This window comes from Amycolatopsis sp. NPDC028719, from assembly GCF_055565395.1.
In genome coordinates this window covers 54,342-108,269 of sequence record NZ_JBVHUL010000010.1, presented here as the reverse complement: position 1 = coordinate 108,269, position 53,928 = coordinate 54,342, and the positions used below count along the sequence as shown (strand labels likewise).

Annotated in this window: 55 protein-coding genes, 2 tRNA genes and 3 pseudogenes (2 of these 60 running past the window's edge); 25 read left to right on the top strand and 35 right to left on the bottom strand. The window is 69.2% G+C overall.

Annotation, left to right across the window (positions count from 1 at the left end; genetic code table 11):
- Nucleotides 1-587, bottom strand: the 5' portion of a protein-coding gene (locus tag ACZ4TR_RS36960; protein WP_465292722.1) for a DUF4383 domain-containing protein. 49 nt of this gene lie to the left of the window's left edge; the window shows 587 of its 636 coding nt (coding positions 1-587); the start codon lies at nucleotides 585-587; the stop codon falls past the left edge of the window.
- 190 nt (nucleotides 588-777) lie between these two features.
- On the opposite strand from ACZ4TR_RS36960, the gene ACZ4TR_RS36955 reads away from it, so the two are divergent.
- Nucleotides 778-1,659 (top strand): serine hydrolase, encoded by an 882-nt coding sequence (locus ACZ4TR_RS36955; RefSeq protein WP_465292721.1) that lies wholly within the window; start codon nucleotides 778-780, stop codon nucleotides 1,657-1,659.
- Between the two features lie 328 nt (nucleotides 1,660-1,987).
- On the opposite strand, the gene ACZ4TR_RS36950 is transcribed toward ACZ4TR_RS36955, so the two are convergent.
- A complete protein-coding gene (locus ACZ4TR_RS36950) occupies nucleotides 1,988-3,193 on the bottom strand; it encodes an alpha/beta hydrolase (protein WP_465292719.1) in 1,206 nt (401 codons plus the stop codon).
- A gap of 159 nt (nucleotides 3,194-3,352) precedes the next feature.
- Complete coding sequence (locus ACZ4TR_RS36945) at nucleotides 3,353-4,315, bottom strand: alpha/beta hydrolase (protein WP_465292717.1); 963 nt, start codon at nucleotides 4,313-4,315, stop codon at nucleotides 3,353-3,355.
- A 150-nt stretch (nucleotides 4,316-4,465) separates the two neighbouring features.
- Between ACZ4TR_RS36945 and ACZ4TR_RS36940 the strand changes: the two genes are divergently transcribed.
- Nucleotides 4,466-4,915: a MarR family winged helix-turn-helix transcriptional regulator gene (locus tag ACZ4TR_RS36940; protein ID WP_465292715.1), complete on the top strand. Its 450-nt coding sequence runs from the start codon at nucleotides 4,466-4,468 to the stop codon at nucleotides 4,913-4,915.
- Between the two features lie 8 nt (nucleotides 4,916-4,923).
- Here ACZ4TR_RS36940 and ACZ4TR_RS36935 read toward each other — a convergent pair whose 3' ends face one another.
- On the bottom strand, nucleotides 4,924-5,862 hold the full coding sequence (locus tag ACZ4TR_RS36935; protein ID WP_465292713.1) for a patatin-like phospholipase family protein: 939 nt from the start codon (nucleotides 5,860-5,862) through the stop codon (nucleotides 4,924-4,926).
- Nucleotides 5,863-5,965: 103 nt separating this feature from the next.
- Here ACZ4TR_RS36935 and ACZ4TR_RS36930 point away from each other — a divergent pair, with 103 nt between their 5' ends.
- From ACZ4TR_RS36930 to ACZ4TR_RS36920, 3 genes are read left to right on the top strand one after another with little or no spacing between them, the layout of a single operon-like run.
- Nucleotides 5,966-6,508: a PadR family transcriptional regulator gene (locus ACZ4TR_RS36930; protein ID WP_465292712.1), complete on the top strand. Its 543-nt coding sequence runs from the start codon at nucleotides 5,966-5,968 to the stop codon at nucleotides 6,506-6,508.
- Nucleotides 6,508-8,520 (top strand): FAD-dependent oxidoreductase, encoded by a 2,013-nt coding sequence (locus ACZ4TR_RS36925; protein ID WP_465292710.1) that lies wholly within the window; start codon nucleotides 6,508-6,510, stop codon nucleotides 8,518-8,520. Before ACZ4TR_RS36930 ends, ACZ4TR_RS36925 begins: the two co-directional genes overlap by 1 nt.
- A gap of 50 nt (nucleotides 8,521-8,570) precedes the next feature.
- Nucleotides 8,571-9,524: a prephenate dehydrogenase gene (locus ACZ4TR_RS36920; protein WP_465293101.1), complete on the top strand. Its 954-nt coding sequence runs from the start codon at nucleotides 8,571-8,573 to the stop codon at nucleotides 9,522-9,524.
- Here ACZ4TR_RS36920 and ACZ4TR_RS36915 read toward each other — a convergent pair whose 3' ends face one another.
- Nucleotides 9,525-9,734, bottom strand: a complete 210-nt coding sequence (locus tag ACZ4TR_RS36915; protein WP_364520694.1) for an antitoxin — start codon at nucleotides 9,732-9,734, stop codon at nucleotides 9,525-9,527.
- Between the two features lie 23 nt (nucleotides 9,735-9,757).
- Complete coding sequence (locus ACZ4TR_RS36910; RefSeq protein ID WP_465292708.1) at nucleotides 9,758-11,725, bottom strand: FUSC family protein; 1,968 nt, start codon at nucleotides 11,723-11,725, stop codon at nucleotides 9,758-9,760.
- A gap of 68 nt (nucleotides 11,726-11,793) precedes the next feature.
- Between ACZ4TR_RS36910 and ACZ4TR_RS36905 the strand changes: the two genes are divergently transcribed.
- Nucleotides 11,794-12,243, top strand: coding sequence for an SRPBCC family protein (locus ACZ4TR_RS36905; RefSeq protein ID WP_465292707.1), 450 nt, complete (start codon nucleotides 11,794-11,796; stop codon nucleotides 12,241-12,243).
- A gap of 102 nt (nucleotides 12,244-12,345) precedes the next feature.
- Nucleotides 12,346-13,110, top strand: a complete 765-nt coding sequence (locus ACZ4TR_RS36900; protein ID WP_465292705.1) for a polysaccharide deacetylase family protein — start codon at nucleotides 12,346-12,348, stop codon at nucleotides 13,108-13,110.
- Here ACZ4TR_RS36900 and ACZ4TR_RS36895 read toward each other — a convergent pair.
- The 4 genes from ACZ4TR_RS36895 to ACZ4TR_RS36880 form a co-directional block, all read right to left on the bottom strand.
- Nucleotides 13,107-13,580 carry a carboxypeptidase regulatory-like domain-containing protein gene (locus ACZ4TR_RS36895; RefSeq protein ID WP_284744546.1) on the bottom strand — a complete coding sequence of 158 codons (474 nt, stop codon included), beginning with the start codon at nucleotides 13,578-13,580 and terminating at the stop codon, nucleotides 13,107-13,109. The two genes, ACZ4TR_RS36900 and ACZ4TR_RS36895, sit on opposite strands and share 4 nt — an antisense overlap.
- Entirely contained in the window at nucleotides 13,577-14,182 is a 606-nt protein-coding gene (locus tag ACZ4TR_RS36890; RefSeq protein ID WP_284744545.1) for an RNA polymerase sigma factor, read from the bottom strand. The genes ACZ4TR_RS36895 and ACZ4TR_RS36890 overlap by 4 nt, the downstream gene beginning before the upstream one ends.
- A gap of 422 nt (nucleotides 14,183-14,604) precedes the next feature.
- Nucleotides 14,605-15,276, bottom strand: a complete 672-nt coding sequence (locus tag ACZ4TR_RS36885; protein ID WP_465292703.1) for an SGNH/GDSL hydrolase family protein — start codon at nucleotides 15,274-15,276, stop codon at nucleotides 14,605-14,607.
- Between the two features lie 53 nt (nucleotides 15,277-15,329).
- Complete coding sequence (locus ACZ4TR_RS36880; protein WP_465292701.1) at nucleotides 15,330-15,818, bottom strand: GbsR/MarR family transcriptional regulator; 489 nt, start codon at nucleotides 15,816-15,818, stop codon at nucleotides 15,330-15,332.
- Nucleotides 15,819-15,911: 93 nt separating this feature from the next.
- Here ACZ4TR_RS36880 and ACZ4TR_RS36875 point away from each other — a divergent pair, with 93 nt between their 5' ends.
- Complete coding sequence (locus ACZ4TR_RS36875; RefSeq protein ID WP_465292699.1) at nucleotides 15,912-16,808, top strand: ABC transporter ATP-binding protein; 897 nt, start codon at nucleotides 15,912-15,914, stop codon at nucleotides 16,806-16,808.
- Nucleotides 16,805-18,442, top strand: a complete 1,638-nt coding sequence (locus tag ACZ4TR_RS36870; protein WP_465292697.1) for an ABC transporter permease — start codon at nucleotides 16,805-16,807, stop codon at nucleotides 18,440-18,442. The genes ACZ4TR_RS36875 and ACZ4TR_RS36870 overlap by 4 nt, the downstream gene beginning before the upstream one ends.
- On the opposite strand, the gene ACZ4TR_RS36865 is transcribed toward ACZ4TR_RS36870, so the two are convergent.
- Together ACZ4TR_RS36865 and ACZ4TR_RS36860 are read right to left on the bottom strand one after the other, a co-directional pair.
- The gene (locus tag ACZ4TR_RS36865; RefSeq protein ID WP_465292695.1) at nucleotides 18,439-18,912 is read right to left on the bottom strand and encodes a hypothetical protein; all 474 of its coding nucleotides are present in this window, start codon (nucleotides 18,910-18,912) and stop codon (nucleotides 18,439-18,441) included. The genes ACZ4TR_RS36870 and ACZ4TR_RS36865 overlap by 4 nt on opposite strands.
- A 39-nt stretch (nucleotides 18,913-18,951) precedes the next feature.
- Entirely contained in the window at nucleotides 18,952-19,275 is a 324-nt protein-coding gene (locus ACZ4TR_RS36860) for a hypothetical protein (RefSeq protein WP_465292693.1), read from the bottom strand.
- Between the two features lie 127 nt (nucleotides 19,276-19,402).
- Here ACZ4TR_RS36860 and ACZ4TR_RS36855 point away from each other — a divergent pair, with 127 nt between their 5' ends.
- Nucleotides 19,403-20,620 carry an MFS transporter gene (locus ACZ4TR_RS36855; RefSeq protein WP_465292692.1) on the top strand — a complete coding sequence of 406 codons (1,218 nt, stop codon included), beginning with the start codon at nucleotides 19,403-19,405 and terminating at the stop codon, nucleotides 20,618-20,620.
- Here ACZ4TR_RS36855 and ACZ4TR_RS36850 read toward each other — a convergent pair.
- Complete coding sequence (locus ACZ4TR_RS36850; RefSeq protein ID WP_465292690.1) at nucleotides 20,606-21,154, bottom strand: TetR/AcrR family transcriptional regulator; 549 nt, start codon at nucleotides 21,152-21,154, stop codon at nucleotides 20,606-20,608. The two genes, ACZ4TR_RS36855 and ACZ4TR_RS36850, sit on opposite strands and share 15 nt — an antisense overlap.
- Nucleotides 21,155-21,250: 96 nt before the next feature.
- On the opposite strand from ACZ4TR_RS36850, the gene ACZ4TR_RS36845 reads away from it, so the two are divergent.
- Complete coding sequence (locus tag ACZ4TR_RS36845; protein ID WP_465292688.1) at nucleotides 21,251-21,673, top strand: nuclear transport factor 2 family protein; 423 nt, start codon at nucleotides 21,251-21,253, stop codon at nucleotides 21,671-21,673.
- Here the strand turns inward: ACZ4TR_RS36845 and ACZ4TR_RS36840 are convergent.
- The 3 genes from ACZ4TR_RS36840 to ACZ4TR_RS36830 all read right to left on the bottom strand — a co-directional run bounded on the left by ACZ4TR_RS36840 (nucleotide 21,645) and on the right by ACZ4TR_RS36830 (nucleotide 23,361).
- Nucleotides 21,645-22,433, bottom strand: coding sequence for a metal-dependent hydrolase (locus ACZ4TR_RS36840; protein WP_465293100.1), 789 nt, complete (start codon nucleotides 22,431-22,433; stop codon nucleotides 21,645-21,647). The two genes, ACZ4TR_RS36845 and ACZ4TR_RS36840, sit on opposite strands and share 29 nt — an antisense overlap.
- A 59-nt stretch (nucleotides 22,434-22,492) precedes the next feature.
- Nucleotides 22,493-22,846: an STAS domain-containing protein gene (locus ACZ4TR_RS36835; RefSeq protein ID WP_086862300.1), complete on the bottom strand. Its 354-nt coding sequence runs from the start codon at nucleotides 22,844-22,846 to the stop codon at nucleotides 22,493-22,495.
- A 206-nt stretch (nucleotides 22,847-23,052) separates the two neighbouring features.
- Entirely contained in the window at nucleotides 23,053-23,361 is a 309-nt protein-coding gene (locus ACZ4TR_RS36830; RefSeq protein WP_465292687.1) for a WhiB family transcriptional regulator, read from the bottom strand.
- A 162-nt stretch (nucleotides 23,362-23,523) separates the two neighbouring features.
- On the opposite strand from ACZ4TR_RS36830, the gene ACZ4TR_RS36825 reads away from it, so the two are divergent.
- The 3 genes from ACZ4TR_RS36825 (at nucleotide 23,524) to ACZ4TR_RS36815 (ending at nucleotide 25,195) form a co-directional block, all read left to right on the top strand.
- Complete coding sequence (locus tag ACZ4TR_RS36825) at nucleotides 23,524-23,940, top strand: anti-sigma factor (RefSeq protein WP_364520680.1); 417 nt, start codon at nucleotides 23,524-23,526, stop codon at nucleotides 23,938-23,940.
- Nucleotides 23,937-24,716: a SigB/SigF/SigG family RNA polymerase sigma factor gene (locus tag ACZ4TR_RS36820; protein ID WP_465292685.1), complete on the top strand. Its 780-nt coding sequence runs from the start codon at nucleotides 23,937-23,939 to the stop codon at nucleotides 24,714-24,716. The genes ACZ4TR_RS36825 and ACZ4TR_RS36820 overlap by 4 nt, the downstream gene beginning before the upstream one ends.
- A gap of 62 nt (nucleotides 24,717-24,778) precedes the next feature.
- On the top strand, nucleotides 24,779-25,195 hold the full coding sequence (locus ACZ4TR_RS36815; protein ID WP_465292683.1) for an ATP-binding protein: 417 nt from the start codon (nucleotides 24,779-24,781) through the stop codon (nucleotides 25,193-25,195).
- On the opposite strand, the gene ACZ4TR_RS36810 is transcribed toward ACZ4TR_RS36815, so the two are convergent.
- Nucleotides 25,196-25,681, bottom strand: a complete 486-nt coding sequence (locus ACZ4TR_RS36810) for a MarR family winged helix-turn-helix transcriptional regulator (protein WP_465293099.1) — start codon at nucleotides 25,679-25,681, stop codon at nucleotides 25,196-25,198.
- Nucleotides 25,682-25,728: 47 nt separating this feature from the next.
- Between ACZ4TR_RS36810 and ACZ4TR_RS36805 the strand changes: the two genes are divergently transcribed.
- Nucleotides 25,729-26,706, top strand: coding sequence for an aldo/keto reductase (locus ACZ4TR_RS36805; protein WP_465292681.1), 978 nt, complete (start codon nucleotides 25,729-25,731; stop codon nucleotides 26,704-26,706).
- Nucleotides 26,707-26,724: 18 nt separating this feature from the next.
- Nucleotides 26,725-27,363 (top strand): nitroreductase family protein, encoded by a 639-nt coding sequence (locus ACZ4TR_RS36800; RefSeq protein WP_364520675.1) that lies wholly within the window; start codon nucleotides 26,725-26,727, stop codon nucleotides 27,361-27,363.
- 90 nt (nucleotides 27,364-27,453) lie between these two features.
- Here ACZ4TR_RS36800 and ACZ4TR_RS36795 read toward each other — a convergent pair whose 3' ends face one another.
- The 3 genes from ACZ4TR_RS36795 to ACZ4TR_RS36785 all read right to left on the bottom strand — a co-directional run bounded on the left by ACZ4TR_RS36795 (nucleotide 27,454) and on the right by ACZ4TR_RS36785 (nucleotide 29,729).
- Nucleotides 27,454-28,197: a 3D domain-containing protein gene (locus ACZ4TR_RS36795; protein WP_465292679.1), complete on the bottom strand. Its 744-nt coding sequence runs from the start codon at nucleotides 28,195-28,197 to the stop codon at nucleotides 27,454-27,456.
- Between the two features lie 202 nt (nucleotides 28,198-28,399).
- The gene (locus tag ACZ4TR_RS36790) at nucleotides 28,400-29,038 is read right to left on the bottom strand and encodes an alpha/beta fold hydrolase (protein WP_465292677.1); all 639 of its coding nucleotides are present in this window, start codon (nucleotides 29,036-29,038) and stop codon (nucleotides 28,400-28,402) included.
- A 10-nt stretch (nucleotides 29,039-29,048) separates the two neighbouring features.
- The gene (locus ACZ4TR_RS36785; RefSeq protein WP_465292675.1) at nucleotides 29,049-29,729 is read right to left on the bottom strand and encodes an HNH endonuclease family protein; all 681 of its coding nucleotides are present in this window, start codon (nucleotides 29,727-29,729) and stop codon (nucleotides 29,049-29,051) included.
- 178 nt (nucleotides 29,730-29,907) lie between these two features.
- Here ACZ4TR_RS36785 and ACZ4TR_RS36780 point away from each other — a divergent pair, with 178 nt between their 5' ends.
- The 7 genes and pseudogenes from ACZ4TR_RS36780 to hypB all read left to right on the top strand — a co-directional run bounded on the left by ACZ4TR_RS36780 (nucleotide 29,908) and on the right by hypB (nucleotide 35,335).
- Nucleotides 29,908-30,951 (top strand): tetratricopeptide repeat protein, encoded by a 1,044-nt coding sequence (locus ACZ4TR_RS36780; RefSeq protein WP_465292673.1) that lies wholly within the window; start codon nucleotides 29,908-29,910, stop codon nucleotides 30,949-30,951.
- Between the two features lie 123 nt (nucleotides 30,952-31,074).
- Nucleotides 31,075-31,694: pseudogene (locus ACZ4TR_RS36775) on the top strand (D-sedoheptulose-7-phosphate isomerase).
- On the top strand, nucleotides 31,691-31,927 hold the full coding sequence (locus ACZ4TR_RS36770; RefSeq protein ID WP_465292671.1) for a HypC/HybG/HupF family hydrogenase formation chaperone: 237 nt from the start codon (nucleotides 31,691-31,693) through the stop codon (nucleotides 31,925-31,927). Before ACZ4TR_RS36775 ends, ACZ4TR_RS36770 begins: the two are co-directional and overlap by 4 nt.
- A 19-nt stretch (nucleotides 31,928-31,946) precedes the next feature.
- Nucleotides 31,947-33,239: a hydrogenase formation protein HypD gene (gene hypD, locus ACZ4TR_RS36765; RefSeq protein WP_465292669.1), complete on the top strand. Its 1,293-nt coding sequence runs from the start codon at nucleotides 31,947-31,949 to the stop codon at nucleotides 33,237-33,239.
- Nucleotides 33,236-34,312, top strand: a complete 1,077-nt coding sequence (hypE, locus tag ACZ4TR_RS36760; RefSeq protein WP_465292668.1) for a hydrogenase expression/formation protein HypE — start codon at nucleotides 33,236-33,238, stop codon at nucleotides 34,310-34,312. Before hypD ends, hypE begins: the two co-directional genes overlap by 4 nt.
- Nucleotides 34,313-34,648, top strand: coding sequence for a hydrogenase maturation nickel metallochaperone HypA/HybF (locus ACZ4TR_RS36755; RefSeq protein ID WP_465292666.1), 336 nt, complete (start codon nucleotides 34,313-34,315; stop codon nucleotides 34,646-34,648).
- A pseudogene (hypB, locus tag ACZ4TR_RS36750) lies at nucleotides 34,641-35,335 on the top strand (hydrogenase nickel incorporation protein HypB). The gene ACZ4TR_RS36755 and the pseudogene hypB overlap by 8 nt, the downstream one beginning before the upstream one ends.
- Here the strand turns inward: hypB and hypF are convergent.
- The 4 genes and pseudogenes from hypF to ACZ4TR_RS36730 form a co-directional block, all read right to left on the bottom strand.
- Nucleotides 35,292-37,456, bottom strand: a pseudogene (hypF, locus tag ACZ4TR_RS36745) (carbamoyltransferase HypF). The pseudogenes hypB and hypF overlap by 44 nt on opposite strands.
- Nucleotides 37,457-37,617: 161 nt before the next feature.
- Nucleotides 37,618-38,094, bottom strand: a complete 477-nt coding sequence (locus ACZ4TR_RS36740) for a HEPN domain-containing protein (RefSeq protein WP_465292665.1) — start codon at nucleotides 38,092-38,094, stop codon at nucleotides 37,618-37,620.
- 17 nt (nucleotides 38,095-38,111) lie between these two features.
- Nucleotides 38,112-39,293 (bottom strand): DUF262 domain-containing protein, encoded by a 1,182-nt coding sequence (locus ACZ4TR_RS36735; protein ID WP_465292663.1) that lies wholly within the window; start codon nucleotides 39,291-39,293, stop codon nucleotides 38,112-38,114.
- A 385-nt stretch (nucleotides 39,294-39,678) separates the two neighbouring features.
- The gene (locus ACZ4TR_RS36730; protein WP_465293098.1) at nucleotides 39,679-40,179 is read right to left on the bottom strand and encodes a very short patch repair endonuclease; all 501 of its coding nucleotides are present in this window, start codon (nucleotides 40,177-40,179) and stop codon (nucleotides 39,679-39,681) included.
- A gap of 103 nt (nucleotides 40,180-40,282) precedes the next feature.
- Between ACZ4TR_RS36730 and ACZ4TR_RS36725 the strand changes: the two genes are divergently transcribed.
- Nucleotides 40,283-41,539, top strand: a complete 1,257-nt coding sequence (locus tag ACZ4TR_RS36725) for a DNA cytosine methyltransferase (RefSeq protein ID WP_465292662.1) — start codon at nucleotides 40,283-40,285, stop codon at nucleotides 41,537-41,539.
- A 54-nt stretch (nucleotides 41,540-41,593) separates the two neighbouring features.
- Here ACZ4TR_RS36725 and ACZ4TR_RS36720 read toward each other — a convergent pair whose 3' ends face one another.
- From ACZ4TR_RS36720 to ACZ4TR_RS36710, 3 genes are all read right to left on the bottom strand, one after another.
- Nucleotides 41,594-42,589, bottom strand: coding sequence for a NaeI family type II restriction endonuclease (locus tag ACZ4TR_RS36720; protein ID WP_465292661.1), 996 nt, complete (start codon nucleotides 42,587-42,589; stop codon nucleotides 41,594-41,596).
- A 31-nt stretch (nucleotides 42,590-42,620) separates the two neighbouring features.
- Complete coding sequence (locus ACZ4TR_RS36715) at nucleotides 42,621-42,944, bottom strand: hypothetical protein (protein WP_465292659.1); 324 nt, start codon at nucleotides 42,942-42,944, stop codon at nucleotides 42,621-42,623.
- A gap of 348 nt (nucleotides 42,945-43,292) precedes the next feature.
- A complete protein-coding gene (locus ACZ4TR_RS36710; protein WP_465292657.1) occupies nucleotides 43,293-44,225 on the bottom strand; it encodes a LysR family transcriptional regulator in 933 nt (310 codons plus the stop codon).
- Between the two features lie 87 nt (nucleotides 44,226-44,312).
- Here ACZ4TR_RS36710 and ACZ4TR_RS36705 point away from each other — a divergent pair, with 87 nt between their 5' ends.
- Entirely contained in the window at nucleotides 44,313-45,641 is a 1,329-nt protein-coding gene (locus tag ACZ4TR_RS36705) for an aspartate aminotransferase family protein (protein ID WP_465292655.1), read from the top strand.
- 62 nt (nucleotides 45,642-45,703) lie between these two features.
- Here the strand turns inward: ACZ4TR_RS36705 and ACZ4TR_RS36700 are convergent, their stop codons facing one another.
- From ACZ4TR_RS36700 to ACZ4TR_RS36665, 8 genes are all read right to left on the bottom strand, one after another.
- The gene (locus ACZ4TR_RS36700) at nucleotides 45,704-46,996 is read right to left on the bottom strand and encodes a cellulose binding domain-containing protein (RefSeq protein WP_465293096.1); all 1,293 of its coding nucleotides are present in this window, start codon (nucleotides 46,994-46,996) and stop codon (nucleotides 45,704-45,706) included.
- 56 nt (nucleotides 46,997-47,052) lie between these two features.
- Nucleotides 47,053-48,675, bottom strand: coding sequence for a glycosyl hydrolase family 18 protein (locus ACZ4TR_RS36695; RefSeq protein WP_465292653.1), 1,623 nt, complete (start codon nucleotides 48,673-48,675; stop codon nucleotides 47,053-47,055).
- 236 nt (nucleotides 48,676-48,911) lie between these two features.
- A complete protein-coding gene (locus tag ACZ4TR_RS36690) occupies nucleotides 48,912-49,412 on the bottom strand; it encodes a hypothetical protein (protein WP_465292651.1) in 501 nt (166 codons plus the stop codon).
- Between the two features lie 20 nt (nucleotides 49,413-49,432).
- Complete coding sequence (locus tag ACZ4TR_RS36685) at nucleotides 49,433-50,827, bottom strand: hypothetical protein (RefSeq protein WP_465292649.1); 1,395 nt, start codon at nucleotides 50,825-50,827, stop codon at nucleotides 49,433-49,435.
- Nucleotides 50,828-50,969: 142 nt separating this feature from the next.
- A tRNA-Arg gene (locus ACZ4TR_RS36680) sits at nucleotides 50,970-51,043 on the bottom strand.
- Nucleotides 51,044-51,089: 46 nt separating this feature from the next.
- Nucleotides 51,090-51,179: transfer RNA gene (locus ACZ4TR_RS36675), tRNA-Ser, on the bottom strand.
- Between the two features lie 65 nt (nucleotides 51,180-51,244).
- Nucleotides 51,245-52,960 carry a phosphatidylglycerol lysyltransferase domain-containing protein gene (locus ACZ4TR_RS36670; protein ID WP_465292648.1) on the bottom strand — a complete coding sequence of 572 codons (1,716 nt, stop codon included), beginning with the start codon at nucleotides 52,958-52,960 and terminating at the stop codon, nucleotides 51,245-51,247.
- 37 nt (nucleotides 52,961-52,997) lie between these two features.
- Nucleotides 52,998-53,928 carry the final stretch of an acetoacetate--CoA ligase gene (locus ACZ4TR_RS36665; RefSeq protein WP_465292646.1) on the bottom strand. It continues 1,049 nt past the right edge of the window, so the window shows 931 of its 1,980 coding nt (coding positions 1,050-1,980); its start codon lies beyond the right edge, outside the window; it ends in the stop codon at nucleotides 52,998-53,000.

The following is a 53,928-nucleotide window of genomic DNA, read 5'->3' as shown; positions in this document are numbered from 1 at the left end:
CGCTCGTCGTGGTGGCGACGCAGGAACGAACGGCGGCGCGGCTCCTCGGTGGGCAGCGTTTCCGTGCGGTCGGTGTCCGCGACGCGGTCGGTGCGCTGCTCGACGACCGTCGGCTCGTCGGCCGCCTCGTCCTCGGGGACGTGGATGGTGCGGCGGGCGGGCAGGACGGCGATCAGCAGGCCGAGCGCGGCGACGCCGAGGTGCAGCCAGGTGTCGGCGCGGCCCATGTCCAGCGGGTTGCCGGCGTTGGCGAACGGGTTGGTCGAAATGAGGCCGTCGATCATCAGGCCCCAGACGAACAGGGCGCCGTAGAAGATGAAGAGCAGCCAGCCGAACGTCCGGGCGCGGCCGGAGCCGAACGCCAGCAGCAGGCCGACGACGCCGGTCACGACGCGGACCAGGCTCATGAGCGGGTTGCCGGAGAACCGCCACAACCCCGCGTCGTGGTGGCCGGCGAAGTTCCCGACGCCGGTCCTGGTGAACCCGATGATGCCGACGACGAGGAACGCGATCCCGGCCAACCCGGCCAGCACCTGCGCCGGCTGCAGGCCGCGAACCCGGATGCGTGCGCCTTTCGCGTGAGTCATGACTCCAGTCCTTCCCAGAGTGTGGTGACGATCGTCACCGCACACAGGTACCCCGCGAACACAGTGCGCGAAACGACGGCGCTTGCCCGCAGGCCCTCGGTGCGTTCCCGGATCCGGGCCGGGCCGAGAGCTATCCCACAAAGTCACCCGATCCGGGGAACGCCGGGCCGCGTTTCCGGCAATCCGGATCATGCGCAAGCTGAGCGGCATCTTCCTGGTGGGACTGTGTGCGGGGGCGATCGGCGCGGTGACTGTCACGATCAGTCACGGCGCTGTGGCGCCGCCGAAGGCGATCGCCGTCACAGAAGTGGTGACAACGATGTCGGAATCGTCCGCCGCGCCGAGTCCGACGCCCACCCCGACCTCGACGCCCAAGCACTCGCCCCAGCCCGAGTCCAAGGTGGACGCCAAGGTGGCCGCCGCCGAACTGGACCGGCTGGTGCCCGGGGGCAACGTCAGCGTCGTCGTGTTCGACCGGCAGGCCGGTTCGACGACCGTCTCGGCGCACGCGGATCGCGCGTACACGTCGGCGTCGCTCGTGAAGCTGCTGATCGCCTTGAGCGTGCTCGAGCAGGGTGGTCCCGTGGCGCAGGTGCAGCGGATGCTGTCCCGCAGCGACGACGACCTCGCGAGCCGGTTCTGGTCGGCTTACGGCGGGTCGGCGATCGTGACGGGCTGGGCCAAGAAGCTCGGCCTCACCGGCACGCGCGCGCCCGCGGATCCGGGACGCTGGGGCGACACGCGGATCACGGCGAAGGACGTGGTGCGGATCTACCAGTACGTGGTGGCGCACGCGCCCGGCGCGATCCTCGCCGCGCTGCGGGCCGCGACCGAGCGGGGCTCGGACGGGTTCCGCCAGTACTTCGGCATCCCGGACGCCGCCGGCGACCGGCCGTGGGCGGTGAAGCAGGGCTGGTCCTGCTGCGGGCCGACGCGGATGCTGCACACCTCGGGCCTGGTCGGCGAGGACGGCCGGTACATCGTGGCGGTGCTGAGCGAGCACCCCGCTTCGGTCGACTACGCGACCGCCTCGAAGCGGGTGACGGCGGTGGTCTCGGCGCTGCTCGGCTGAGCACCCGGGCAGCGGGGGCTGACGGGCGCGGCTCGACGGCGGCGGATCAGCCTGGGAACCGCGCGGCGGGCCGGCTTGAGGGCTTCACGGCCGGCGGTGCATCGATCCAAAAAACCGCTCGGCGGCAATACGCGGCAGCCGACTGAGATGACTCGCGGCCGACAGTGGATCAGTCCGGAAAACGGCGCGGCGGTGGCTTCGCCGTGGCCAGTGAATCGGTCCGGAAACCGCGCGGCGGCAGCCGGCTCGAGGGCTTCGTGGCGCGCAGTCGATCGGTCCGGAAACCGCGCGCCTGGCCACGGAAACGAAGTGCGGCTGACTGCCGTGCCTACTGGTCCATGTCCGCCACCGCGCCGTGTGCGCCCGAGCGGGGCAACGGCCAGGGCAGCACTCCGCCGGTGGTCTCGACCTGTCGCCCGGCCGGGGCCGGGGCCAACGTGCGGGCTCCGATCCACGACAGGACGTCCGGGATCTGCGACTTGAACGTGTTCATGTTGTGCCCCGCGTCCGGGATGCGCCACGACGAGAACTGCAGCGGAGGCCGCGCCGCCGCTCGGATCTGGTCGATCGCGAAACTCTCGTAGCTCTCCTTCTCGCCCGCGATCGCCAGGATCTCCACCGGCGACGGGTGCAGCCGCACGTTCACGCGGACGTTGTTCGCGTCGTTGATGTCCTGGCGGCCGTGGAACAAGTCCTCGGTCTCCGCGTCGACCTGGGCCTTGTCGTAGCCGCTCACGCTGGCCGCCTGGCCGTACCACTGGGGGTGGCGCGTCACCAGGTTCATCGCGCAGTAGCCGCCGGACGACCAGCCCGCCATCGTCCACGCCCGGCGGTTCGGCGAGACGCCGAGCTTCTGCAGGGCCCAGTCGCGCAGGTCGGCCGTCAGGTACGTGTCGTTGGCCGTTCCGTTGACCTCGTCGACGCATTCCGTGTCGTGGCCGACCTTCGGGACGCCCGTCGGGTCCGGGACGATCACCACCGTCGGGGGCAGCGCCTTGCGAGCGATCGCCGTGTCGAGCTGCTGCGGCATTCCGTAGACCGCGAAGACCTCGGGGCCGGAAGGGTAGTTCGGAATCCATTCGATCGCCGGGAACCGCAGTTCCTTGTACGCCGCGTCGAAGTACTGCGGGGGCAGGTAGACCGTCACGTCGCGGGTCAGCTTGGTGCGCCGGCCCGTCACCTTCATGTGGACGACGGTTCCCTTGCCCTCATGCGCGTGCGCGACCCCCGTGTCGCGCAGCTTCTCGAGGTCCTCGCCGTTCTGCGCCGCCTCCGCGTCGGTGCCCTGGCCGGAGTAGACGCCGGTGCCGAGCAGCGACCCGACCGTCGGGAAGAACCCGCCGATCATGTTGCCCGCCATGCCGGTCGTGACCACCAGGAGCACGACCGCGAGCAGCACCGTGGCACTGCGCCACAACCGCTTGCGCTTCCAGCGGTCCCAGAACCACGGGACCGCGATGATCGCGAGCAGCGTCAGCACGACCACCACGATCATGTTGACCGGCGAATCCAGCCGGATGCTGCTCACGTTCATCGTTCGGTCCTTCCGGGCGGGCAGAAATGCGCGCCCGGATCGGTCGGGAGTCGCGTATATATCACGTTTGAGCAGGCATGCACGTTGCGACCCTGTGACTTGCGCCATAGGGCCGCAACGAACCGCGAACTCAGCGTTTTCTCAGTTATTCCTCGGAAGTCACTGCTCCAAAGCCCGCTTCAGCACGGTGATGGCCTGGGTGATCGCGGCTTCGGCGGCGTGGGTCTCGCGAAGCGCGTTGACCATCACGAAGTCGTGGATGATCCCCTGGTACCGCACAGCCGTGACGGGCACGCCGGCCTGACGCAGCTTCGCCGCGTACGCCTCGCCTTCGTCGCGGAGCACGTCCGCCTCGCCGGTGATGACCAGCGCCGGCGGCAGCCCGGCCAGCTCGTCGAGCGACGCGCGCAGCGGGGACGCGGTGATCTCCGCGCGCTGCGCGGGGTCCGTCGTGTACTGGTCCCAGAACCACTTCATGCCCTCGCGGCCGAGGAAGTAGCCCTCGGCGAACTTCGCGTACGACTCGGTGTCGAAGTTCGCGTCGGTCACCGGGTAGAAGAGCACTTGCTGGCGGAAGGTGACGTCGCCGCGCTGCTTCGCGAGCAGGGTCAGGGCCGCCGTCATGTTCCCGCCGACGGAGTCGCCGGCGATCGCGATGCGCGAAGTGTCCAGACCCTTCGAAGCGCCGTGCTCGGCGACCCACTTCGCCACGGCGTAGCTCTGCTCGATGGCGACCGGATAGCGCGCCTCCGGCGAGCGGTCGTACTCGGGGAACACGACGGCCGCGCCGGTCCCGGCGGCCAGTTCGCGCACCAGGCGCTGGTGGGTGTGGAAGTCGCCGAACACCCAGCCGGCGCCGTGGATGTAGACGATCACCGGCAGCGGCCCGTCGACGCCCGCCGGGCGCACGATCCGCGTCTCGACCTCACCGGTCGGGCCGCCGGGGACCTTCAGCACCTCGATGTCGGCGTCGGCCATGGCGACTTCGCCGTCCTGGACGCCGTCGACGGCCTTGCGCCCCTCTTCCGGCGGCAGCTGGAACAGGTACGGCGGCTGGTCCGTGGCCTCGGCGAACGCCTGCGCGGCGGGTTCCAGGGCGAGGTTGTGCGGGTTGGCGGTCATGTCGTCCTCCTCGGTTCGAGCTGGTGTCACCAAAGTAGGCCTCAACTGAGTTGTGCACAACTAATTTGAGGCCAATGAGATGCAGGGCACTTAAGTTGCCGCGCAGCACGAAGCCGGGAATCATGGAGAGTTACGAGAGAGGAGGACGCCATGGCATCGCTGCGACTGGACGACCAGCTCTGCTTCGGGCTGTACTCGGCGTCGCGCGCGGTGACGTCGCTGTACCGGGTGGTCCTGGACGACCTCGACCTGACCTATCCCCAGTACCTGGTCATGCTGGCGCTCTGGGAACAGGACCATCGCCTGGTGAAGGAGCTCGGTGCCGAGCTGAACCTCGATTCGGGCACGCTTTCGCCGCTGCTCAAGCGGCTGCAGACCGCCGGCCTGGTGGTCCGGAACCGGCAGTCCGACGACGAGCGGTCGGTCCGCGTGAGCCTGAGCGAGACCGGACAGGCGCTGCGCGAGAAGGCGCAAGGCATCCCGGACGTGATCGGCGCGGCGATGAGCCTGGACGAAGCCGGGGTGGCCCGCATGCGTGCCGAGCTGGACCGCCTGACGGCGTCGGTGAACGCCTACCGGGACGCACTGGCACCGGCATGATCAGGCGGCTACGAAGCTTCGCGTAGCCCTTCCAGCACGTCGAGGACCGCGCTCCTGCCGAGGTCCACGGCCTTGCGCAGCACCTCGGGGTCGCGCTCCAGCACCGCCACGTCCGGCGAGCCGGCCGGTGGGCGGATGCTCAGGATCCGCCGGTCGGACGCCAGGATCTCCTCGTCTTCGACGTCGCGGCGGAAGGTGTCGCGCCAGGCGGGAATCGTGCCTGGGGCCTGGCGGCGCAGGAAGCGCGGCACCACGACGTCGTACGCCCGCGGTGGCGGCAGCGGCAGTTCGTCCGCGCGGCGGGTGCGCAGCACGAGGACGTCGGTCGCGTCCTGGGCCAGCGCCGTGCGGAAAGGGATCGGCTCGGCGACGCCCGCGTCGACGAACCGGCGGCCCGCCATCGGGATCGGCGGGCCGGCCAGCACCGGCATGCAGGACGAGGCCGCGAGCGCGAGCTTGATCGCGTCGACGTCGTCGAGGAAGGGGTGGAGGTCGGTCGACTCCCCCGTGTCGGCGTCGGTGGCCAGCGGGTGGAACGTCACCGGGTTGGCCAGGATCGCCGGGAAGTCCATCGGTTCCAGCACCGAGTAGACCTGGTGGACGAGGTATTCGAGGTCGATCACCGCGCGGCCGCGCAGGGTGTGCATCGGGTTGATGATCCGGCGCATGACGACCGGGTTCCACCAGGTCCGCACGCCCGTCGACGAGCACCCGCTGAGCAGCCAGGCGGCGTTCAGCGCACCGGCCGACGAGCCGTAGACGGCGTCGAACACGGGGACCGCGCCCAGCTCGTCCAGCGCCAGGGCCATGCCGCTCGAGTAGGTGCCGCGGCTGCTGCCGCCTTCGACGGCCAGCGCGAGACGGCGGCCGTCGGTGCGTTCTCCCGGGACGCTGCCCGTCGCCATCCGTTCGGAGATCAGTTCGAGTACCGGGTGCACTCTCTCCATCCTGGTCTTTTCCGGGGTGAAGTCGACCCGATTTATCCCCCTCAGGGGGTGAAGTGATGCGCGCCTCGTTGCACTGCAACTCGTTGCATAGGAGGCTCCCAGAATGGCACTGGAGCACGCGATCCTCGTCTCGCTGTCCGAGCGCGCCGGCTCGGGCTACGAGCTCACGCGCCGGTTCGAGAAGTCGATCGGACTGTTCTGGAGCGCCACCCACCAGCAGATCTACCGCGTGCTGAAGCGGATGGAAGAGGCCCGCTGGGTCGCCGTCGACGTCGTCGCGCAGTCGGGCCGGCCGGACAAGAAGGTCTACACGGTCAGCGAGGACGGCCGCGCCGAGCTCGTCCGCTGGCTCGCCGAGCCCGATCCCGGCGCCGGCCCGGTCGAGCTGGCCGTCAAGATCCGCGGCGCGACCTTCGGTGACCCGGCGAAGGTCGCCGAAGAGATCGTCCGGCACCGGGCAGCGCACGCCGAACGCCTGGACGTCTACCGCCAGATCGAGAAGCGCGACTTCCCCGCACCTGCCGCCCTCGAAGGCCGGCACCTGCACCAGTACCTGGTCCTGCGCGGCGGCATCCGCGTCGAAGAGGGCCAGGTCGAGTGGTTCGACGAAGTCCTCGCCGCCCTCCACCACCCCAAGGACGCCTGATGGCCCCGTACCCGAACTTGCTGTCGCCGCTCGACCTCGGCTTCACGACGCTGCGCAACCGCGTGCTCATGGGGTCGATGCACACCGGCCTCGAAGACAAGGCCGCCCACTTCCCCGAGCTGGCCGAGTACTACGCGGAACGCGCCCGCGGCGGCGTCGGGCTGATCGTCACGGGCGGGTTCGCGCCGAACCGCACCGGCTGGCTGCTGCCGCTGGCCTCCAAGCTGACGACGTCCGCCGAGGCGCGGCAGCACCGGCAGCTCACCGCGCCCGTCCACGACGCCGGCGGCAAGATCGCGCTGCAGGTCCTGCACGCGGGCCGGTACGCCTACCACCCGCTGAGCGTGTCGGCGTCGAGCATCAAGGCGCCGATCAACCCGTTCCGGCCGCGCGCCCTCACCAACCACGGCGTGCGCAAGCAGATCGACGCCTTCGCCGACTGCGCCGCTCTCGCGCGCGAAGCGGGCTACGACGGCGTCGAGATCATGGGCTCCGAGGGCTACCTGATCAACCAGTTCCTGGCCGAGCGCACCAACAAGCGCACGGACGCCTGGGGCGGCACGCCGGAGAAGCGGCGCCGGTTCGCTGTCGAGATCGTCGAGCGCACGAGGGAAAAAGTCGGCGACGACTTCATCATCATCTACCGGCTTTCGATGCTGGACCTCGTCCCGGGCGGCCAGCGCTGGGAGGACGTCGTCGCGCTCGCGAAGGACGTCGAAGCCGCCGGCGCGACGATCATCAACACCGGCATCGGCTGGCACGAGGCCCGCGTGCCGACGATCGTGACGTCGGTGCCGCGCGCCGCGTTCACCTGGGTCACCGGGAAGCTCAAGCCGCACGTCGGGATCCCGGTCGTCACGTCGAACCGGATCAACCTGCCGCAGGTCGCCGAGGAAGCCTTGAGCAGCGGCGACGCCGATCTCGTGTCGATGGCGCGGCCGTTCCTCGCCGATCCCGAGTGGATCCGCAAGGCCGAGACCGGCCGCGAGGACGAGATCAACACGTGCATCGCCTGCAACCAGGCCTGCCTCGACCACGCCTTCAAGCGCAAGCTCGTGTCGTGCATGGTCAACCCGCGCGCCGGCCACGAGACGACGCTGACGCTGGCACCCACCCGCCGCTCGAAGCGCGTCGCCGTCGTCGGCGCCGGGCCCGCCGGGCTGTCGGCCGCGACCGCGCTCGCCGAACGCGGGCACAGCGTCGAACTGTTCGAGGCCGACGACGAGATCGGCGGCCAGTTCGGCATCGCGCGGAAGATCCCCGGCAAGGAGGAGTTCGCCGAGACGATCCGCTACTACCGACGGCGCGTCGAGGTGACCGGCGTGAAGCTGCACCTCGGGACGCGCGTCTCCGCGAAGGACCTGACCGGCTTCGACGAGGTCGTGCTGGCCACCGGCGTCGCGCCGCGCGTGCCGTCGCTGCCCGGGATCGACCACCCCAAGGTGCTCTCCTACGTCGACGTCGTGCGGCACGGTAAGCCGGTCGGCGCGCGGGTCGCGGTGATCGGGGCCGGCGGCATCGGCGTCGACGTCAGCGAGTTCCTCACCCACACCGGTTCGCCGGCCCTCGACCGCGACGCGTGGATGGCCGAGTGGGGCGTCACCGACCCCGAGCAGGCGCCGGGCGGGCTCGCGGAGCCGCGGCCCGAGCCGTCGCCGCGGCAGGTGTACCTGCTGCAGCGCAAGAAGTCCGGGATCGGTTCCGGGCTCGGCAAGACGTCGGGCTGGGTGCACCGGGCCGCGCTCCGGGCCAAGCGCGTCGAGCAGCTCACCGGCGTGACGTACGAACGGATCGACGACGCCGGCCTGCACCTCACCGTCGACGGCGCGCCGCGGCTCCTGGAAGTCGACACGGTCGTCGTCTGCGCCGGTCAGGAACCCGTGCGGGACCTCGCGGACGAACTGCGCGCCGCCGGCCTCCCGGTGCACCTCATCGGGGGTGCCGACGTCGCCGCGGAACTCGACGCGAAACGGGCGATCGACCAGGGAACGAGGCTCGCCGCCGCGCTGTAGCCCTAGAAGCGTCCGGCACTGGCAGGATGGGCCCCGTGCGAGACGTATGCGTGATCGGGCTCGGGCTGATTGGCGGGTCGCTCTTGCGCGCGGCCGCCGCGAGTGGCCGCACGGCGTTCGGCGCCGCGGTCTCCGAAGTGGACGCCGACGCGGCCAGCAGAGCGGGTTACGACGTCACCACCGACGTCGAAGCCGCGTTGCACCGGGCCGCCGCCGAGGACGCGATGGTCGTGCTCGCCGTGCCGCTGCCGGCCGTCGAGGACCTGCTGCGCCTGGTCTCCCAGCACGCGTCGCACTGCCTGCTCACCGACGTGACCAGCGTGAAAGCGCCGGTCCTGGACGCCGTCCGCCGGCGCGTGCCGTACACGCGGTACGTCGGCGGGCACCCGATGGCCGGGACGTCGAACTCGGGCTGGCTGGCCGGGGACGCCGCGCTGTTCCAGGGCGCGGCCTGGGTCGTCGCCGTCGAAGACGACACCGATCTCGACGCGTGGGCGGAGATCGCCGGGTTCGTGCTGGACGTCGGGGCGCACGTCGTCCCGCTGCCCGCCGAGTCGCACGACGAAGCCGTCGCCCGGATCTCGCACCTGCCGCACCTGTTCGCGGCGATCCTCGCCACGATCGGCGCCGAGGGCGGGCCGCTGGCCCTGTCGCTGGCCGCCGGGTCCTACCGCGACGGGACGCGCGTCGCGGGGTCGAACCCGCAGCTCGTGCGCGCCATGACCGAAGGCAACCGGGACGCGCTGCTGCCGATCGTCGACGAAGCTCTCGGCCGGCTCGGCGCCGCGCGCGGTTCGCTCGCGTCGACCGGCGGGCTGGCGGCCACGATCAACGCGGGGTACGAAGGCGCGCAGGCGCTGACCGCCAGCCTGGACGTCGAACGCGCGGGTGTCCGGATCAGCCTGTCGGCCCCGGACGCGCGCCAAGGACTCGTCGCGCTCGGTGAACGCGGCGGCCGGATCACCGGCCTCGCGGACGGGATCGCGACCGGCGAGGTCCAGTAACTACTGGGCCGGGGGCGTGTCCGGCTTGTCGTCGAACTTGTCGAGGAAGCTCTTCGCCTTCTCGATGCCACTGTCGATCTGCTCGTCGTGACCGGTGAACTTCGACTTCGCGAAGTCACCCGCCTTGTCGAGGCCGTCCTCGATCTTGTCGCCGTGCTCCCGCAGGGCCTCTTCGGCCTTGCCCTTCAACGCGTCGAAGTCGATTCCCATGGGGCAATTGAACAGCACGGACGTCAGGTGCGCCGGTGGTAGGGCAGGAACCGCCGGACGAGCCGCAGCGGTGCTCGTTCCACCAGGTCGGGGCCGCGGACGGCGTCGAACGCCGACTCCAGCTGGTCGACCACCCCGGCCAGCTGCGCGCTGTCCGGCAGCGGCACCGACCGCGGTTCGCGCTGCTCGCGGATCGCCGACGCCAGTTCGTCCAGCGCGGTGGTCAGCAGCTCGACGTCACCCGGGTCCGGCGGCACCACGCCCCGGCCGATCGTCACGCCGACCTCGGTGACGGCGTCCGCGACGCGTTCCTGCGCGGCGATGACCGGCCACCACGCCACCGCCTGCCTGCCGTTCGCCGACGGCTCGACGACGACCTGCTGGAACGCCGTCCGCAGGTCGGCGAGCGCCCGGTACGCGCCGCGGCGGGCCCGCGACCGCGCGAGCCGCGCGTCCCCGGAAGACGCTTCCACCAGCGCGCACGAGACGTACTTCGCGACGGCGTCCAGCCCGTCGGCCAGCCGGCCGCCGACCTGCGGGCGCCGGCTGCCCGGCCACAGCAGGTAGCCGAAGACGAGGACGATCACGCACCCCAGCACGGTGTCGACCAGGCGCGCCACCACGACGTTCCAGCTGCCGGTGTTCGCCAGGTCCATCTGCAGGATGATCAACGGCGTCACGAACGCGCTGAGGATGCCGTAGTTGCGCACCTTCCCGACCGCGACGCCGCCGGCGAAGATCGCGATCAGGGCGACCAGCAGCCAGCCGTGCCCGCCGACGCCGAGCACGATGGCCCCCACCCCGACGCCGACGACCGTGCCGATCCCGCGCAGCACCGCGCGGCCGAAGACCGAGCCGAAGTCGGGCTTGAGCACGATCCCGACGGTCAGGGTGATCCAGTAGGACCGCTCGAACGGCACGAGCAGCCCGACGACCTCGGCGATCGCGACGCACAGCGTCAGCCGCAGCGCGGCGATCCACGTCAGCGGGCCGGACGCCAGCGAGCCCGCCCACGTCCGCAGGCGCCGGTGCCAGGGCGCCGTCTCCCGGCGCTTCCGGTCGTCGCCCTTCCCGATCCGGATCAGGCCCGCGTACAGCGCGGCGAGCAGCGGGTCGCCTTCGTCGGCCGGCATCGGCGGCGGTTCCGGCAGCGGCTGGCTGGCCAGCACCGACGCCGAAAGCGCGACGAAGTGGTCGATGACCTCCTGGGTCGTGCGGCGGCCGGCGTTGACCATCGCCACCGACGCCTCGACCGCGGGCGTCGTCGCCGACAGCAGGTTGAGCAGGTGCCGGTAGGCGGCGTCGCGGCCGGACAGCCACGAGCGGGCGGTGAGCAGCTGGTCGTAGGCGGTGTTCATGGCCGTGGTCAGCCGGTGGCGGGCGACGCGCGAGACGGCTTCGTCGGTCGCCGAGAGCATCGCGGCCAGCTCGACGTAGACGTGCGCGACGGCGGTGCGTTCGGGGCTGGTCGCCCGGAACGTCCAGCTGGCGAGCGCCACCGAGAGGCTCCACGCCGCGCCGAGGCAGAAGAAGCCGAACAGGATCTCGACGCGCACGCCGGTCGCGTGCTGGCCGGTGCCGAGGACGCAGAACACGAACATCTGCAGGCCGGCGACCGAGGCGTTGCTGCCGGCCGCGCTGATCAGCGCGGACACCGCCGCGACCAGGATCACCGCGGGCACGGACAGCGCGGGCGTGCCGCCGGTGAGCAGCCCGACGAGGTAGCCCGCGGTCGCCGCCAGCGTCGCGCCGCCGAGCCGCCGGGCGCGGTAGCGGTAGGGGCCGGCCGACTCGGACAGCACGGCCGGCAGCGCGCCGGTCGAGATCAGCGCGCCGACGGCGATGTCCCCCGCCGCGTAGGCGACCGCGAGCGGCACGGCCAGCGCGAGGACGGCGCGGGCGACCATGTTCCACGGCACCGGGACCGGCTTGCTGCGCAGGAGCTGGGTCAGCCAGTGCGGCGCGGCGATGTCGGGGCGCGGCGTGCTCACGCCCCCATCTTGACCTACGCTGCCGGGAACGCTTAATTATCAGTCTGTCAACAACGTGGGAGGTTCCGGTGGGCCGCAAGTACTCCTTCGAGGTCAACCGCACGAGCACCGCGCCGCCGGCCGCGTTGTTCGCGCTCGAAGCCGACGGGCCGAGCTGGGCGAAGTGGGGAAAGCCACTCATCGTGCAGGCCCGCTGGAAGCGTCAGGGCACCGACGACCCGGCCGGCGTCGGCGCCGTCCGCGAGGTCGGCCTCTGGCCGGTGCTGATCCGCGAGGAGACGCTCGAGTACGAGCCCGGCCACAAGCACGTCTACACGTTCTTCGGCGCCAACCCGATCAAGGACTACCGCGCCGAGGTGCTGTTCACGCCGACCGACGGCGGCGGCACGCACCTGCGGTGGACCGGATCGTTCACCGAGCCGGTCAAGGGCACCGGCCCGATCCTGGCCGCCGGACTCGAACGTGTGATCCGGCTGTTCTCCGGCAAGCTGGTCAAGGCAGCCGAAACAGGACGCTGACCTGGGTGGCCCCGGCCACACAAGATCAGCCGACGCAACTTCCCCCCGCACTCCGACGTCACCCTTTCGGGTAGTTCTGCACTACGCGGAAGGGGGCGCGGGATGAAGCGCGTGGCAGCGGTCGCCGTCGCGGCGGCACTGGCGTTGACAGCGTGTTCGGCGAACGAGCCGGACCAGCGGGAGGCGGTCACGAGCCAGCCGAACCCGGCGCCCGGGGGCGGGCCCGGCGCGACGCCGTCGGCGCCGTACCCGTTCGGCACGGTCCAGCAGAAGGCGCCGGCCGTCGCGAACGGCCAGGTGCCGGTCGTCCGGCGGATCACCACGGACAAGCCGTACGTCTTCCTCACCATGGACGACGGCGCGGTCAAGGACCCGGACGCGCTGAGGCTGATGCAGCAGAACGGGACCCACCCGGTGCTGTTCCTGAACCAGAAGTACGTGAAGGGGCACGAGGCCTACTTCAAGCAGATCCTCGACGCCACCGGCGCGACGCTCGGCGACCACACGGTCGACCACCCGAACCTCAAGGGCAAGCCGTACGAGTTCCAACGCAAGGAGATCTGCGACGACGCGGACGACTTCCAGCGCGGGCTCGGCGTGCGGCCGTCGCTGTTCCGCCCGCCGTTCGGCAACTACGACCAGAACACGCTGCGCGCGGCGGCCGCGTGCGGGATGCGCGCAGCGGTGCTGTGGACGGCCGCGGTCAACGACGGGCACGTCCAGTTCCAGGCCGGGGACAAGCTCAAGCCGGGCGACGTCGTGCTGATGCACTTCCGCAAGACGTTCAAAGAGGACTACACGGCGTTCGTCGAGCAGGCGAAGAAGGACGGGCTCACGCCCGTCCCCCTGGCCGACTTCCTCGGTTAAAGCACGACCGTCGGGGTCACGACGGTCCGCCGGCACGACACGTCCCCGAGGTGCACGAGGATCTGCGTCGTGCCGCGCGGCACGTTGTCGAGCACGAACCGGCCGCCTTCGTCGGCGGTCGTGGACGACGTCCCGTGCTCGGCGACCCGCACCTCGACGCCGTACTGGCCGGCGGGCACGAGCCACCCGTCGATGCGGTGCAGCTTGCCGATCTTGGTCAGGTTGATCATCACGGTCAGGTCGCTGACGGTGAAGGTGATCGTCCCGGTGCCGCCGCCGCGCACGCCGGCGAGGGTGTCCAGCCGCTCCCACCGCGCGACCTCGACGTCGAGGTCTTCGAGGGCGAGCGCGAACTGGACCCGCTGCACCAGGTCGTCCGGTGGCGGGTCCAGCTCGTCGAGGAAGCGGCCGATGCCGGCCAGGATCATTTCGTCGGAAAAGGCCTCGCCCGGCGCTCCGAGGTCGTTCATCGGGTTCCCCCTTCACTGGCGAGGAGATCGCGCATCTGGTCGAGGCAGCGCCCTCTGGTCGGTCCGACGCTGCCGCGCGGCATGCGCAGTGTCTCGGCGACGAGCTGGTACTCCGCACGACCCGCGAGCACGGTCAGCCGGAGCAGGTCCTGACAGCGGTGGGGCAACCGGACGAAGGCGCGCCAGACCCGGCGGTCGCGGTCGGCGCGGACGGCTTCGTCTTCGGGTGCCGGTTGGGTGCTCGGCATGGCCTCGGCGACTTCGTCGCTCAGTGGGACGGGCTGCATGCGGCGGCCGAAGGGGTGCGTGGCTTCGCGCCGGGTGGTCGTGATCAGCCAGGCGGCGAGGGCTTTGGGGTCCCGGAGTTTCCCGAGCTGGCTGAAGAGGGCGAGCCACACGGTCTGGACGACGTCCTCGGCGACCGAGCGGTCGAGGCCGTTGGCCCGGGCGACGTGCCAGACGAGCGGGGTCAGCTCGGCGACGAGGCGGTCCATCGCCCGGCGGTCACCCTCCCGGGCGGCCTGCATGCACGCGGCGTGCAGCTCGGCGCCGGTCAAGCCCTCCCACGGTGGGTCTACCTCTGTGGTTTGCACGTCGGTCACCGTATCTGCCCCTCTTCGGAAAAGTCTTCGAGTCGGCTTCGGCAGTATCGCGGGTCCTTCGGGGGGAAGGAGCGTGCAGGTGGATCTCGGATACATCAAGGTCACTTACTTCGTCGGTCGCGCTTCCGGTCAATGACGTCTGCGGGAGGTACCGGCCGACGCGAGCGGGTGACCCGCGCCGACCGGTACTCCCCTCCCTCAAGGACCCGCTCCCCAACGGGCCCCGCCGGATGTCCCCTCCCCCGAAGGGCACCCGGCCGACGGTGTCCGGAAGCCCCCTCGGCTCCCGGTCACCGCGCATTTCCGAACCCGGCACCCCCTGCCGGGTCCCCGATTTCGTGCTTGGCTGCTCCACAGGACGCAGTGGCCGGGCGGCCAGATACACGAACCTCGAACTTTTTTTGAAGATCGACGCAGGGCGGCTAAGCGATCACCGAACGTGCTTCGGCAAGCGTTTGCGCCCACCGCGCGTAGCCCGCCGGCCCGGGGTGGAAGCGATCGGACGCGAACGCGGCCGGGTCGAGCAGCCGCGGGTCCATCGGGAGGTGCGTGACGCCGGGAAGCTTCCCGAGGGTCGCGGCCGCCGCGTCGAGAGCGGTCGAGCGGGCGGCGAGGACGTCTCGCAGCGGCCGTGGCAACGCCGGGAAGCGCGACATCGGCGGCACGCCGGCCAGCAGGACGTCCACCGGGCCGAGGCGCCGTCGCAGCTCGACGACCAGTTCCAGCAGGTCACGGCGGTAGCCCGCGGCCGTCCGGAGCTCGATGGTGTCGTTGACGCCGAGGGCGACCACGACCAGGTCGGCCGGGCGGACCAGCGGGACGAGCTCGGCGCGGACGGTCCGGGCGTTGGCCCCCGTCCGGCCGACCGCCTGCCAGCGGACGGCCCGGCCGTCGCGCGCGAGCTCGCGGGCGAGGCAGCCGGTGAGCGCTTCCTCGTGGTCCTTCGCGCCGACGCCGTCCACTGTGGACTCGCCGAGGACCGCCAGGCGGAAGGGCTCGCCTTCGCCGTCGACCAGTCCCTCGGCCGGACCGGCCGCGCCGGGGAGCCGCGGGGTCTTCCGCTTGACGTAGAGGGCTTGAGCGAGGAGGACCATGCCGGAATTAGAACAGCGGCGCGAAGCGCCTTGGTCGAGGGTGGCGGGCGGAGCTAGGCGTACTTCTCCGCGCGGAGCTTGTGCCAGCGCTCGTACATGCCGTTGAGCTCTTCCAGCATGAAGGACAGGAAGTCCCGCATCTCGGCGAGCCGCTTGCCCGCGGGGGAGTCCTCGCCGAGGGCTTCGATGCCGTCGCCCGCCGCGTCGCGCCACATGATGACCATGCGGTCGCGCTTGAGGAACGTGGCGTACCAGAGGTCGTCGAAGAGGCGGTAGTGGTCGCGGCGCTCGCCGGGCTCGCGTTCCTTGGCGACCAGGCCGACCTGCTCGAGGAAGCGCACCGCGCCGGAGACGGCCGCCGGGCTCACCGACAGCTGCGAGGCCAGGTCGGCCGCGGTCAGCCGGGCGTCGTCGGTGGTCATCAGGGCCGCGAAGACCCGCGCGGACATGCGTTGCATCCCGATCTGCGAGAGCACCAGGGCCAGGCTCTCGACGTAGCGGCGGACGGCGTCTTCATCTCGCTTCGCGTCAGGCGTCGTCATCGGCCCATCCTCTCGTACCCGCTCACCAAGATCATTCAATCCAGACATTTTCTTAACTTCACAACTTAGTGAAATCAGTGTAGCTTCCGAAGCATGGAAAACGCCATCGCGATCTCCGGCCTGCACAAGTCGTTCGGCCGGACCAAGGCCTTGGACGGCCTCGATCTGCAGGTACCTACTGGGGAAGTACACGGGTTCCTCGGCCCGAACGGCGCCGGGAAGTCGACCACCGTCCGGGTTCTGCTCGGCCTGCTCCACGCGGACTCGGGGGACGTCCGGCTGCTCGGCGGCGACCCCTGGAAGGACGCCGCGAGCCTGCACCCCCGCCTGGCCTACGTGCCCGGCGACGTCAACCTCTGGCCCAACCTCTCCGGCGGCGAGGTGATCGACCTGCTCGGCCGCCTGCGCGGCGGGCTCGACGAGAAGCGCCGCGCCGACCTCGTCGAGCGGTTCGACCTCGACCCGAAGAAGAAGGGGCGGACGTACTCGAAGGGCAACCGGCAGAAGGTCGCCATCGTCGCGGCACTCGCTTCGCGGGTGGACCTGCTGATCCTCGACGAGCCGACGTCCGGCCTCGACCCCCTCATGGAAGCGACGTTCCAGTACGCCATCCAGGAGGAGCGTGAGCAGGGCCGGACCGTGCTGCTCTCCAGCCACATCCTCGCCGAGGTCGAGGCCCTGTGCGACAAGGTCAGCATCATCCGGAACGGTCGCACGGTCGAATCCGGCACCCTCGCCGAGCTGCGCCACCTCACCCGGACGTCGATCACCGCGGAACTCGCCGGACCGCCGAACGGGCTCGCGAAGCTGGAGAACATCCACGACCTCAAGGTCGACGGCAACCGCGTCCGCTTCGACGTCGAGACGCGCTCGCTCGACGAGGCCCTGCGCCGGCTGACCGAGGTCGGCGTCCGCAGCCTGGTCAGCCAGCCGCCGACGCTGGAAGAGCTGTTCCTGCGGCACTACACCACCGAAGCGAGCGCGAAATGACCGCGACCCTCTCGCGCGCCGAAGCCGGCGTCGCGCCCGCCCACGAGCTGGCCGGCACCTGGCACCTCACCCGGCTCGCGCTGCGCCGCGACCGCGTCGTCCTGCCGATCTGGATCGTGCTGCTGAGCATCGTCCCGGCCAGCACCGTCAAGACGTTCACGCAGTTCTACCCGACGGTCGCCGACCGGCAGGCCCTGCAGGCCGGCGCGAACACCAACCCGTCGTACGCGCTGCTCTACGGGCCGCCGTTCGACCTGACCACCGCGGGCGGGTTCATCTCCTGGCGCATGTGCGGGTTCCTGGCCCTGCTGACCGGGTTGATGGTGGTCTTCACGGTCACCCGGCACACCCGCGCCGAGGAGGACACGGGCCGGGCGGAACTGCTCGCGTCCGCGGTCGTCGGCCGGTACGCGGCGCTGACGTCGGCCGTCCTGGTGGCCGGCGGGGCGAGCGTGCTGATCGGCCTGATCCAGTACGGCAGCATGGTCGGCGCCGGGCTCCCCGCCGCCGGCTCGCTGGCCTTCGGCGCGTCGGAAGCGTTGGCGGGCCTGGTGTTCACGGCCGTCGCGGCGGTCGCCGTCCAGCTCGCCGAGTACTCCCGCACGGCCAACGGGATCGGCACCGCCGTGGTCGGCGCCGCCTTCCTGCTGCGCGGGGCCGGGGACTCCACAGTGGACGCTCGCTGGCTGTCGTGGCTGTCGCCGATCGGCTGGGTGCAGCAGGTCCGCGCGTTCGCCGGGGAACGCTGGTGGGTGCTCCTGCTGCCGGTGGCCTTCGCACTGCTCGTCGGCGCGGCCGGGTACTGGCTGCTGCCGCGGCGCGACGTGGGCGTCGGCATCCTGCCGTCGCGGCCGGGCCCGGCGCGGGCGGCGGCGAGCCTGCGGACGCCGTTCGCGCTCGCCGTGCGGCTGCACCGCGGCCCGCTGCTCGGCTGGACGATCGGGATGGCCGTGGTCGGCGCGGTGTTCGGCTCGATCGCCAGCGGCATCGGCGGCCTGGTCGGTTCGAGCCCGCAAGCGCAGGAGATCATGGCGCGCCTCGGCGGCAGTGAGGCGCTCACGCAGGCGTTCCTCGCCGCCATGGCCGGGATGTTCGCGATGGTCGCGTCGCTGTACGGAATCCAGGCGGTGCTGCGCATGCGCGGCGAGGAGACCGCGATCCGGCTCGAGCCGGTGCTGGCCACGAGCGTCGGCAAGCTGCGCTGGGCGGCGGGGCACCTGGTGTTCGCGTTCTTCGGCACGGCGGTGCTGCTGCTGGCGGGCGGGCTGTTCATGGGGCTGGCCAACGGGTTGCGCACCGGCGACGTCGGCGGCTCGGTCGGAGACTCCCTCGCCGGGATGCTCGTCCAGCTGCCCGCGGCGTGGGTCGTGGTCGCGCTGGCGGTCGCGATCTTCGGGCTGCTGCCGGGCTTTTCGGCCGCGGCGTGGGCGGTCGGCTCGCTGGCGCTGCTGCTGAGCCTGTTCGGCCCGGTCGTCAACCTGCCGCAGGCGGTGCTGGACGTGTCCCCGTTCCAGCACCCGCCGAAGATCCCCGGCCAGGAGCTCGTCGCTGCCCCGCTCGTCTGGCTCACGGCGGTCGCGATCGCCGCCTTGGCCGCCGGCCTGGTGGGCTGGCGGCGCCGCGACGTCGGCTAGCGCGGTTTGATCTCGTGGCCGGGACCGGCCACGAGCTGAGCCTGCGGCCCCGCCTTCCCACAGGCGGGGCCGCCCGGTTCGCTGAAGGCGGGCGTGACGACCGTCGTGTGCGGCTTGCCGTCGTCGAAGCGGACGGTGACCCGGATCGGCTCGGCCTGCAGACCCGGGACGTCGGCGAAGCCCGTCAGTTCGCCGGTCGGGACCATCGAGACGCCGCAGGAGGCGTCCGGGCCGGTCCCGGTGCAGGTCTGGGTGCCCGCGGCGGTCCCGGGGAAGAGCTCGACCGGGCGGGTGACGCACTGGTCGCCCCAGCACGCTTCGAGCGTCGCGCGGGTGATGCCCGCGGGGTCCGGGACGGTCAGGCCGATGCCGATCCGGGTGCCGATCGCCGGGCAGGCGACCTCCGATCCCGAGCCGGCCTGGCCGCAGCCGGCGGTGATGAGCAGCAGTGCCGCGATCCACGTTCGCATGCCGACCAGACGGAGTCACCCGCGCTGAGGTTGCACGCCTCAGTCGCGCCAGACGCTCGTCAACGGCAGCGCGGGCGACGTCGAGCTCGGCGTGGTGGAGGTCGGCGAAGAGGTCACGGTGACCTCGACAACGCTGGTGGTGGTGCTCGGCGGCGAGGTTTCGACCGCGGTGACCGTGGACGGCGGCACCGACGCGGTCACGGTGACCGGCAGCGCGGAAACGGTGCTGGCCGGCGGAGAGGTGACGTCGGCGGGCTTGGGAACAGGCCGGCCGGCGACGAGCAGCGCGGCCACCAGCAACCCGGCGGCGAAGCCCGCCAGCCCGGTGACCGCGGCGGAGCCCCAAGTAGGTCGGCCACTCATCCGGGCACCCCCTCGCCACGCGCAGCGCAGGTACGAGGACTAACTCGCGTTGATCTTAGCTCTTGTTACAGACGGTGCGCCTTGAGTCTGCTTGACTCAACTTTATTGAGCGTGGCACGTTGGGGCCATGGGGGCTCTGGTGAACCGCGACTTCCGCAGGCTCTGGCTGGCCGATCTCGTGAGCCAGCTCGGAAGCCGGATCGACGTGCTGGCGGTGCCACTGCTCGCGGTCACCGCGCTCGGCGCGTCCGTCTTCGAGGTCTCGCTGCTGCGGACCGCGGAAAGCCTGCCCTACCTGGTGCTGGGCTTGCAGGTCGGCGCGTGGTGCGACCGCGTGCGCCACCGGCCGGTGCTGATCGCCGCCGACGTCGGGCGCGCGGTGCTGATCGGATCGATCCCGGTCGCCGCGCTGTTCGGCGTGCTCGGGCTGGCGCACCTCCTGGCCGTCGTCCTCGGGGTCGGGTTGCTCGGCGTGTTCTTCGACATCGCGCACCAGACGTACGTCCCGCGCCTGGTGACGCTCGAGCAATTGCCGGAAGCGAACGCCCGGCTCCAGACGAACCTGTCGATGGCGGCCGTCGCCGGCCCAGGGCTGGCCGGGCTGATCATCCAGGCGCTGGGCAACGCGGCCGCCCTGGCCGTCGACGCCGTCAGCTACCTGTGGTCGGCGCTGTGGCTGCGCCGGATCGAGACGCCCGACGTGCGCCCCGAACCCCGGCCAAGGCGGCTGCTCCGCGAGATCGGCGACGGGCTGCGAGTCGTCCGCGGCGACCGGATCCTGCTGGCCATCAGCGTGCACGGCGCCGTGTCGAGCTTCTTCCAGTCGGTGCACCTGGCCATCATCATCGTGTTCCTCGCCCGTGACGTCGGCCTTTCGCCGTGGGCGATCGGATTGCTCGCCTCGGTGACGCTGACCGGCGCCCTCACGGCCGGGCTCACCGCGCGGCGGATCGGCGAGCGGATCGGCGGCGCGCGAGCGCTCTGGGGCGCGGCGCTGCTGTACGGCCTGGCCTACCAGCTCTTCCCGTTCACCGGGCCCGGCTGGGCACTCGCCTGCTACGTCGTCGCCAACTTCTTCACCAGCTTCGGCGTCATCGTGCTGAACGTGTTCGGCATGAGCTTCCAGCAGTCCGCCGCGCCGCCGGAACTGCTGGGCCGGGTCAACTCGATCACGCACACGCTGGTGTTCGGCGCCATCCCGCTCGGCAGCCTCGCCGGCGGTGCGCTGGCCAGTGCGTTCGGGATGCGGGTGACGCTGCACATCGCGGCGGCGGGAGTGCTCGCCTCGGCCGCGATCCTGGTGTGGTCGCCGCTGCGGAAGCTGCGTGACCTAGTTCCCGGCTGACGCGCGAAGGCCGTCGACGACCACGCGGACCAGGTGTTCGCTGCCCGGCGCGTAGCGCTCGACGGCGAGGCACCCGACGATGAGAGCGCGCAGGTCGTCGGCGTCGATGTCCTGCCGGATGGCGCCCGCGGCCTGGGCCCTGCGCAGGAGTTCCCCGTGGGCGGCGCGGAAGTCGTCGCCGGCGCCGGCCTTGAAGGCGTGTCCGCTGGTTTCGGCCAGTGCGTCGCAGATGGCACGGTTGAGCGAGGCCTGCTTGATGACGCGGACGAAGTAGCCGAGGAAGGCTTCGCCGGGGTTGTCGGCCGTGGCGAGGGCGCGGGCCTCTTCGGCGAACTGCTCGATGCGTTCGAGGACGACGGCCTGGAAAAGCGCCTCCTTGCTGGGGAAATGCCGGTAGACGGTGCCGGCGCCGACCCCGGCGAGCCGCGCGATGTCGTCGAGCGGCACGGCCAGCCCGTCGGCGGCGAACGCCTCTTCGGCGGCAGCCAGGACCTTCGCCCGGTTGCGCCGCGCGTCCGCGCGCATCTTCTCCATGGTCTTCTCCTCGTTGACAACCGGAACGCATGCTCCGTATCGTCCTAAGCGGGTGCACCGTTCCGATTCAACGTCCAGTCTTCCAGGAGAATTCCGATGCCAAGCACCGTGTCTCCAGCGCGTTCCGCCTTCGACCGCTTCCTGGCCGCAGCCGTCGAAAACCGCTGGGACGACCTCGCCGACTGCTACGCCGAGGACGTCACGCTCGAAATGCCGTTCACCCTCCCGGGAGTGCCCCGCGTGACGAAGGGCCGCGAGGAGCTGCGCCGCCGGTTCCACCGGGCGGGCGAGGCCCGCCGGATCACGAAGGCGGACAACGTGGTCGTGCACGAGACGACCGACCCCGCGGTACTCGTCGCGGAGTTCGACCTCCACGATGACATGGCCGGCGAGAGCTTCGTGGCCACCTACGTGATGGTGATGACGATCCAGGACGGCCTCATCACGCACACCCGCGACTACACCGACACCGCCGCGCTGCTGGACCGGCTCAAGGCGTTGTCGCCTGCTGGGACGTAGGCGGGACGAACAACCGCTCGAACGTGCTCACCGACCAGTCCCACACACCGGGGACCAGCAGCACGCCGAGCACCACGAACACCGGGAAGATGAGCCGCTTCTCGACCTTCTTGCCGGTCTTGAACCGCAGGGCCTTCGGCGGGCCCAGCTCGTACCAGGTCTCCCCCGCGATCGGGATCGGGAAGAGGAACGGGCAGCCGGACTCGGTCAGGGCGTCGCCCAGGCAGTGGGTCAGGCACCCCGCCGCCACCGCGATGCCCAGCCAGCCCGTGATGGACTCCAGTTCGCCGGCCCGGTCGGGCGGCGCCGTGAAGAACCACCAGGCCACCGCGGTGCCGCTCACCGGCAGGAGCCAGTCGCCCAGGGCGCCTTCCGCCAGCATCAGCCCGAAGACCACCACGCCGACGACCGCCCACGGGCCACCCGCCTCGGTCCCCCACGACGTCAACGCACCGAGACCGGCCGCGAACAACACCGTGTGGGAGAGGTGCCGGTGCTGGCCCGTCACCTTCTCGTCGCGCGGGCCCTTCGTCAGCGCGTAGAACGCCGCCGACACCCTGCGCAGCAGCCACGACAAAGCGCCCGTCAGCCAACCGAGGAGACGGGACGCGCTCGCTCCGGGGTGGTCGAGGTCGGGCAGCAGGGCGAACCCCGCCGTCGTGGCGGCGAAGACCACCGCCTGGTGCACCGAACCCGCCCCGACCGCGGGCGCCAGGGCCAAGCCCGCGCACCAGCCGGTCAGGGCATGCGTCCGCCCCATCATCGTGCCGCCCCCAAGGTCCACGCACCAAAATCAGTTCGCGGAACCGTAGCGGGCGGTCAGGCTTGGGGGTCTTCCGACACGCTCAGGTGTTCGGCCACGCCGGTGAGCTCGATCACGCGGCTCACCGCGGGGCTCGGGACGACCTCGAGTTCGACGTCCTGCTCGCCGGCCTGGCGTTGTGCGCGGAGCACCACGTTCAGCGCGGAGGAATCGAAGAAGGTCACCCCGGTCAAATCGGCCACAACCCGCTGCGCTCGCTTGTCCGCGATCAGCCCGGCCAGGGCCTCCTGCAGCTGCGGACTGGTCAGCAGATCGAGCTCGCCGGTGACCACCACCCGGGGCTCCGTCGCGTCGGTGTCCAGCGTGATGCCGAACCCGGGCGGGGTGGCGTTCTGGTCGGCTGCGGGCATGCAGTTTCTCCTCGTCAGGCGCTGCTCCTGCGCCGGGTACGCGCCTGTTGTCTCAAGCGGCAACCGTGTCACCGTGCCTTTCCAGAAGCTCGCGACGGCACGGTCAAGGCAACTCCGGGGCCAACCCTAACCCAGGAAGCGGCCGAGCCCGCCACGGCCGCCGCCCTTTCGCGCTGACTGCTCACGTGCGATCGAATCCTGCCTGGTCAGTGGGTACTCATGGCCTTCCGCGCCGCCCTGCGCTGCCGGAGGAACAGCTGCCGCCGTTCGATCTCCCCGAGCCCACCCCAGATCCCGTACGGCTCCTGGACGGTCATCGCGTGCGTGCGGCACTGGGCCAGCACCGGGCAGGCCTGGCAGATCGCCTTCGCCCGGGCCTCCCGCCGCTCCCGCGCCGAACCTCGCTCGTTGTCGGTGTGAAAGAACAGGCTGCTGTCCGCACCCCGGCACGAACCGTGCAGCTGCCACTCCCATTCTTCAGCAACCACGTTGGGCAGCCGGCTGACGTCAGCCATGTCGTCCCTGCCTTTCCCAGGATGAGCATCTCGCCCGCTACATGCCCGCCGGTGGAGCGGATCAAACGCGGGTTTGGTTTGCTCACCCCACGGGCATCTCGCGACCGGGCGTGAAGAGGACACCGCCGAACCCTGGAGCGCGAGCCGGAGAAAGGAACAAACGTGGAGGACAACGCCCCGCTCGTCCCGGAAGGCGCGCAGGTCATCGAGGTGCGGACGGCCGCGATCCCGCACGTCGTGCCGACGCTGCGCACCATCGTGGCGGACATCGCCATGCGCCAGGACTTCGACCTCGACGCCGTCGAGGACCTCCGGATGGCGGTGGACGAGGCGTGCTCGCTGCTGCTCCCCGCCAGCTCGGACGGCCGCCTCACGTGCGTCTTCTCGTGGAGCGGGCCGCGCATCGAGGTCTCGGTGTCGGTGCTTTCGGACACCCCTGACCACGAAGACGACTCCGGCCTGTCGTGGCAGCTGCTGACCGCGCTCGCGACGTCGGCCGAGCGCACCGTGACGCCCGAGGACGGCCGCTACCTGTCCCGGGTCGACCTCGTCCGGGAGAGCCAGGCGGCGGACTCGTGAGCGATCCCGCCGGGAACAGCGGGAGCGACCTCGACGTCGGCGCGCTGTTCACCCAGCTCGCCGCGTTGCCGGCGGGCTCCGCGGAACGGGAGCGCATCCGGGACACCCTGGTGCGCAACCACCTGGAGCTCGCGCGCAACCTCGCCCGGAAGTTCCGCAACCGCGACGAGGCGATGGAGGACCTGGTCCAGATCGCCACGGTCGGGCTCATCCACGCCGTCGACCGGTTCGACCCCGAGCAGGGCACGGACTTCCTGGCTTTCGCCGTCCCCACCATCTCCGGGGAGCTGCGGCACCACTTCCGGGACAACAGCTGGTCGGTGCGGGTGCCGCGGCGGCTGAAAGAGCTGAACGCGAACATCTCCGCCGCCCGCGAAGAGCTCACGGTGCAGCTTTCGCGCGCGCCGAAGCCGAGTGAGATCGCGTCCCGGCTCGGCGTCCCCATCGAGGACGTCTACGAGGGTCTTCGCGCCGGCCAAGGCCGCTACGGGGCGTCGCTGGACCACCTGCTGGAGAACGCCGCGCACACGCGGTTCGGGGCACCGGACGCCGAGCTGGGCCAGGCCGAGCTGCGCGAGGCGCTGCGCCCGATGCTGGACAGCCTGCCGGAACGGGAGCGCAAGATCGTCGCGCTGCGGTTCGGTTCCGGGATGAGCCAGTCGGACATCGCGCGCCGCGTCGGGGTCTCCCAGATGCAGGTGTCGCGGTTGCTGGCCGCGACCTTGAAGAAGCTGCGTTCGGGCCTGGACGAATCCGAGCTCGCCGACGGCACCTGATTAGCCCCTGACGGGCCTGGGTACCTCGCGGACGGTACCGGAACTCACTGGGAGGAGGACCGATGACGACGAACATGTCGCAGCGCACGGCGGTGCCGGTCGCGCCGCTGACGGTGCTGCTCCCGGACGACGTCACGGCCCCGGCCCGCGCGCGGTACGAGGTGCGCTCGATGCTGCTCGGCGCCGGCCTGGAGGAGGCCCAGCTGGACGACGTCCTGCTGGCCACGTCCGAGCTGGTCACGAACGCCTTCGAGCACGGTGAGTGCCCGCAGCGGCTCGAGCTGTCCTACTTCGAAGGCCAGCTGACGCTGCGGGTGCACGATTCCGGCAGCCGGCCGCCGCAGCTGCGGGCACCGTCCCCCGCCCAGGCGCGCAGCCGCGGGCTGGTGCTGGTCGAGGCCCTGTCGGAGGACTGGGGTTTCGAACCCTGCCCCGGCGGCAAGTTCGTCTGGGCCGTCTTCCGCATCCCCGGCGCCTGATCAGGGCTCCAGGAGCTCCCGCGCGGCGCCGGTCTCGCCGATCCGCTGCCGGAAGGGCTTCCGTTCCAGCGCTTCGACGATCGCCTCCAGCACGCCCCGCAACGGGTACGGCAGTTCCGCCTCCAGCGCCTCCGCCGCCTCGGTCGTCGCCGTCCACTCCGCCTCGATCAGCGGCAGCAGTTCGCGCGTCTTCGCGGTGAGCGACACGATGCGCTGCCGCGCGTCCGCGCCCGGTTCGAGGCTGACGAGCCCGGCGCGGTTCATCTGCGCGATGGTCTGGCTGGCCGCCGAGTGCGTCACGCGCATCTCCGCGGCGAGGTCGCGGATGGCCAGCGGGCCGCGCGCCAGCAGCGCCCGCACGACCGGCGAGTACCGCGGGCGGTAGTCGCCGAGGCCGATGTCGGCGAGGAACTTCGCGACGTCGCCCTCGAGGATCTCGAGGACGTGCCGCATCCGGGTCCCGAGCCCGTCCGGACCCGACGTCATGGCCATGACGGCCGATCATAGGCGGGGCGGTGTGCTTGGATCGCGACATGGAGAACCGCAAGATCACCCGGCTGGGCCGCGAGGTGTCCGTCGTCGGGCTCGGCTGCTGGCAGCTCGGCGCCGACTGGGGCGAGGTCGACGAGCAGGACGCCCTGGCCGTGCTGCACGCCGCGGCCGACGCCGGCGTCACCTTCTTCGACACGGCCGACGTCTACGGCGACGGGCGCAGCGAGCGCCTGGTCGGCCGGTTCCTCGCCGAACGCGGCGACGTCTTCGTGGCGACCAAGATGGGCCGCCGCGTCGAGCAGGTGCCGGAGAACTACGTCCGCGCGAACTTCCGCGAGTGGAACGACCGGTCGCGGCGCAACCTCGGCGTGGACACCCTCGACCTGGTCCAGCTGCACTGCCCGCCGACGCCGGTGTATTCGTCCGACGCGGTGTACGACGCCCTGGACGAGATGGTGTCCGAAGGCCGCATCAAGGCGTACGGCGTGAGTGTCGAGACGTGCGAAGAGGCGCTGACGGCGTTGGCCCGGCCGAACGTCGCTTCCGTCCAGATCATCCTGAACTGCCTGCGCCTCAAGCCCTTGGAGCGCGTGCTGCCCGCGGCGGCGGAGGCGGGCGCGGGGATCATCGCGCGGGTGCCGCTGGCGTCCGGCCTGCTGTCCGGGCGCTACACGGCTTCGACGACGTTCGCCGAGAACGACCACCGGAACTTCAACCGCCACGGCGAAGCGTTCGACGTCGGCGAGACGTTCTCGGGCGTGCCGTACGACGCCGGGCTGGAGGCCGTCGAGCGGCTGCGCGGGCTCGTCCCGGAGGGGCAGACGCTGGCGCAGTTCGCACTGCGGTGGATCATCGACCAGCCGGGCGTGAGCACCGTGATCCCGGGCGCGCGCAACGCTTCGCAGGCTTCCGCGAACACCGCGGCGGCCGCGCTCCCGCCGCTGTCGCCCGAGGCGCTGGCGGGCGTTCGCGAAACGTACGACGAGCTGATCCGGCCGCTGGTGCACGATCGCTGGTAGTCCCGGCATGATGGGCCGATGATGACGCCCGAAGAGCTCCTGACGACCACCAGGACCGTCCGCAAGCGGCTGGACTTCGACCGGCCCGTGCCGCTCGAACTGGTGAAACACTGCGTGCAGGTGGCGCTGCAGGCGCCGAGTGGATCGAACACCCAGCGCTGGCAGTGGCTGGTCGTCACGGACGCGGACCAGCGGGCCGCGCTCGGGCGGATCTACGGCCGGGCGTGCCACGAGTACCTGGAGTCGCCGAACGCGGCGGGCAAGCAGTTCGCGGACGACCCGTCGCGGGCTCCGGTGCAGAAGCGGGTCGGCGACAGCGTCGCGTACCTGGCCGACCGGATGGGCGACGTCCCGGTGCTGGTGGTGCCGTGCCTGGAGACGGCGTCCGCGGAGCTGCCTCCCGGCAACCAGGCGGGGATGTGGGCGTCCCTGCTGCCGGCGGTGTGGAGTTACATGCTGGCGGCGCGGTCGGTGACGTTGGGGACGGCGTGGACGACGCTGCACCTGAAGTACGAGCAGGAGGCGGCGGAGGTGCTGGAGCTGCCGAAGAACGTGCACCAGGCGGCGTTGATCCCGACGGCGTTCTACACGGGCGACACGTTCAAGCCGGCGGCGCGGCAGCCCCTCGAGGACGTGCTGCACCTCGACCGCTGGTAAGCGCCGTGAAGGCCTCCTTGCCGGGGCATAGGGGACGTCGGCAAGGAGGCCGTCACGGCCTTGCGGCCGTTCAGGGGGCTCGGGATCCGTTCAGCGCACGGTCAGGGTGAGCCGCTGGATGCCCCAGGCGTCGGCCTGGGTGCCGGGTAGCCAGACGTCGACGATGTCGTCCTTGATCCAGCTGCCGATGTCGGCCGCGTAGCACTCGCCGTAGCCCGGGACCGAGAACCTGGTGCCCCACGGGATGATCCGGGCGTCGACCGCGCAGAAGCCCGGGCCGGCGTTGTACCCCGAAGCGGTCTGGGCGACGTCGTTGTAGGACGTGACGCGGTAGTTCAGCGTCGTGCCGGCCGGGATGCGGTAGCTCGCGAGGTGGTTGCCGCTGTCGAGGCGGTACGCGGTCGAGAGCCGGCCGAGCGAGCCGGGCGAGTTGTCCTCCGCCGTCATCGCGTAGAGCTGGTAGTTCGCGTCCTGGCAGGGGCTCGCGTCGGTGACGGTGAGCGTCGGCTGGCCCCAGTCGCTGATCCACTGCAGAGCCTGGCCGTTGCGGAACGCGCGGTAGGCCTTCGCGCCGGCGACCCGGGCGAAGGTGAAGGTGACCTTGCCGTCGGCACCCAGCCCGCCGGCGACCGAGCCGGGCGCGGGCAGCCGGGTGCTCACGTCCACGGCGCCGACGAGCGTGCCGGGACCGTGGCCGCCGGTGACCGGGCGGTCGGGGATGGTGCCCGGGTAGAAGTGCTGGCACGCGGGCAAAGCGGCCGCCGACGCGGCGGGGGCGACGAGCACGCTTCCGGCGGCGAAGGCCGCCAGCGCGAGGAGCCTGGCGAAGCGCATGACGGAGAGACCTCCATGGTGGGGACCGGGGTGGAGGTGACGCAGGTGGGGAGGTGCGGGTTCGCCGCGAAAAAGACGTTAAGTGGCCTGGACCACCCAGTCAATAGGTCTAGACCTTTAAGTTCGCCGATACCCCGAACGGCCCAAGTCCGTGAATGTCGCATTGAGGGACTTGAAGTCCCTCAATGCGACATTCACGGCTTTACAGGTAACTGACGAGCAGGTCGGCGATCTGGGCGGGGTGGCTCAGCGGGGCGCAGTGCGGGCCGTCGACCTCGTCGGGCTCGATGCCCAGCCGTTCGCGCGCGACGCGACGCTGGAAGTCCGGCGTGAAGAACCGGTCGTCGCGGCACAGCACGACCCGGGTCGGGACGTCCGGGTGGTCCGGCAGCGGCCACGGCTCGTCCCACTCCTTGCTCACCTGCTCGCGGCCGTGCGCCATACCCTCCGAAGCGAGCTCAGCCGGAACCCCGTTGAAGTACGTCTCGATGTCGCTCAAGCCCGAAGGCGCGGTGAAGCCGGTGTTACCCCACCACTGCCCCGGCGGCTCGCCCGGCGCCGGGATCATCCCGGCGAGGTACACCAGCACCCGCGCCCGCACCTTCGAGGCGACCAGTGGTGCCGTGAACCCGCCGTACGAGTGGCCGACGACGGCGACGTCCGAAGCGTCGCCCAGTGCGGCCAGCACCGTGTCGGTGAAGTCGGCCAGCCCGGCCGTCTTGTCGATGATCGGCAGGTCGGGTGCGATCGCGTCGTGGCCGCGCGCGGCCAGCTCCGGCACCAGCCGGTGGAAGTCCCACCCGCTGCCGCCACCCCCGTGGATCAGCGCGAACGTCGTCATGCCGGCCAGCTCAGCAGCGCCGCAGCATGTCCGTCAAGGCCGTCTTCTCCCCTTCGGTGACGGTCAGCCCGTAGTAGTGCTTCACCACGATCCAGTCCGTCGCGTAGGTGCACCAGAACGCGACCAGCGGCGGCTTCCACTGATCCGGCGCCTTGTCGCTCTTCTGCTGGTTGAGGTTGTCGGTCACGGCGAACAGCTGCGGGCGGGTCAGGTCGTTGGCGAACTGCTCGCGCTTCTCGGTCGTCCACGTCTTGGCGCCGCTGGCCCAGGCCTGCCCGAGCGGGACCATGTGGTCGATGTCGAGGTCGGTCGCCTTGGTCCACGTCTCGTCGTCGTAGACGCTCTTCCACGTCCCGGACGTCGCCTTGCAGTCCTTGTCGGTCTTCACGTCCGTGCCGGCGCGCTTCAGCACGACTTCGCGGGTGTCACAGCCTGACCCCTGGCTGTCCCAGTGCGGGAACTTCTCCCGCGAGTAGCCGTCCATGGACGTCCGCGCGGCGACCTTCAGCTCGCCGAGCTGCTTCTGCACGTCGGCGGCGGTGGCCGGAACCGGTGCCGGCGAGGACGATGGCGGCGGAGTCGCACCGGAGCTTCTGGTCGTCGCCCAGTACCCGAAGAGGGCGATCGCCAGGATCGCGACTACCAGCAGAGATCGTTGGGTCACGCTGAGCCGAAAGCCGCGGGCCGCCACGATTTCCTCCTCTCGAATTCACCTGAGCGCGGCGTAGTCTCACCCCTGCCGGCCTGCGAAAACCGCGCCGACACGACGACCCGGCGCGAATGTGACCTCGCCCACCCACGGCGGAGGTGTCACACCGAACCGATCATCTGCGACTACCGGAGCAGGACCCATCCGGAGGGAGCAGCCGATGCCCGGCCGGCTCAAGAAGTTCGACGAGTTCTTCCAGCGCAAAGCCGCCGAGGGCGGCAACGTCGTCGCCATGGCCCGCATGGGGTCGGCGATGCGCGAGCGCGGGGACCTCGCCGAAGCCGAGACGTGGTTTCGCCAGGCCGCCATGGGCGGCGACCGCGTCTCGATGACTTCGCTCGCCCACCTGCTGGCCGAACGCGGTGCGCACGACGAGGCCGAGCGCTGGTACCACGAAGCCGCCCTCGCCGGCGAGCCGCACGGGATGCTGAACCTCGCCCGCTCCTGCGAGCGGCGCGGCAAGCGCGAAGAAGCCCAGCACTGGTACGGCGAGGCGGCCCGCACCGGCGACCTCCCGTCGATCGCCGCGCTCGGGCACATGCTCCGCGAACAGGACCGGACCGAAGAGGCCGAGTCGTGGCTGCGGCAGGCCGCCGACGCCGGGATCACCGGCGCGATGATCGACCTGGGCATCGTGCTCCGCGACCGCGGTCAGACCGCCGAAGCCGCCCGCTGGTGGCGCTCGGCCGTGCAGGCCGGCGACCTCGCGGCGACCTGCCAGCTGGGCCGGCAGGCCGAACGGCTCGGCCGGCCCGCCGACGCCGAGTCGTGGTACCGCCGCGGCGCGACCGGCGGGCACGCCGAGGCGATCGTCCGGCTCGGACTGCTGCTGCACCGCCGCGGCGACCTCGAAGAGGCCGAGAACTGGTACCTCGACGCCGCCGAGCGTGGCGACCCGGCGGCGATGACCAACCTCGGCGTGCTCGCCCGCAATCGCGGCGACGAGGGCGAAGCCGCCGCCTGGTACCGCAAGGCCGCGGAGCACGGCAGCGTCCCCGCGCTCACCAACCTCGGGCACCTGGCCGAGCACCGGGACGACCTCGCGGAGGCCGAGCGGTGGTTCCGCCGCGCCGCCGAGACGGGCGACGTCCAGGGCATGCTCAGCCTGGCCCGGATGCTGCGGTCGCGCGGGTCCGGCCAGGAGGCCGAACAGTGGCTCGCCCGGGCAGAGCACGTGCAGGACGACCGCGAGCACCACGTCTGAGGGGCCGATCCGACCCGGTTGGCGTAGCCGGGACCCCTTCGATCTCTTGTGTGATCCAACTCACACCTCTAGCCTGGGAGTGGGCTCCCACCACCGAGCAGCAGCCTCCGAGGAAGTGCCGCGATGCCGTGGTCACCGAATCACCCGGACTCCGTCGACGCCCTCTTCGAGCGCCGCAAGGCGCCCGTGCTCGCTCTGGCCGATGACGCCAGGACGGTGGCCGAGGCGTGTCACGACATGGCCGCCGCTTCCACCGCGGCGGCCAGCTCGTGGTGTTCGGCAACGGCGGCCCGAGCACCGACGCCCAGCACGTCGCGGTGGAGTTCGTCCACCCGGTGATCGTCGGCAAGCGCGCCCTGCCGGCGCTCTCGCTGACCGCCGACGTCGCGACGGTCACCGGCGTCGCCAACCGCGCCGGCCTCGAAGACGTCTTCGCCCACCAGCTGCGGATCATCGGCGAACCGGCCGACATCGCGCTGGGCATCTCCACCGACGGCGAGTGTGTGAACGTCCGGCGTGCCCTCGAAACGGCTCACGACGCCGGCATGCTCACCGTCGCGCTGACCGGCGGGGACGGCGGCGCGATCGCCGCGACCACCGGGCTGGACCACGTCTTCGTCGCCCGCTCGGCCGACCCGCGGATCGTCAAGGAGGTCCACGTGACCACCTACCACGTGCTGTGGGAGCTGGTGCACGTCTTCCTCGAACAACCCGGCTTGCTGAGCCCGGAGGTGGCGTCGTGAGCGCCCGTGACGCCGACAGAGACGTCGGCCTCGTCCGTCACGACGGGGTGTGCATCACCTGCTCCGACACCGCGGTCGAAGTGACCGTAGTCGAACTCCTGGACCTCGGGTTCGCAGTCGTGGACACCGGCTCGGGCCGGGAAGAGGTGAGCATCGCGCTGGTCTCGGCCGGCGTGGGCGACCGAATCCTGGTGCACGCCGGGGAAGCCATCGCTCGTCTGGAGAATCCCTAGCCAAGGGAGTTGACGCGCCATGACGCGGGACCACACCCCCGTGGGCGCGGACGGTCTCGAAGCGCTGTACCCGTTCCTCTACGCGGATTCCAGCGACCTCGACGCCGTCCTCCGTCAGGTTGAACAGTCCACTGTGGACAAGGTGCGGGAGATCGTCGCCCTCCGCGGCGACGTGCTCGCGGCCGACCGCGACCGCCTGTTCGCGTGCGCCCAGGACCTCGCCCGCGCGTTCCGCGGCGGCGGCCGGCTGCTCGCGTTCGGCAACGGCGGGAGCTCGACCGACGCGCAGGACCTCGCCAGCCTGTTCCTCAGCCCGGCGGGCGACGCGAGGCCGTTGCCCGCCTTCGGGCTGACGAACGACATCGCCGTGGTGACCGCGCTGTCGAACGACATCGGGTTCGACGTCGTGTTCGCCCGGCAGATCGGGGCGTTCGGGCGTCCCGGGGACATCGCGGTGGGCCTGTCCACCAGTGGGAACTCCGCGAACCTGGTGCGCGCCTTCGACGAAGCCGCCCGGCGCGGCATGGTGACCGTCGGCGTCGCCGGCTACGACGGCGGGAAGATGGCCGAGCTGGACAGCATCGACCACCTCTTCATGGCGATCGGGTTCGAGACGACGACGCCGTCCACCGCGATGACGCTGCTGCGCGCGGCTTCCGAAGGCATCGAGAACTTCTCGGTGTTCGGCAACCACGTCACGATCATCCCGGCCATCAAGGCCATCCTCGACTCCCCCGACCTGCGGCTCGACGGCTTCATCGGACCCGGGCACGTGTCCACGGTGATCGGCTGCCGGCCGTACGAGTTCATCGCGCGCGACTACGGCAAGCCCGTCGTCGTCGCCGGGTTCGAGCCACTCGATATCTTGCAGTCGATCTACCTGTTGATGCTGCAGCTCTCCTCGGGACGCTCCGAAGTGGAGAACCAGTACTCGCGCGTGGTGCCCTGGAACGGCAACATCGTGGCGTTGAAGGCCATCAACGAGGTGATGGAGCTGCGGCCGTACTTCGAGTGGCGCGGCCTCGGGTTCATCACGCACTCGGCGATGGCGATCCGCGAGAAGTACGCGAAGTTCGACGCCGAACGGATCTTCGAGATTCCCGGCCTGCGCGTCGCCGACCCGAAGGCGTGCCAGTGCGGCGAGGTGCTCAAAGGTGTGCTGAAGCCGTGGGAGTGCAAGGTGTTCGGCACGGCGTGCACCCCGGAGACGCCGATCGGGACGTGCATGGTCTCGCCCGAAGGCGCCTGCGCGGCGTACTACAACTTCGGCCGGTTCAGCCGCCAGCGCGTCCGGGAGGCGAGCCGCGCATGACGACCACCGAGCGCGAGCAGCAGGTCCTCGACCGCATCGAGCGGGCGCGGCGCCGGCGCGCGAAGGTCCGGGAAGAGCGCATCACGCTGTCGCACGGCGCGGGCGGCAAGTCGACGCACACGCTGATCGAGGCCGTGTTCCTCGACGCGTTCCGCAACCCGCTGCTGGAACCCCTCGAAGACTCGGCGTCGCTCACCATCGGCGACGCCCGGCTGGCCCTGACGACGGACTCGTACGTCGTCTCGCCGCTGTTCTTCCCCGGCGGCAACATCGGCGACCTGGCGGTCAACGGCACGGTCAACGACCTCGCCGTGTCCGGCGCGCGGCCGCTGTACCTGACCGCGGGGTTCATCCTCGAAGAAGGCTTTCCGGTCGAAGACCTGCTGAAGATCGTCGACTCGATGAAGACGGCCGCGCTCGCGGCCGACGTCCAGATCGTCACGGGCGACACGAAGGTCGTCCAGCGCGGCAAGGCCGACGGCGTGTACGTCAACACGGCCGGGGTCGGGGTGCTCATCCGCACGGGCCTCGGCGTGGCCACCGTGAAGCCCGGAGACGCCGTCCTCGTCTCCGGGCCGATCGGTGACCACGGCGTCACGATCATGCTGGCGCGCGGCGAGCTCGACATCGACGCCGACCTCGAGTCCGACACCGCGCCGGTGCACGACCTGGTCGCCGGGCTGCTGGCCGCGGTGCCCGGCGTGCGCGCGATGCGCGACGCGACGCGCGGCGGCGTCGCGACGATCCTCAACGAGATCGCGAAGGCCGCGGAGGTCGCCGTGGTCGTCGACGAGAAGGCCGTGCCGGTGCGCGAGGAGGTTCGCGGCGCGTCGGAGCTGCTGGGCATCGACCCGCTGTACGTCGCCTGCGAAGGCCGGATCGTGGTCGTCGTGGACGGCTCTGATGCGGACGCCGCCCTGGCCGCGTTGCGCGGGCACCCGCTCGGCGCGGATGCCGCCGTGATCGGCCGGATCGCCGACGACCCGCCGGGGATCGTGCTGCTGAACACCGCGTTCGGCGGTACCCGGATCGTGGACCTGCTGGTCGGGGACCCGCTGCCGAGGATCTGCTGAATGCACGAAATGGCGGTCACGCAGTCGGTCGTCGACGCGATCGTCGCCAAGCTGGGCGACGCGACGGTGACGAGCGTGCGGCTGGAAATCGGGCGGCTGTCCGGCGTCGTGCCGGACAGCGTCCGGTTCTGCTTCGACGTCCTCTGCACGGGGACGTCCCTCGAAGGCGCCCGGCTGGACATCGCCGAGCCGTCCGGGCGGGCGCGTTGCCGCGACTGCGGCGACGAGTTCACCCTCGACGACTTCGTCCTGCTCTGTCCCTGCGGCAGCGCCAACGCCGAGGTGCTGGCCGGGCGCGAACTGCGCATCACTTCGGTGGAGGTCGGACATGTGTGACACCTGCGGCTGCTCGGACGGCGACGTCCGGATCACCGACGAAGCCCACACGGTGGTGCTGGAGCAGGACATCCTGGCGAAGAACGACGAACTCGCGTCGCACAACCGCAAGCACCTGCGCGCTTCGGGGGTGTTCGCGATCAACCTCGTGAGCTCGCCCGGCGCCGGGAAGACGACGCTGCTGGAGCGGACCATCCGCGCGTCGGACACGCCGTGCGCGGTGATCGAGGGCGACCAGGAGACGCTGCTCGACGCCGAGCGCATCAAGGCCACCGGCGCGCCGGTCGTGCAGATCAACACCGGCGCCGGCTGCCACCTGGACGCGTCGATGCTGCACCGGGCTCTGCATTCGCTGGCGCCGGCGGAGGGGTCGACGCTGTTCATCGAGAACGTCGGCAACCTGGTCTGCCCGGCGTTGTTCGACCTCGGCGAGGCGGCGCGGGTCGTGATCCTGTCGGTGACCGAGGGGCCCGGGAAGCCGGTGAAGTACCCGCACATGTTCGCCGCGACGGACCTCGTGCTGCTGAACAAGGTCGGCCTGCTGCCGTACGTCGACTTCGACGTCTCCGAGTTCGAGCGGGACTTCCGCCGAGTGAACCCGACGGCGAGCTGGTGCAGGTCAGCGCGACTCGCGGCGACGGGCTCAGCGAGTGGTACGACTGGCTACGGCGACCTGCCCGAAGCTGATCCCGCCGTCGTTGGTGGGCCCGTTCCGGTGGGTCAGAACACGGAAGCCTTGGTGCTCCAGCGCTTCGACCGTCCGGTCGAGTAGGAGGACGTTCTGGAACACGCCGCCCGAGAGCGCGACGGTGGCGCTGCGGTCCCGGAAGCGGTCGCAGGTCCGCACGATCGCGTCGGCGATCCCGTTGTGGAACCGGGCGGCTCTCTGTGCTTTCGTGCCGATGTCGTCCAGGAGAGCGGCGATGAGGTCCTCGCCGTGGACGACGTCGTCGATGCGGGCCCGGTAGGCGGACTTCTCGGCCGGGTCGGCCAGCTGCTCCAGCTCGATCGCGGCCTGGCCTTCGTAGGTGATGGTGTCCCGGACGCCGAGCAGCGCGGCGGCGGCGTCGAAGAGGCGTCCGGCGCTGGACGTCAGGGGTGAGTTGAGGCCGCTGCGCTTGAGCTTGACGATGTCCTCGTGCGCCGGCCGCCCGAGTTCGTCCACGTAGGACGCGGCCATCCGCCAGGGCTGCTTGATGGCCATGACGCCGCCCGGCATGGCGATGGTTCGCAGGTGGGTGAGACGCTCGTAGCTCGTGAGATCGGCGAGGAGGAACTCGCCGCCCCAGAGGGTGCCGTCGGGGCCGAAGCCGGTGCCGTCGAAGGCGACGCCGAGAACCGGGTCTTGGTGGTCGTTGTCGGCCAGGCACGCGGCGATGTGCGCGTGGTGGTGCTGCACGCCCAGTAGCTCGACGTCCTGGTCGAGCGCGTATTTCGTGGACAGGTACTCGGGGTGCAGGTCGTGCGCGACGAGCACCGGGTCGACGTCGAAGAGGTGCTTGAAGTGCTCGATGCCCTCGGTGAACGCCCGGAGCGTCTCGTAGTTCTCGAGGTCGCCGATGTGGTGCGAGACGAACGCGTGGCGGCCCTTGGCGAGGCAGAAGGTGTTCTTGAGTTCGGCGCCGCAGCCGAGAAGGTGCTTCGTCGTCTTCTTGATGCTGACGGGCTCGGGCGCGTAGCCCCGCGATCGCCGTTGCAGCTGAGGTTCGTTCCGACGATGCGCACCACGGAGTCGTCGGTCCGGACCTGGATCGGCCGGTCGTGGGTGAGGTAGGCGTCGGCGATGTCCTTCAGCCGGCCGAGGTCTTCGTCGCGGTAGACGATGGGTTCGTCGGAGACGTTGGCGCTGGTCAGCACGATCGGACCCGTCCGCTCCAGCAGCAGGTGGTGCAGCGGGGTGTAGGGCAGCATGAGCCCGATCCGCCGGTTCCCGGGGGCGACGGCGGCCGCGAGGTCCGCTTTCTTCGGGAGCAGCACGATGGGCCGTCGCCGGCTGGTGAGCGCTTCTTCGGCCGCTGCATCGACGTCAGCGAGTTGTTTCGCTTGCTCCAGATCGGCGACCATGACGGCGAAGGGCTTGTCCTCCCGGTGTTTCCTGGTTCGCAGGTTCTTCGCGGCTTCTTCATGCCGCGCGCCGACGGCGAGGTGATAGCCCCCGAGCCCCTTCACGGCGATGATCGCGCCTTGGTTCAGCGCTTCGGCGGCTGCTTCCACGGGCTCTCCGCCACCGGGCTCGAAGCGCAGGGTGGGCCCGCAGGCGGGGCAGCAGACGGGCTGGGCGTGGAACCGCCGGTCGGCCGGATCTTCGTACTCCTGCTTGCACTCGGCGCACATCGCGAAGGCGGCCATGGTGGTGAGCGGCCGGTCGTAGGGCACACCCCGGACGATCGTGAACCGCGGGCCGCAGTTGGTGCAGTTGACGAAGGGGTATCGGAACCGCCGGTCGTCCGGGTCGCGCAGCTCTCGCAGACAGTCATCACAGGTGGCGGAGTCAGCGGAAATCAACGTGTCGGCGGCTCCACCGGCCGGGCTGGCGACGATCCGGAATCCGGTTTCCCCCTTCCCCGGGATCTCTACGACCGTCAGGTCGTCGACCACCGCGAGCGGCGGTGCCTGAGCCCGAAGCGCTTCGGCGAAGGCTTCTACTCGGGCCGGCGGCCCTTCGACCTCGACGAAGACGCCGTGGACGTCGTTCCCGACGAACCCGGCGAGCCCGAGCCGCCGCGCGAGCTGGTGGACGAAAGGCCGGAACCCGACGCCTTGGACCACCCCGGTGACCCTGATCGCGACACGTACGCGCTGGTCCACGCACCGAGTGTCCGCCTGCGGCCCGGCGCCGTCCAGAGACCAGACCTACGATGGTATCCGATCGGATGCCTTCCACTTCGGTTCGCAGCCGTCATTCAGCCTGCCTGATGCCCACAACGAACTCGGTCACATTACAATGATCCAGGAAGAAACTCTTACTGCTACGCTCGCATCATGTGACTGTCTACCCAAACGTGTATTTCATCAACAAGCTTCTTGTATGATTTGATGTTCGCCAGACTTCCCGCATAACTTCGGCCATGCGCAGTATCATTACGAATCTTCAACAGCGTCCCCAAGGAAGCTCGATTCGTCTCCCTATCGAGCAACAGGGCCAGATCACCCTTCCACACGTCACCAAACCTCCCCACCAATTTCTCGAGCGAATCAGGATTCAAGTTCGGCGCCTGCTTGAACCATGACAACGCGAAACTTGCAGCAGCCTCACTAGAAGTCGAGGTGACATACGCCGAGATGGCTTGATGAAATAATTGCTCAAGATATCCCGACATTCGAACACACATGTACAGATGCAAGTCCTGTTGCAGTTCGATCGGTACATCCGTCAACGATCTCTGATACCGCTGATATATCGCATCAAGCGCGGACTTCATTCGATGGATTTCGACACGGGCCAAGTCGATGCTAGTTGGCATCATCGCCCCCGAAAGGCGCCCACTGCCAGCCTCAGACGAGCATTAACACTGCTCCTGTGCGACGTACTTTTCTCGGTGTTCTCGCGGTATATCAAATTTGCCTCAAGACGATCGAATCCAATCCGGACCACCTCAGGAGAGAGCACTGGATTCTCACGCAGAGCCAGCGTGAGGCCAGCCAGAATCGAATCGACGCGCGCAGCATTGACCGTCCTATTCCTCCGCAAGGCGCCAGCGCCCTTCACGCGAACGAGAAGCTCGCATGCCGCAGAGAACTCTTGAATTTCCGTGTCACGTTTTTCCGGTGACAATCCTTGGTCATTCTTATCCAAATAGTCCGTCATAAATGTCGCGAGTGGCGCCTTGTAGGTCTCCTCGCCGCCTTCAACAAGATCCTCGGCAACCCCCTTCAAGGAAAGGTAGCGGAGAATTAATTCCTGATCCTTGAGGTCGCGATGCGGCTCACCGCCGAATAGCGCCCTCCAGTTCGGATCATAGTTCATGTCACGGATCATTTTAGTTACATGACCATTGTAGATGGCAACCCTGATCTGCTGCTCATTAAGCTTCGTTCCACCACTATTAATGCGCTCGAAAAGCGCATAAATCGCCATCTTCCCCTGATCACCCGTAGGCAACACGACCGTGGCTTGTATCAGAGCATTGTTGAGAAGTCGCACATCCGAAGGTGCAAGCGTCTCGTAACCCCGACCCTTGAAGGGTCCCTCATCTGCAACGTACTCCAGCAAGAACGGCGACTCACCTCGACTGGTCGAGTATTTTCCGCGAAAGAAGTCGCGAAGCGTAGTCAGCCGCTGCTGACCATCTAGGACAATGTACTGCCGCGACTCCAGTTCCACCAAGAAAATACCAGGAACCGGATATCCAAGCAGAACGGATTCGATGAAACGATCCATCTGCTTCTTTTTCCAAACGAAATTTCGCTGGAAAGCCTCGTAACCAGTCTCTTCCGCCGCCGACTCGGCTGGTTCAAACCTGGGAATTATCAATTCACCGCGATCAAAGCGCCGAACAAGGCCCTCGACGTCGAAGTCGACACCGAAATACCGCAACGCTCCATCAGCCGATGGAGCACCAAGGGAAATCTCATTCTCGTCTTGCTCAGGGTCTTCAATAATTGTTTCAAGCGCCGACGGGCCGTCAGGGACATCCGATGACAATTTATCTCCTCCGTCGTGACTTCATGAAACGAACCCTGCGCAGTATACGCTAATATAACTCGGCAGACAGCCGCGCGTGCGCATTGCTCAGATCTCCAGTCGACAACCTCGTTAGACCGCCAGGTCACCGGCGAGGCCCGCTGCCCACCCGATGGCCCGGCCAGGAATTGATTGCAAGGTCTGAGCCACGGGAAGCAGCCACCCGAGGAATGTCGGGCTATGCGTTGTCCCCCAAGGCTTCACCACACCGCGGCTCACTGGAACCCGGCAGCAGGCCTGTCCACCCAAATAAGGACGCCGACCGCACCATGCCCGCTCCGCCGTCAGCTCCATCCACTGAGGAACTTCCGGACATCATCCGATCCGGTGACATCGACTCTGCGAGTCACCGCTTTTGTCGTCCGGTCGCGCTACTGTCGCTCACATGTTCGATAGCGGCAGCCACGGCAGCAACAGCCTCTTCCAGGGGCAGATGCTCCCAGATGCGCACAACACGCCAGCCTGCGCACACCAAGGCTTCATTGGCGTTCTGGTCACGCTCAACGTTCCGGCGCAGCTTGGGTGTCCAGTACCACTCGTTCGACGTCGGCTGCCTACCATGCCGGGGGCAGACGTGCCAGAAGCAGCCATCGACGAAGACAGCGACCTTCTTGGCCGTGAAAACCACATCAGGCCGGACTCGCGTCCCATCTGGCAAGTCGAGCCGGAGGTCCTTGCGGTACCGGTAACCGAGCCGATGCAACGCGCTACGCAATGCTACTTCCGGTTTCGTGTCGGCCCGCCGGTTCGCTCGCATGTTCCGCGAACGCCCCTCGCTCGAAGGCGCTGGATACAGCCCCTTGGCATGTGCACGCTGCCGGGCATCCCCGCTGTCACGTGACGACACGCTCACCACTCACACGACCCAATCAAGCCGAGCCACCAGTCCGTAAGGGAAGATACCCGACGAGGACTGCGCGCGAGCTCGCTCCACCCGGAAGGCACCACACATGAAGTACAACGTCATCGAGATCTGCGCCGGAGCTGGCGGCCAGGCTCTTGGCCTTCACCGCGCCGGCTTTGAGCACAAACTCGCCATCGAGCTCGACCCGACAGCAGCCGACACGCTCGAGAAGAACTTCAAGAAGAAGCTCCGGATCGACGCCAAAGTCGCCATCGGCGATGTTGCGGATCCCAGCGTATGGGAACCGAGACACTACGCCGATGAGGTCGACCTCCTGGCCGGCGGCGTCCCGTGCCCGCCTTTCACAATCGCAGGTAAGCAGCTCGGCGCCAACGACGAGCGTGATCTCTTCGCCTGGGCAATCAAGCAGATAGAGGTCATCAAGCCGCGCGCGGTCCTCCTCGAGAATGTCCGAGGACTGAGCTTGCCGAGGTTCGCCGGCTACCGCCAGCACGTGCTGGATGAGCTGGCCGAGTACGGCTACATCGGGGAGTGGCGCCTGCTGCAGGCCTCCGACTTCGGAGTTCCTCAGCTGCGTCCCCGCTTCGTCCTGGTCGCCCTCAAACCTGAGGACGCTGCCTACTTCCACTGGCCGGAGCCGCAAGACGACGCTCCGACAGTCGGCAAGACACTGCGAGACCTCATGGCGTCCCGGCATTGGAAGCACGCTGATGAATGGGCAGCCGGCGCCAACAAGATCGCTCCGACCATCGTGGGCGGATCGAAGAAGCACGGCGGAGCAGACCTTGGCCCTACACGGGCAAAGCGCGCTTGGGCGCAGCTCGGGGTTGATGCACTGGGAGTGGCTAACGAACCACCTGGCGTCGATGACGAGTTCGACGTCGGGCCGAAGCTGACCACAGAGATGGTCGCCCTGATCCAAGGCTTCCCTGGTGAAGGAAAATGGGACTTCGAAGGGAAGAAGACGTCTCGCTACCGGCAGATCGGCAATGCCTTCCCTCCGCCGGTAGCCGAAGCGGTGGGAAAATCTATCTATGCCGCCCTCGAACATATCGGCACGCCAGAATCACGCGAAACTGTTGAACACGACCCCGTCTACAAGGCATTGAAAAACGCCAAGGGATCGGTCCGCGCGGATCGAATTCTGAACACCAATGGCGAACCTCTCGATCTGGGCGAAGTAGAGAAGCGCATTACAATGCTCAGCGCGGACTTTGAAATAAAGGTTGAGGTCAAGAACAACATACCTCGATACGAGCTCGGCGAGTTCAAGGCTTTCATCGGCCAAGACGATCACGGGCGTCACGAGGTGTTCCTCAAGAACCGCGCCAGGATCAGCTGATCACCGCCGGTGATCTGGACCAGGCGCATCGCCCAGATCACCGGCAAAGATCACTCAGACCGCACTGCGCTTCCGGGGAACGACTGGTGCTGTCACCGTTGGGTCGGAATGCTCAGCACGACGCCACAGCCTGCCCCCGATCTCAGCAGACGCGCGATCGCCCGGCGCCGCAGGCACAACACGGGTAACGACAAACTGACCCTTCTTCGGCAGCGGCAGCCCAAGGGCCGCCAAGACCGCAGGGTCATTGTCTTGATGACCAAGCACGAGCAGACCTTCATTACGCAGGGCCTCACGAGCCCCGCCGTTGCTCCGCATTCGCTTCAGCGGATCGTCGAGACCCCATCCGACGGTCTCGACTGTCGCTCGCGTAATCACCTGATTATGGAGCTCCCGGCACAGCTGAAATAGCCGCGCCTGACCATGACGGTCACCACGCCGGGCACGGGCACCCATTATCCTCTCGCGTTTACGTGATTCCATATGCAAGAGAACGTTGGATGGCAGCTGACCCGCACCCTTCCACAGCCATCGAATGCTTTCCTTACCCTGCGAATTTAGCGTCCTCTTCTCATCTCGATTGGTGCCAGTTCGAAGCCTATCCCGAGTCATCCGGACCAAACCTGCGCGCCATTCTCCCTTGAGATCGTCTGCCCACAACACCAGGCAGATCTTCCCAATGAGCTCCGGTCCAACTTCCCAGCCGCCGATCCTCTGCGAGAACTTGCAATCCACTTCAATTCCGGCGATCCTGTAGTCAGTCGCATCTCCGTCATCGAATTCGAACTCTCGATGAAGATTGATCTCGACCAGGGTGCCCATGTGGATTTTTTCAGTCTTACGGAGATCGCGATAATCCCATCGGCCGCTGCGGCGCCCATCGAGAAGCTGGTCGTAGGTGTCCCTGAGCACGGCTCCGACCCGGGCACCTGCCGGGTCGAGCTGAACTAGGTGGTCTTCCACCGCGTCCAGCTCCGCGTCATCGCCCCTAGTTGGTGGCCCGGTGACCAGAAGAAGGCCTTCTCGACTCTCATTGCTTGTCAACAGCAATCCCCTCCTTGTGGCCAGCGCATGCCATGAGTTAGCCAGCTCCTCTTTCGAATTTATCGATCATATTCATTCGCTCAGCAGCTGACAGCCAGCACGCGTTCGAATAAAGCAAATCCAGATCGCCTCGGCTTTGCTCACCGGCACAAAGCCAGCTCAACAGCGTTCGCTTGTCAGACTGCGGCAGCTTCCGGATCGGCGGGAGGATTTCCGGCAGTACTATAGAGTTCGACAGCTCATTTCGTACCGTCTCGTTGCGGCGTGCGTCGAGCTTCGGCCGAGGCTTCCCTGAACCTGGATGCCAGCCCTTGGCATCCAGGCGGTACTCGTCGTTGCTGAGCGAGCCATCATCTCTCACTGGCGGGATTTTCCAGCCATCGCGGTGCCTGAGTACTCGCAAGCGCCGGCTGAGGTGATCTGCCCCATTCGGACGGTCATACTCGCGAAGAGCAGTCCGCAGGTGCCGCATCATAGTCGTGTCCCTGGCCGGCAGTTGAACGCAAGCCGTGCAGCAAGCTTTTGGTCGTCACCGACACGCCGATTACCGCCCGGAGCGAGCTTCAGCTGCCACCAGAGACTCCCATCTGGGGCACAGGCCTCAGATGGATAAGAAGGTTGACTCCCCTGCACTCATAGAGATCTACCAGCAAATCAGCGAACTGACACGGTATATAACTCTTCGAATTTACCTTAATACGGACTGTAGCTACAGGCGCCGGTCAGCCACGCCGTCTTCCCCGGACCACGCGGCCAGGGCCGGGAGGTCCGGTGGCTGCCGCAGGGCGTCCAGGACCACGTTCACCCCCGCGCGCAACGGCGTGCCGCTGCGGACGACCGCCGCGATCGTGCGCGTCACCGGAGTTGCCAGCTCGCGCGTCGACACCCGGTAGCGGCGGTCCACCGCCAGCTCCGGCAGCAGCGCGATCGACAATCCGGCCTCGACGTGCTGCAACGTCATCAGGTAGTTGCTGAAGCGGCACACCACCCGCGGCTCGAAACCCGACTCGCGGCAGAGTCTCAGCGTCAGGTTCGCCATGTACGACCGCGGGGTGTCCAGCGCCCACGGCGAATCCGCGTACGCCGACAGGACCGCCGGTCCGCGGGGCGCTTCCGGCGGGGTCACCAGCACGATCGGGTCCGTGGCCAGCGGGACGATGTCGAGGTCCGGGCCGAGCGGCAGCTGGACGAAGTCGGTCGTCGTGATGATCACGTCCGCGTCGCCGCCGCGCAGGGCCGGGATGCTCTCGTGCGGCTCCAGCTCCAGCAGCTCGACCTCCAGGTGCGGGTACGCGCCCGCGAGCCGGGTCACCGCCGGGACCGCCATCGTGTGGATCGCGCTCTGGAACGCGCCCAGCCGGACCTGGCCGACCGGCTCCTCGCCGAGGGTGCGCAGCTCCGCCTCGACCGTGTCCATGTGGTCGAGGATCGCTCGCGCGCGCCGCGCCAGCATCAGCCCCGCTGGGGTCAGGCGGACTCGGCGACCCGTGCGTTCCAGCAGCTGGGTGCGGGTTTCCGCTTCCAGCACGGCCAGCTGCTGCGACACGCTCGACGCGCTCAGGTTCGCGTCCTGCGCCACCGCGCGGACCGTGCCCAGCGTGTCGAGCCGGCTCAGCAGCCGCAGGCGCCACGGGTTCAGCATCGCCCCATTCTTGTACGGAAAATCCGAACAGGACAGCCGGAATTGTGAGCTGGACGTGTCGCTCGGACCGGACTTACCGTCGAAGGCATGGCTGCTCCGACTTCCGAGACCACCTCCGCAGACGTCTTCTGGGCCGACGCCGCCAAGCACCTGGTGCGCTACGGCGGCGCGTTCACCCGCGAGATCATCGACCGCGCCGAAGGCAGCTTCGTCTTCACCGAAGACGGCCGCCGCATCCTCGACTTCACCTCCGGCCAGATGAGCGCGATCCTGGGGCACTCGCACCCGGAGATCGTCGACACCGTCCGGCGGCAGGCCGCGAAGCTCGACCACCTGTTCAGCGGCATGCTGAGCCGCCCGGTCGTCGACCTCGCGCGTCGCCTCGCCGAGACGTTGCCCGCGCCGCTGGAGAAGGCGCTCCTCCTGACCACCGGCGCGGAGTCCAACGAGGCCGCGCTCCGCATGGCGAAGCTCGTCACTGGCAAGCACGAGATCGTCTCGTTCGCGCGATCGTGGCACGGCATGACGCAGGCCGCGGCGAGCGCGACCTACAGCGCCGGCCGCAAGGGGTACGGGCCCGCCGCGCCCGGCAACTTCGCCATCCCGGCGCCGAACGCGTACCGGCCGGACTTCACCGACGCCGACGGTCACCTCGACTGGCGGCGTCAGCTCGACTTCGGGTTCGAGATGATCGACGCGCAGTCGGTCGGCAGCCTTGCCGCGTGCATCGTCGAGCCGATCCTCAGCTCGGGCGGCATCATCGAACCGCCGGTGGGCTACTTCGCCGCGCTGGCCGAGAAGTGCCGGGAACGCGGCATGCTGCTGATCCTCGACGAAGCCCAGACCGGGCTCTGCCGCACCGGCACCTGGTACGCGTTCGAGCGCGACGGCGTCGTCCCGGACATCCTGACGCTGTCGAAGACGCTCGGCGCGGGGCTGCCCCTCGCGGCGGTGCTGACCAGCGCCGAAATCGAGCAGGAGGCGCACGACCGCGGGTTCCTGTTCTTCACCACGCACGTCGCGGACCCGCTGCCGGCGGCCGTCGGCAACACCGTCCTGGACGTCCTGACCCGCGACCGCCTCGACGAGCGCGCGCTTCAGCTCGGTGGCCTGCTGAGGCACGGCCTGCAGCAGATCGCCCACCGGCACGAGGTCGTCGGCGACATCCGCGGCCGCGGCCTGCTGGCCGGGCTGGAACTGGTCGTCGACCGGGAAACCAAGCGCAGCTCGGACGAGCTCGGCGCGCGCGTCACGGCGCGCTGCCTCGAGCTCGGGCTGCACATGAACATCGTGCAGCTGCCCGGCATGGGCGGGGTGTTCCGCATCGCGCCGCCGCTGACGGCGTCCGAAGAGGAGATTTCGCTGGGCCTGTCGATCCTGGACGAAGCCATCGGGGACGCCGTCAAGGCGCTCTGAAAACGGAAGGGCCTCCTTGCCGGCCCGGGGAGCCGGCAAGGAGGCCTTCCTTCACGACGACGTCAGAAACCCGCCGTCACCTTGGTGAAGTCCCAGTCGTTCTGGGCGATGCCGCTGCAGGTCGACTGCACGCCACCGCCAGGACACCCACGATCCCGGTTGACCGACCAGAACGCCAGCCTGCCGAGCTTGTTCGTCTTGGCCCAGTTCGTGATCTGGGTCCAGGTCGACAGGTCGGTCAGCTCCTGCTGGTCGGACAGGCCGTTCATGCCCGAGATGCCCAGGTGGCTGTACGCCGTGGCGTCGTTCCAGCCGAACGTCGACTTCAGCTTGTCACGCAAGCCGTTCGCCGCGCTCACCGTGCTGCTGTACATGTTCGCGCCGCCACCGAAGTCGAACGGCATGATCGTGTACACGTCCACGTTGGCGCCCAGGGCCTTCGACTGGTCGATGAGCCGGTTGCCGTAGTAGTTCGGGCCGGTCGTCGACGTGCCGAACGTCAGGATCGTCTGCACGCCCGGGTTGTTCTGCTTGACGATCTTCAGCGCGCCCAGGATCCGGTCCTGCACGGCCTCGTTCTCGAACTCGTCGGAGTTCTCGATGTCGATGTCGATCGCCTTCAGCCCGTACGCGTTGATCACCTGCTGGTACGCGCCGGCCAGCGCGGCCGGAGTCGAGCAGTTCGGGCCCAGCTTGTTCCCGCTCCAGCCACCGAACGACGGGACGACCTGGCCGCCCGCCGCCTTGATCTGCGCGATCGCCGTGGCGTCCGCGCTCCCCTGCAGGGGACGGCTGCTGTCCCACGCCGGGTTGCAGCCACCGGAGGCGTTGATGAACGCCATGGTGAACCACTTGACGCCGGTCGCGTTCATCACCGTCTGCGGGTTCGGCGGGCTGCCCCAGCCCATGTAGAGGTACGGCGCGCCGCGGCCACCCGGCGGGGGCGGTGTGGTCGTGGTCGGCGGGGTCGTCGTCGTAGGCGGCGGTGTGGTCGTCGTGGGGGGCGTGCCCCCAGCGGAGCACGAACCCCCGTTCAGCTTGCAGTTCGACGGCGCGACGTACGAACCGGAGTACGCCACGTTGAAGCCGAAGCTGGCGCTCGAGCCGTTGCCGACGTTGCCGTTCCACGAGTTCTTCACCGTGACGTGCTGGCCGGACGCGGTGTAGCTGCCGTCCCAGAGCGAAGAGATCTTCGCCCCGCTCGGCAGGTCGAACTCGACGGTCCAGCTCGCCAGGGTGGACCCGGATCCGTTGGCGATCGTGTACTTGCCCTCGTACCCGGTGCCCCAGTCGGAGCCCTTCGAGAAGGTCGCGGACACGCCGCCCGCCGCGTTCGCCGGCGCGATCACGAACATCGCGCCGATCGTGGCGGCCGCGGCCGCCAGCCCGAGCGCGGGCAACCACCGGCGGCTCACGACAGGCCGTTCTTCATCGCGGTGATGAGCTCGCCGCCCGTGGTGTCGCCGGTCAGCTCCCAGAAGAAGGCGCCGCCGAGACCCTGCTGCTTGGCGTAGGACATCTTCCCGCCGATGGTCGCCGGGGTGTCGTAGCTCCACCAGTTGCTGCCGCACTTCGCGTACGCGGTGCCGGCGAACGTGCCGGTCGACGGGCAGGTGTTCTTGAGGACCTTGTAGTCCTCGATGCCCTGCTCGTACGTGCCCGGCGCGGGACCGGTCGCCGTGCCGCCCGGGGTCGCCTGCGTGACGCCGGTCCAGCCGCGGCCGTAGAACCCGATGCCCAGCAGCAGCTTGCTCGACGGGACGCCCTTGCTCTTCAGCTTCTGGATCGCCGCGTCGGAGTAGAAGCCCGGCGTCGGGATGCCGCTGAAGTTGGTCAGCGGCGAGTGCGGAGCCGTCGGGCCCTGCGCCGCCCAGGCGCCGAAGTAGTCGTAGGTCATGACGTTGTACCAGTCGACGTACTGCGCCGCGCCACCGTAGTCGGCGACGTCGAGCTTGCCGCCGTTGCTGCCGTCGGCGGTGATCGCCGAGGTGATCAGGAACGACGAGCCGAACTTCGCCCGCAGCGCGCCCATCAGGTTCTTGTAGGCCGCGGCGCCGCTGGTGTCACAGGAGAGGCCGCACGAGTTGGGGTACTCCCAGTCGATGTCGATGCCGTCCCAGATGTCCGCCCAGCGCGGGTCCTTGAGCAGGTTGTAGCAGGACTGCGCGAACGCGGCGGCGTTCTGCGACGCCTGCCCGAAGCCGCCGGAGTAGGTCCAGCCGCCGAACGACCAGATCACCTTGAGCCCGGGGTGCAGCTTCTTCAGCTTCCGCAGCTGGTTGAAGTTGCCGGCCACCGGCTGGTCCCAGGTGTCGGCGACACCGTCGACGCTGCCCGCGGCGTCGTAGGTCTTCTGGTAGTCGGCGTACGGGTCGTCGTTCGCCGTGCACTGGCCGTTCTTCACGTTGCCGAACGCGTAGTTGATGTGCGTCAGCTTGCTCGCCGAGCCGGAGGTCTCGATGTTCTTGACGTGGTAATTGCGGCCGTAGACGCCCCACTGCACGAAGTAGCCGACGTTCTTCAGGCCGCCGGTCTGCGGCGGCGTGGTGGTCGTCGGGGGCGTGGTCGGCGTCGTCGGGGTGGTGGTCGGCTGCGTCGGGGTCGTCGGCGTGGTGGTCGGGGTGCCGCCGCCGGCGTCGCAGGAACCGCCGTTCAGCCGGCAGTTGGCGGGCGCCGAGTAGGTGCCGGAGTAGCTGACGTTGAAGCCGAAGCTCGCGGTCGAGCCGTTGCCGACGTTGCCGTTCCAGCTGTTCTTGACGGTGACGTGCTGACCGGCCGTGGTGTAGCTGCCGTCCCAGAGGGAGGCGATCTTCGCGCCGGACGGGAGGTCGAACTCGACCGTCCAGGCGGCCAGCGTCGAGCCGGAGCCGTTGGTGATCGTGTACTTGCCTTCGTAGCCGGTGCCCCAGTCGGAGCCCTTGCTGAAGCCGGCGCCCACGCCGCCGGCGGCGCTCGCCGGCACGGTGACGAGACCGACCGCGATCGCGCCGACCGCGGTGAACAGACCGAGGAGGTGCCATCTCTTTCTGGACATCGCTCTCCCTTGAGCCAGGTGCAGGGGACGGCGCGGCCACCAGGCGGGGACCAGGGTGGTGATTTTGCGCCGTTTGCGAAGACGTTACGTGGTCCAGACCAATTAGGGAAGCACAACCACGGAGAGTGCCGAACAGCAGGTGACCAGCTGAGACGTTGGCGTGTTCACTGGTCCAGTCCAGTTACGCAAAGCAGCCGAGCCCGGAGTGTTCCGGGCTCGGCTGCGGGCGGTTCGGGTCAGCGTTGCGGAGGCGGTCCCCAGCCCGGCTGCTGGGGCGGGTACCCCGGTGGCATCGGCTGCCCGGGCACCGGCGGCGCCTGGTTCCACGCGGACGGCTGGTTCCCCGCCTGCTGGTTCCACGACGGTGGCTGCTGGTTCCACGCGGCCTGCTGCGGCTGGAACCCGGCCTGCTGCGGCGGGCTCCCGACCGGCGTCCCCGCCCCGGGCTTCTTCCGCCGGTTCCGGATCCCGGTCACCAGGCTCTTGGTCCCGAAGACGACGATGAGCACCCCGCCCCCCATCGCGGCCCAAGTCCCGGCCTTGTCGGAGCTCCGCTGCTCGTCGACCGACTTGCGGCCGGTCTCCGAACCCGTCGTGGAGGTGCTGACGCATTCGTCGCCGGCCTGCATGAGCCGCCCGCCGCAGCGGACGGTCGAGTCGCCGAGTTTGCTGAACCCACCGGCGATCGCGACGATCCCGAACAGCACGACCAGGCTCGAGATGATGATGCGCTTCATTCCCGCGTTTCTCCTTGTCCTCAGCGGTTTTCGTTCAGCCACTCGGTGGCGCTGCCGATCGGGTCGTGCCCGCTCCCGTGGAGCTTCGCGCCGTGCCGGCGCAGTTCCGCTTCGACCTCGGCTTCGGTCTGGCCGATCCGGTGAGACGCGATTTCGAGATGGGTCGCGCTCTCCTTGATCTCCCACGCGAGGTCGAGCACGAGGTCTTCGGCCACCGACACGAGCGCGGCCCACGCCGCGCGGGGTCCGTCCGGCGAGTCGGAGACGTTGATCCCGGCCGGCCGCCCCCACTCGTGGACGCACCCGGCGCCCCCGTTGAGCGAGTCCGACGCCACGTAGAACTGGCGCGCGATCTGAGGCAGCGTCTCGACGGCGAGGAAGTTGAGGTCGCCGAGGTCGACCTTCAGCCCGCCGAGGTCGGTTTGCTCGAGCAGCTTCGGTTTCGGCATGGCGAAGGAGCTGGGATGACTGGTCACCGTTTCCATCGCGTCGGTGATCAGCCGCTCGAGGTGCGCCTCGGCGTCGCGGATCTTGTCCGTCAGCGTCTTGAGCGCCGCCGCGGCCGTCCCGATCACCTCGTCCGGCGTACTGCCGGCGAACTCGACCTCGGTCTTGTTCGGCGTGCTGCCCGCGTTGAGCAGCGTTCCCAGCGCGGGGAGCGCCGTGGCGACACCGGCCAGGACCGGTTGGATCGGGGTGGGGAACAACGCGGCGATGGTGAACACGGCGGTGACGATGGCGAGGCCGTCGTTGACGACGTGCCGGCCACGGTCTTCCACCGCTTCGAGGGTGCGCCGGGCGATGGTGAGGACGTCTTCCCGCGCCTTGCGCCAGATCTCCTGCTCGGCACAGAGCGTCGCCCCGGCGAGCAGCGCGACGGCGTACTGGCCGTGGATCACCGCCGGCAACGGGGTGCAGAAGTTCTGGTCGAAGGCGAGGATCATCGCCCCGTTCATGTCGTCCCCGCCGATCTTCTTCTGCAGGAAGGCGACGGCCTCGAGCGCGGGGTTGCCGACGCCGCTGACCGTGTTGCCCTCGCTGGTCATGGAGACGGTCCAGGCGGCTTCGCGGAGCTGCTCGACGTACGACTCGAAGCTCTCGGGGTCCGGGAGGTTCCGCCACGGCCGGAACATGTCCCGGACGGTGTTCTCGAAGTGGCGGTAGACGAGCGTGCCCGCGTCGGCGCCGGACCCGTACTCGAAGCCGTCGACGAAGGGAACACCGAACCCGAGGACCTGGCCACCCGACGTACGTTCCGGCTTGCCCGGCGGCGTGATCTGAACGCCTTCGCCGCCCAACTCCCGCTCGTAGTTGCCGCGGAAGTTGAGCTGCCAGCCGTGGGCGTACATGTAGAACTCGATCGCCCGGTCGATGATCTTCTCGACGAGCTCGTCCACCTCGTCCGCGTACGCCATCGCCATTCCCTCCGCGCCGGTACAGGTCACGGTGATCACGCGCGAAGGGGCCAAACGGCTTAGCGGTAATACAACACAGCGGTAATACAACACAAAGGAGCCCCCTCTTGCGAGGGGGCTCCAGTGCTGTCTCAACCAGACGTGCGCCCGAAGGGATTCGAACCCCTGACCTTCTGATCCGTAGTCAGATGCTCTATCCAGCTGAGCTACGGGCGCGTGTTCAGTTGTTCTCTAACCTAGCACCCGGCGAACCGGGCACCAGCGGAGGCTCCGGGATTTGAACCCGGGAGGGGGGGTTACCCCCAACCGCATTAGCAGTGCGGCGCCATAGACCAGACTAGGCGAAGCCTCCTGGGCCCAACGACCACTGCTCAGATAGGTTACACACCCCCCGATCACCCTCCGACAGCACCCCCCTCACGCTCGCTGCAGCAGTCTGAGCAGGCGCGGAGAGCGTCCGCCGAGGCCTTCCGCCTCGAACGTCGCGATGCCGACGCGGGGCAGTTCGCGCACTCCCGGGTAGACCAGATAACGCGGCACCCAGCGTGGCTGGAACTTCGCGTTGAACTTGTACAGCGTCTCGATCTGGATCCAGCGCGAAAAGAAATGGAGCACCTTCGCCGCCGTCTTGGCCACCGGGCCGGCGCCGATGCGCTGGCCCTGTTCCATCAACGCCCGGAACGCCGCGAAGTTCAGGGACACCTGCTCGACGCCGTGCCGCCCCGCCGTCAGCAGGAGCTCCGAAATCATCAGCTCGTTGACGCCGTTGTCGGCCCCTCGGTCGCGGCGCATGACGTCCAGGGAAAGACCCGTCGAGCCCCACGGCACGAACTGGAGCACGCCGCGCACCCGCCCGCCCTGCTCGGCCGTCACCAGCACCGAGCCCGGGTCGCCCATGCGACCCAGCGCCATCGAGAAGCCGCGCTCGGTGTCCGTGCCGCGCCAGTTCGCCGCCAGCGTCTCCAGTTCGGCCAGTTCACCGGGACGCAGGTCTTCCGTCCGGCGCACCAGCACCTTGTAGCCCGCGCGCTTCGTGCGGGCCGCGGCCTGGCGGACGCCGCGCATGACGCGTCCGTCCAAGGTGAACCCGTCGACGTCGACGACCGCTTCGTCGCCGATCTCCAGGACCTCCAGGCCGAAGCGGGCCCAGACCGTCGCGCCGAGCTCCGAAACGCCCATCGCCGCCGGCACCCAGCCGTTGCGGCGGCAGACTTCCAGGTACTCCTCGATCGCGCCCGGCCACGCCTCGTGGTCGCCGAGCGGGTCGGCCGAGCACAGCGCCACCCCGGCGATCACGCGGTAGGTCACCGCGGCCTTGCCTGTCCGCGAGAACACCGCGAACTTGTCCCGCCGCAGCGCGAAGTAGCCGAGCGAGTCCCGCCCGCCGTGCTCGTCCAGCAGCTTGCGCAGGCGCGCGACCTCTTCGTCGGACAGCCGGGGCGCCGGCTCGGCCGAGCGCAGCAGGAAGTACGCCGAAACCAGGACCGCGGCGAGCCCGAACAGCAGGCCGACGGCCGCGGTCAGGTCCTCCAGCCACATCTGGTGGAACACGGCGGGCCCGCTCGCACCGACCAGCGCGAGCGCGGACTCCGCCAGCCGGTCCGGGAAGCTCATCGGCTCCAGGACCGCCCGCGAAGCCACCGACAGCAGGATGACGTTGATCACGAACCCGGCCAGCGCCAGCTGCAGGAACACGCGCACCGCGCGCCAGCGGCCGACCACCGGGTCCGGCTTCGCGACGAAGTAGCGCCGGCTCGCGATCAGGCCCACCAGCAGCACGACCGAAACCAGCCCGGCGCCGAAGACGTGCCGGAGCCCGATGTGCGACACCGTGAGCAGCACCGTCGCGCCGATCGCCAGCTGCCAGGCCCGGCGCTTGCGGCGTCGCAGGCCCGCGGCCAGCAGCACGAGCAGCACGCCCGTGACCAGCGCGACGGTCGCCGCCGCGACCGTCGCCTCCTGCGGCAGCTCCAGCCATTCCGACAGGTGCCCGCGCAGGTTCCGGCGCCCGGCGGGCACGAGGACCGACACGAGTGTCATCAGTCCCGCCAGCCGGGTCACCCAGGTGATCACCCCCACCGTGGTGGCTCCCGCCACCCGCCAGGTGGTCTGCGCGCGTGTCCCCGTCACCACCTGTACAACCCGTGGTGAACGATCATGCTTCCCCCATCTACCCGCCGGCGAGCTCCACGAACGGCGTCAACGCCGCCGGGTTCGCCAGCGCGTCGCGGCTGACGGCCCGGTCGGGAGCCACTCCGGCGAGGATCTTCTTCACCGGTACCTCACACTTCTTACCGTTCAAGGTACGAGGAATCTCCTGGACCACGACGAACCGATCGGGTACATGCCGCGGTGACAGCGCGCTACGGAGCTCCTTCTTCAGCCGGGGCTCGACGTCTTCGAGCGCGGCACCGTCGGCGAGCACCAGGAAGCAGATCAGCTGCCCGTCCTCGTTCCCGGCGGCCGAGGTGTCCACGACCAGGGAATCCGCGACCTCGTCGTAGCCCTCGACGACCCGGTAGAACTCCGCCGTGCCCATCCGGACGCCGCCGCGGTTGAGCGTCGAGTCGCTGCGGCCGTAGATCACCGCCGAGCCGCGGCCGGTGACCCGGATCCAGTCGCCGTGGCGCCACAGTCCCGGGTACATCTCGAAGTAGGCCTCACGCAGGCGCGAGCCGTCGGGGTCGTTCCAGAAGAACACCGGCATCGACGGCATCGGCTTCGTGATGACCAGCTCGCCGACCTCCTCGACGACGGCGTTGCCGGCCTCGTCGAACGCGTTGACCGCGGCGCCCAGCGCCGGGCAGGACAGCTCCCCCAGCCACACCGGCACGTCGGGCGCCGACGCGACGAAGGCCGCGCACAGGTCGGTGCCGCCGGAGACCGAGCAGATCTGCACCTTCTTCCCGACCTCGTTCACGATCCACCGGAAACCCTCGACGCTCAGCGGCGCCCCGGTTGAGCCGAGCGCGCGCAACGCCGTCAGGTCGTAGCGCTCGGCGGGCTTGACGCCGGCCTTCAGGCAGCTCTGGATGAACGGCGCCGACGTCCCGAAGTACGTCACGCGGTGCTGCTCGGCCAGGTGCCAGAGCGCGTTGAGG

What these genes read in the sequence shown, in the direction of transcription:
- ACZ4TR_RS36755 (WP_465292666.1), top strand. Translation starts at nt 34,313, where the DNA reads ATGCACGAAATGGCGGTCACGCAGTCGGTCGTCGACGCGATCGTCGCC.
- ACZ4TR_RS36900 (WP_465292705.1), top strand. Translation starts at nt 12,346, where the DNA reads ATGAAGCGCGTGGCAGCGGTCGCCGTCGCGGCGGCACTGGCGTTGACA.
- ACZ4TR_RS36855 (WP_465292692.1), top strand. Translation starts at nt 19,403, where the DNA reads ATGGGGGCTCTGGTGAACCGCGACTTCCGCAGGCTCTGGCTGGCCGAT.
- ACZ4TR_RS36800 (WP_364520675.1), top strand. Translation starts at nt 26,725, where the DNA reads ATGATGACGCCCGAAGAGCTCCTGACGACCACCAGGACCGTCCGCAAG.
- ACZ4TR_RS36795 (WP_465292679.1), bottom strand. Translation starts at nt 28,197, where the DNA reads ATGCGCTTCGCCAGGCTCCTCGCGCTGGCGGCCTTCGCCGCCGGAAGC.
- ACZ4TR_RS36950 (WP_465292719.1), bottom strand. Translation starts at nt 3,193, where the DNA reads ATGAACGTGAGCAGCATCCGGCTGGATTCGCCGGTCAACATGATCGTG.
- ACZ4TR_RS36840 (WP_465293100.1), bottom strand. Translation starts at nt 22,433, where the DNA reads ATGGGGCGGACGCATGCCCTGACCGGCTGGTGCGCGGGCTTGGCCCTG.
- ACZ4TR_RS36815 (WP_465292683.1), top strand. Translation starts at nt 24,779, where the DNA reads ATGACGACGAACATGTCGCAGCGCACGGCGGTGCCGGTCGCGCCGCTG.
- ACZ4TR_RS36875 (WP_465292699.1), top strand. Translation starts at nt 15,912, where the DNA reads ATGGAAAACGCCATCGCGATCTCCGGCCTGCACAAGTCGTTCGGCCGG.
- ACZ4TR_RS36895 (WP_284744546.1), bottom strand. Translation starts at nt 13,580, where the DNA reads ATGAACGACCTCGGAGCGCCGGGCGAGGCCTTTTCCGACGAAATGATC.
- hypE (WP_465292668.1), top strand. Translation starts at nt 33,236, where the DNA reads ATGACGACCACCGAGCGCGAGCAGCAGGTCCTCGACCGCATCGAGCGG.
- ACZ4TR_RS36725 (WP_465292662.1), top strand. Translation starts at nt 40,283, where the DNA reads ATGAAGTACAACGTCATCGAGATCTGCGCCGGAGCTGGCGGCCAGGCT.
- ACZ4TR_RS36705 (WP_465292655.1), top strand. Translation starts at nt 44,313, where the DNA reads ATGGCTGCTCCGACTTCCGAGACCACCTCCGCAGACGTCTTCTGGGCC.
- ACZ4TR_RS36695 (WP_465292653.1), bottom strand. Translation starts at nt 48,675, where the DNA reads ATGTCCAGAAAGAGATGGCACCTCCTCGGTCTGTTCACCGCGGTCGGC.
- ACZ4TR_RS36860 (WP_465292693.1), bottom strand. Translation starts at nt 19,275, where the DNA reads ATGAGTGGCCGACCTACTTGGGGCTCCGCCGCGGTCACCGGGCTGGCG.
- ACZ4TR_RS36880 (WP_465292701.1), bottom strand. Translation starts at nt 15,818, where the DNA reads ATGACGACGCCTGACGCGAAGCGAGATGAAGACGCCGTCCGCCGCTAC.
- ACZ4TR_RS36830 (WP_465292687.1), bottom strand. Translation starts at nt 23,361, where the DNA reads ATGGCTGACGTCAGCCGGCTGCCCAACGTGGTTGCTGAAGAATGGGAG.
- ACZ4TR_RS36685 (WP_465292649.1), bottom strand. Translation starts at nt 50,827, where the DNA reads ATGGCGTACGCGGACGAGGTGGACGAGCTCGTCGAGAAGATCATCGAC.
- ACZ4TR_RS36935 (WP_465292713.1), bottom strand. Translation starts at nt 5,862, where the DNA reads ATGGAGAGAGTGCACCCGGTACTCGAACTGATCTCCGAACGGATGGCG.
- ACZ4TR_RS36700 (WP_465293096.1), bottom strand. Translation starts at nt 46,996, where the DNA reads ATGTTCGTGATCGCGCCGGCGAACGCGGCGGGCGGCGTGTCCGCGACC.
- ACZ4TR_RS36810 (WP_465293099.1), bottom strand. Translation starts at nt 25,681, where the DNA reads ATGACGTCGGGTCCGGACGGGCTCGGGACCCGGATGCGGCACGTCCTC.
- ACZ4TR_RS36845 (WP_465292688.1), top strand. Translation starts at nt 21,251, where the DNA reads ATGCCAAGCACCGTGTCTCCAGCGCGTTCCGCCTTCGACCGCTTCCTG.
- ACZ4TR_RS36805 (WP_465292681.1), top strand. Translation starts at nt 25,729, where the DNA reads ATGGAGAACCGCAAGATCACCCGGCTGGGCCGCGAGGTGTCCGTCGTC.
- ACZ4TR_RS36870 (WP_465292697.1), top strand. Translation starts at nt 16,805, where the DNA reads ATGACCGCGACCCTCTCGCGCGCCGAAGCCGGCGTCGCGCCCGCCCAC.
- ACZ4TR_RS36930 (WP_465292712.1), top strand. Translation starts at nt 5,966, where the DNA reads ATGGCACTGGAGCACGCGATCCTCGTCTCGCTGTCCGAGCGCGCCGGC.
- ACZ4TR_RS36885 (WP_465292703.1), bottom strand. Translation starts at nt 15,276, where the DNA reads ATGGTCCTCCTCGCTCAAGCCCTCTACGTCAAGCGGAAGACCCCGCGG.
- ACZ4TR_RS36790 (WP_465292677.1), bottom strand. Translation starts at nt 29,038, where the DNA reads ATGACGACGTTCGCGCTGATCCACGGGGGTGGCGGCAGCGGGTGGGAC.
- ACZ4TR_RS36710 (WP_465292657.1), bottom strand. Translation starts at nt 44,225, where the DNA reads ATGCTGAACCCGTGGCGCCTGCGGCTGCTGAGCCGGCTCGACACGCTG.
- ACZ4TR_RS36915 (WP_364520694.1), bottom strand. Translation starts at nt 9,734, where the DNA reads ATGGGAATCGACTTCGACGCGTTGAAGGGCAAGGCCGAAGAGGCCCTG.
- hypD (WP_465292669.1), top strand. Translation starts at nt 31,947, where the DNA reads ATGACGCGGGACCACACCCCCGTGGGCGCGGACGGTCTCGAAGCGCTG.
- ACZ4TR_RS36945 (WP_465292717.1), bottom strand. Translation starts at nt 4,315, where the DNA reads ATGACCGCCAACCCGCACAACCTCGCCCTGGAACCCGCCGCGCAGGCG.
- ACZ4TR_RS36955 (WP_465292721.1), top strand. Translation starts at nt 778, where the DNA reads ATGCGCAAGCTGAGCGGCATCTTCCTGGTGGGACTGTGTGCGGGGGCG.
- ACZ4TR_RS36850 (WP_465292690.1), bottom strand. Translation starts at nt 21,154, where the DNA reads ATGGAGAAGATGCGCGCGGACGCGCGGCGCAACCGGGCGAAGGTCCTG.
- ACZ4TR_RS36690 (WP_465292651.1), bottom strand. Translation starts at nt 49,412, where the DNA reads ATGAAGCGCATCATCATCTCGAGCCTGGTCGTGCTGTTCGGGATCGTC.
- ACZ4TR_RS36925 (WP_465292710.1), top strand. Translation starts at nt 6,508, where the DNA reads ATGGCCCCGTACCCGAACTTGCTGTCGCCGCTCGACCTCGGCTTCACG.
- ACZ4TR_RS36865 (WP_465292695.1), bottom strand. Translation starts at nt 18,912, where the DNA reads ATGCGAACGTGGATCGCGGCACTGCTGCTCATCACCGCCGGCTGCGGC.
- ACZ4TR_RS36940 (WP_465292715.1), top strand. Translation starts at nt 4,466, where the DNA reads ATGGCATCGCTGCGACTGGACGACCAGCTCTGCTTCGGGCTGTACTCG.
- ACZ4TR_RS36835 (WP_086862300.1), bottom strand. Translation starts at nt 22,846, where the DNA reads ATGCCCGCAGCCGACCAGAACGCCACCCCGCCCGGGTTCGGCATCACG.
- ACZ4TR_RS36780 (WP_465292673.1), top strand. Translation starts at nt 29,908, where the DNA reads ATGCCCGGCCGGCTCAAGAAGTTCGACGAGTTCTTCCAGCGCAAAGCC.